The sequence below is a fragment of the Lysinibacillus sp. RS10 genome (assembly GCF_041956855.1).
GTDB lineage: Bacteria > Bacillota > Bacilli > Bacillales_A > Planococcaceae > Lysinibacillus > Lysinibacillus xylanilyticus_A.
In genome coordinates this window covers 4,377,968-4,435,638 of the sequence record NZ_CP167122.1, presented here as the reverse complement: position 1 = coordinate 4,435,638, position 57,671 = coordinate 4,377,968, and the positions used below count along the sequence as shown (strand labels likewise).

Annotated in this window: 56 protein-coding genes, 1 pseudogene, 1 riboswitch and 1 other annotated feature (2 of these 59 running past the window's edge); of the genes and pseudogenes, 33 read left to right on the top strand and 24 right to left on the bottom strand. The window is 38.7% G+C overall.

Annotated elements, in window-relative coordinates; genetic code table 11:
• The 4 genes from ACB089_RS22280 to ACB089_RS22265 all read left to right on the top strand — a co-directional run.
• Nucleotides 1-1,241 carry the 3' portion of a methyl-accepting chemotaxis protein gene (locus ACB089_RS22280; RefSeq protein WP_374963971.1) on the top strand. It extends 430 nt beyond the left edge of the window, so the window shows 1,241 of its 1,671 coding nt (coding positions 431-1,671); its start codon lies beyond the left edge, outside the window; it ends in the stop codon at nucleotides 1,239-1,241.
• Between the two features lie 388 nt (nucleotides 1,242-1,629).
• Nucleotides 1,630-2,583, top strand: a complete 954-nt coding sequence (locus ACB089_RS22275) for an L-threonine 3-dehydrogenase (RefSeq protein ID WP_374963970.1) — start codon at nucleotides 1,630-1,632, stop codon at nucleotides 2,581-2,583.
• Nucleotides 2,584-2,856: 273 nt separating this feature from the next.
• Nucleotides 2,857-3,012 carry a hypothetical protein gene (locus ACB089_RS22270; RefSeq protein WP_374963969.1) on the top strand — a complete coding sequence of 52 codons (156 nt, stop codon included), beginning with the start codon at nucleotides 2,857-2,859 and terminating at the stop codon, nucleotides 3,010-3,012.
• A gap of 173 nt (nucleotides 3,013-3,185) precedes the next feature.
• Complete coding sequence (locus ACB089_RS22265) at nucleotides 3,186-4,811, top strand: long-chain fatty acid--CoA ligase (RefSeq protein WP_374963968.1); 1,626 nt, start codon at nucleotides 3,186-3,188, stop codon at nucleotides 4,809-4,811.
• A gap of 255 nt (nucleotides 4,812-5,066) precedes the next feature.
• On the opposite strand, the gene trpB is transcribed toward ACB089_RS22265, so the two are convergent.
• The 3 genes from trpB to ACB089_RS22250 all read right to left on the bottom strand — a co-directional run bounded on the left by trpB (nucleotide 5,067) and on the right by ACB089_RS22250 (nucleotide 8,459).
• The gene (gene trpB, locus ACB089_RS22260) at nucleotides 5,067-6,230 is read right to left on the bottom strand and encodes a tryptophan synthase subunit beta (protein WP_374963967.1); all 1,164 of its coding nucleotides are present in this window, start codon (nucleotides 6,228-6,230) and stop codon (nucleotides 5,067-5,069) included.
• A gap of 60 nt (nucleotides 6,231-6,290) precedes the next feature.
• Nucleotides 6,291-6,491: a binding site (T-box leader), on the bottom strand.
• A gap of 76 nt (nucleotides 6,492-6,567) precedes the next feature.
• Nucleotides 6,568-7,050, bottom strand: a complete 483-nt coding sequence (locus tag ACB089_RS22255; RefSeq protein ID WP_374963966.1) for a QueT transporter family protein — start codon at nucleotides 7,048-7,050, stop codon at nucleotides 6,568-6,570.
• 8 nt (nucleotides 7,051-7,058) lie between these two features.
• Nucleotides 7,059-7,103: riboswitch (PreQ1 riboswitch) on the bottom strand.
• 237 nt (nucleotides 7,104-7,340) lie between these two features.
• Entirely contained in the window at nucleotides 7,341-8,459 is a 1,119-nt protein-coding gene (locus tag ACB089_RS22250; RefSeq protein WP_374963965.1) for a hypothetical protein, read from the bottom strand.
• A gap of 434 nt (nucleotides 8,460-8,893) precedes the next feature.
• Between ACB089_RS22250 and ACB089_RS22245 the strand changes: the two genes are divergently transcribed.
• The 4 genes from ACB089_RS22245 (at nucleotide 8,894) to ACB089_RS22230 (ending at nucleotide 13,034) form a co-directional block, all read left to right on the top strand.
• Entirely contained in the window at nucleotides 8,894-9,916 is a 1,023-nt protein-coding gene (locus ACB089_RS22245; protein ID WP_374963964.1) for an ABC transporter substrate-binding protein, read from the top strand.
• A gap of 255 nt (nucleotides 9,917-10,171) precedes the next feature.
• Nucleotides 10,172-11,200, top strand: coding sequence for an ABC transporter permease (locus ACB089_RS22240; RefSeq protein ID WP_368636100.1), 1,029 nt, complete (start codon nucleotides 10,172-10,174; stop codon nucleotides 11,198-11,200).
• Nucleotides 11,193-11,990 (top strand): ABC transporter ATP-binding protein, encoded by a 798-nt coding sequence (locus tag ACB089_RS22235; RefSeq protein ID WP_374963963.1) that lies wholly within the window; start codon nucleotides 11,193-11,195, stop codon nucleotides 11,988-11,990. Before ACB089_RS22240 ends, ACB089_RS22235 begins: the two co-directional genes overlap by 8 nt.
• Nucleotides 11,991-12,089: 99 nt before the next feature.
• The gene (locus ACB089_RS22230; protein WP_374963962.1) at nucleotides 12,090-13,034 is read left to right on the top strand and encodes a nuclease-related domain-containing protein; all 945 of its coding nucleotides are present in this window, start codon (nucleotides 12,090-12,092) and stop codon (nucleotides 13,032-13,034) included.
• A 191-nt stretch (nucleotides 13,035-13,225) separates the two neighbouring features.
• Here ACB089_RS22230 and ilvA read toward each other — a convergent pair whose 3' ends face one another.
• The gene (gene ilvA, locus ACB089_RS22225; RefSeq protein ID WP_374963961.1) at nucleotides 13,226-14,488 is read right to left on the bottom strand and encodes a threonine ammonia-lyase IlvA; all 1,263 of its coding nucleotides are present in this window, start codon (nucleotides 14,486-14,488) and stop codon (nucleotides 13,226-13,228) included.
• 232 nt (nucleotides 14,489-14,720) lie between these two features.
• Here ilvA and ACB089_RS22220 point away from each other — a divergent pair, with 232 nt between their 5' ends.
• Nucleotides 14,721-15,464, top strand: a complete 744-nt coding sequence (locus ACB089_RS22220; protein ID WP_374963960.1) for a hypothetical protein — start codon at nucleotides 14,721-14,723, stop codon at nucleotides 15,462-15,464.
• A 202-nt stretch (nucleotides 15,465-15,666) separates the two neighbouring features.
• Here the strand turns inward: ACB089_RS22220 and bshB2 are convergent, their stop codons facing one another.
• Nucleotides 15,667-16,356, bottom strand: coding sequence for a bacillithiol biosynthesis deacetylase BshB2 (gene bshB2 / locus ACB089_RS22215; protein WP_374963959.1), 690 nt, complete (start codon nucleotides 16,354-16,356; stop codon nucleotides 15,667-15,669).
• Between the two features lie 13 nt (nucleotides 16,357-16,369).
• On the bottom strand, nucleotides 16,370-16,720 hold the full coding sequence (locus tag ACB089_RS22210; protein WP_374963958.1) for a YojF family protein: 351 nt from the start codon (nucleotides 16,718-16,720) through the stop codon (nucleotides 16,370-16,372).
• Nucleotides 16,721-17,002: 282 nt separating this feature from the next.
• Here ACB089_RS22210 and ACB089_RS22205 point away from each other — a divergent pair, with 282 nt between their 5' ends.
• Both ACB089_RS22205 and ACB089_RS22200 read left to right on the top strand, forming a co-directional pair.
• Nucleotides 17,003-18,523, top strand: coding sequence for an aldehyde dehydrogenase family protein (locus tag ACB089_RS22205; RefSeq protein WP_374963957.1), 1,521 nt, complete (start codon nucleotides 17,003-17,005; stop codon nucleotides 18,521-18,523).
• 21 nt (nucleotides 18,524-18,544) lie between these two features.
• Nucleotides 18,545-18,907 carry a DUF779 domain-containing protein gene (locus tag ACB089_RS22200; protein ID WP_328007775.1) on the top strand — a complete coding sequence of 121 codons (363 nt, stop codon included), beginning with the start codon at nucleotides 18,545-18,547 and terminating at the stop codon, nucleotides 18,905-18,907.
• A gap of 360 nt (nucleotides 18,908-19,267) precedes the next feature.
• Here ACB089_RS22200 and ACB089_RS22195 read toward each other — a convergent pair whose 3' ends face one another.
• The gene (locus ACB089_RS22195; protein WP_374963956.1) at nucleotides 19,268-19,549 is read right to left on the bottom strand and encodes a hypothetical protein; all 282 of its coding nucleotides are present in this window, start codon (nucleotides 19,547-19,549) and stop codon (nucleotides 19,268-19,270) included.
• A 188-nt stretch (nucleotides 19,550-19,737) separates the two neighbouring features.
• Here ACB089_RS22195 and ACB089_RS22190 point away from each other — a divergent pair, with 188 nt between their 5' ends.
• Nucleotides 19,738-20,289, top strand: coding sequence for an acyl-CoA thioesterase (locus ACB089_RS22190; RefSeq protein WP_374963955.1), 552 nt, complete (start codon nucleotides 19,738-19,740; stop codon nucleotides 20,287-20,289).
• A gap of 48 nt (nucleotides 20,290-20,337) precedes the next feature.
• Here the strand turns inward: ACB089_RS22190 and thiD are convergent, their stop codons facing one another.
• Nucleotides 20,338-21,168, bottom strand: coding sequence for a bifunctional hydroxymethylpyrimidine kinase/phosphomethylpyrimidine kinase (gene thiD / locus ACB089_RS22185; protein ID WP_368636111.1), 831 nt, complete (start codon nucleotides 21,166-21,168; stop codon nucleotides 20,338-20,340).
• Nucleotides 21,169-21,450: 282 nt separating this feature from the next.
• On the opposite strand from thiD, the gene ACB089_RS22180 reads away from it, so the two are divergent.
• From ACB089_RS22180 to ACB089_RS22155, 6 genes are all read left to right on the top strand, one after another.
• Nucleotides 21,451-22,128 carry a uracil-DNA glycosylase gene (locus ACB089_RS22180; protein WP_374963954.1) on the top strand — a complete coding sequence of 226 codons (678 nt, stop codon included), beginning with the start codon at nucleotides 21,451-21,453 and terminating at the stop codon, nucleotides 22,126-22,128.
• Nucleotides 22,129-22,204: 76 nt separating this feature from the next.
• A complete protein-coding gene (locus ACB089_RS22175; protein WP_374963953.1) occupies nucleotides 22,205-22,384 on the top strand; it encodes a uracil-DNA glycosylase in 180 nt (59 codons plus the stop codon).
• Entirely contained in the window at nucleotides 22,381-22,647 is a 267-nt protein-coding gene (locus tag ACB089_RS22170; RefSeq protein WP_374963952.1) for a YwdI family protein, read from the top strand. Before ACB089_RS22175 ends, ACB089_RS22170 begins: the two co-directional genes overlap by 4 nt.
• Before the next feature lie 353 nt (nucleotides 22,648-23,000).
• Nucleotides 23,001-23,381, top strand: coding sequence for a DUF423 domain-containing protein (locus tag ACB089_RS22165; protein WP_374963951.1), 381 nt, complete (start codon nucleotides 23,001-23,003; stop codon nucleotides 23,379-23,381).
• Nucleotides 23,382-23,975: 594 nt separating this feature from the next.
• Nucleotides 23,976-25,238, top strand: a complete 1,263-nt coding sequence (gene ltrA, locus ACB089_RS22160) for a group II intron reverse transcriptase/maturase (RefSeq protein WP_374963429.1) — start codon at nucleotides 23,976-23,978, stop codon at nucleotides 25,236-25,238.
• A 263-nt stretch (nucleotides 25,239-25,501) separates the two neighbouring features.
• Entirely contained in the window at nucleotides 25,502-26,680 is a 1,179-nt protein-coding gene (locus ACB089_RS22155; protein WP_374963950.1) for a M20 family metallopeptidase, read from the top strand.
• 113 nt (nucleotides 26,681-26,793) lie between these two features.
• Here ACB089_RS22155 and gerQ read toward each other — a convergent pair whose 3' ends face one another.
• Nucleotides 26,794-27,132: a spore coat protein GerQ gene (gerQ, locus tag ACB089_RS22150; protein WP_368636116.1), complete on the bottom strand. Its 339-nt coding sequence runs from the start codon at nucleotides 27,130-27,132 to the stop codon at nucleotides 26,794-26,796.
• 21 nt (nucleotides 27,133-27,153) lie between these two features.
• Nucleotides 27,154-27,471: pseudogene (locus ACB089_RS22145) on the bottom strand (cell wall hydrolase).
• 697 nt (nucleotides 27,472-28,168) lie between these two features.
• Between ACB089_RS22145 and ACB089_RS22140 the strand changes: the two are divergent.
• On the top strand, nucleotides 28,169-28,351 hold the full coding sequence (locus tag ACB089_RS22140; protein WP_068985238.1) for a hypothetical protein: 183 nt from the start codon (nucleotides 28,169-28,171) through the stop codon (nucleotides 28,349-28,351).
• 56 nt (nucleotides 28,352-28,407) lie between these two features.
• Here the strand turns inward: ACB089_RS22140 and hemQ are convergent, their stop codons facing one another.
• Nucleotides 28,408-29,157: a hydrogen peroxide-dependent heme synthase gene (gene hemQ, locus ACB089_RS22135; protein ID WP_068985239.1), complete on the bottom strand. Its 750-nt coding sequence runs from the start codon at nucleotides 29,155-29,157 to the stop codon at nucleotides 28,408-28,410.
• Between the two features lie 157 nt (nucleotides 29,158-29,314).
• Between hemQ and ACB089_RS22130 the strand changes: the two genes are divergently transcribed.
• Nucleotides 29,315-30,148, top strand: a complete 834-nt coding sequence (locus tag ACB089_RS22130) for a biotin/lipoate A/B protein ligase family protein (RefSeq protein WP_374963949.1) — start codon at nucleotides 29,315-29,317, stop codon at nucleotides 30,146-30,148.
• 33 nt (nucleotides 30,149-30,181) lie between these two features.
• On the opposite strand, the gene ACB089_RS22125 is transcribed toward ACB089_RS22130, so the two are convergent.
• Nucleotides 30,182-30,832 carry an RsfA family transcriptional regulator gene (locus tag ACB089_RS22125; protein WP_374963948.1) on the bottom strand — a complete coding sequence of 217 codons (651 nt, stop codon included), beginning with the start codon at nucleotides 30,830-30,832 and terminating at the stop codon, nucleotides 30,182-30,184.
• Between the two features lie 237 nt (nucleotides 30,833-31,069).
• On the opposite strand from ACB089_RS22125, the gene ACB089_RS22120 reads away from it, so the two are divergent.
• A complete protein-coding gene (locus ACB089_RS22120; protein ID WP_049667962.1) occupies nucleotides 31,070-31,294 on the top strand; it encodes a DUF1450 domain-containing protein in 225 nt (74 codons plus the stop codon).
• 162 nt (nucleotides 31,295-31,456) lie between these two features.
• On the opposite strand, the gene ACB089_RS22115 is transcribed toward ACB089_RS22120, so the two are convergent.
• Nucleotides 31,457-31,588 carry a hypothetical protein gene (locus ACB089_RS22115; RefSeq protein WP_374963947.1) on the bottom strand — a complete coding sequence of 44 codons (132 nt, stop codon included), beginning with the start codon at nucleotides 31,586-31,588 and terminating at the stop codon, nucleotides 31,457-31,459.
• A gap of 84 nt (nucleotides 31,589-31,672) precedes the next feature.
• Between ACB089_RS22115 and ACB089_RS22110 the strand changes: the two genes are divergently transcribed.
• Nucleotides 31,673-33,046, top strand: coding sequence for an HD domain-containing protein (locus tag ACB089_RS22110; protein WP_374963946.1), 1,374 nt, complete (start codon nucleotides 31,673-31,675; stop codon nucleotides 33,044-33,046).
• Between the two features lie 504 nt (nucleotides 33,047-33,550).
• Nucleotides 33,551-38,833, top strand: a complete 5,283-nt coding sequence (locus tag ACB089_RS22105) for a collagen binding domain-containing protein (protein WP_374963945.1) — start codon at nucleotides 33,551-33,553, stop codon at nucleotides 38,831-38,833.
• Between the two features lie 51 nt (nucleotides 38,834-38,884).
• Here ACB089_RS22105 and ACB089_RS22100 read toward each other — a convergent pair whose 3' ends face one another.
• The 3 genes from ACB089_RS22100 to ACB089_RS22090 all read right to left on the bottom strand — a co-directional run bounded on the left by ACB089_RS22100 (nucleotide 38,885) and on the right by ACB089_RS22090 (nucleotide 40,150).
• A complete protein-coding gene (locus tag ACB089_RS22100) occupies nucleotides 38,885-39,553 on the bottom strand; it encodes a class A sortase (protein ID WP_374963944.1) in 669 nt (222 codons plus the stop codon).
• Nucleotides 39,554-39,561: 8 nt separating this feature from the next.
• A complete protein-coding gene (locus ACB089_RS22095; RefSeq protein WP_374963943.1) occupies nucleotides 39,562-39,792 on the bottom strand; it encodes a hypothetical protein in 231 nt (76 codons plus the stop codon).
• Nucleotides 39,793-39,964: 172 nt separating this feature from the next.
• Nucleotides 39,965-40,150: a 2-hydroxymuconate tautomerase gene (locus ACB089_RS22090; protein ID WP_068985249.1), complete on the bottom strand. Its 186-nt coding sequence runs from the start codon at nucleotides 40,148-40,150 to the stop codon at nucleotides 39,965-39,967.
• Nucleotides 40,151-40,317: 167 nt separating this feature from the next.
• Between ACB089_RS22090 and ACB089_RS22085 the strand changes: the two genes are divergently transcribed.
• Entirely contained in the window at nucleotides 40,318-40,836 is a 519-nt protein-coding gene (locus tag ACB089_RS22085; protein ID WP_374963942.1) for a YwhD family protein, read from the top strand.
• 353 nt (nucleotides 40,837-41,189) lie between these two features.
• Here ACB089_RS22085 and ACB089_RS22080 read toward each other — a convergent pair whose 3' ends face one another.
• Nucleotides 41,190-43,244, bottom strand: a complete 2,055-nt coding sequence (locus ACB089_RS22080; RefSeq protein WP_374963941.1) for a transglycosylase domain-containing protein — start codon at nucleotides 43,242-43,244, stop codon at nucleotides 41,190-41,192.
• Nucleotides 43,245-43,544: 300 nt separating this feature from the next.
• Here ACB089_RS22080 and speB point away from each other — a divergent pair, with 300 nt between their 5' ends.
• Nucleotides 43,545-44,417, top strand: coding sequence for an agmatinase (gene speB, locus ACB089_RS22075; RefSeq protein WP_068985252.1), 873 nt, complete (start codon nucleotides 43,545-43,547; stop codon nucleotides 44,415-44,417).
• 322 nt (nucleotides 44,418-44,739) lie between these two features.
• On the opposite strand, the gene ACB089_RS22070 is transcribed toward speB, so the two are convergent.
• Nucleotides 44,740-45,456, bottom strand: a complete 717-nt coding sequence (locus ACB089_RS22070; RefSeq protein ID WP_374963940.1) for a 3-ketoacyl-ACP reductase — start codon at nucleotides 45,454-45,456, stop codon at nucleotides 44,740-44,742.
• 165 nt (nucleotides 45,457-45,621) lie between these two features.
• Between ACB089_RS22070 and ACB089_RS22065 the strand changes: the two genes are divergently transcribed.
• Nucleotides 45,622-46,041, top strand: a complete 420-nt coding sequence (locus ACB089_RS22065; protein WP_374963939.1) for a winged helix-turn-helix transcriptional regulator — start codon at nucleotides 45,622-45,624, stop codon at nucleotides 46,039-46,041.
• A 347-nt stretch (nucleotides 46,042-46,388) separates the two neighbouring features.
• On the opposite strand, the gene ACB089_RS22060 is transcribed toward ACB089_RS22065, so the two are convergent.
• The gene (locus tag ACB089_RS22060; RefSeq protein ID WP_374963938.1) at nucleotides 46,389-48,035 is read right to left on the bottom strand and encodes a methyl-accepting chemotaxis protein; all 1,647 of its coding nucleotides are present in this window, start codon (nucleotides 48,033-48,035) and stop codon (nucleotides 46,389-46,391) included.
• A 392-nt stretch (nucleotides 48,036-48,427) separates the two neighbouring features.
• Between ACB089_RS22060 and ACB089_RS22055 the strand changes: the two genes are divergently transcribed.
• Both ACB089_RS22055 and ACB089_RS22050 read left to right on the top strand, forming a co-directional pair.
• A complete protein-coding gene (locus ACB089_RS22055) occupies nucleotides 48,428-48,997 on the top strand; it encodes a TetR/AcrR family transcriptional regulator (RefSeq protein WP_374963937.1) in 570 nt (189 codons plus the stop codon).
• On the top strand, nucleotides 48,994-49,752 hold the full coding sequence (locus ACB089_RS22050; protein ID WP_374963936.1) for a lysostaphin resistance A-like protein: 759 nt from the start codon (nucleotides 48,994-48,996) through the stop codon (nucleotides 49,750-49,752). Before ACB089_RS22055 ends, ACB089_RS22050 begins: the two co-directional genes overlap by 4 nt.
• Before the next feature lie 55 nt (nucleotides 49,753-49,807).
• Here the strand turns inward: ACB089_RS22050 and ACB089_RS22045 are convergent, their stop codons facing one another.
• A complete protein-coding gene (locus ACB089_RS22045; protein WP_374963935.1) occupies nucleotides 49,808-50,746 on the bottom strand; it encodes a threonine/serine dehydratase in 939 nt (312 codons plus the stop codon).
• A gap of 205 nt (nucleotides 50,747-50,951) precedes the next feature.
• Between ACB089_RS22045 and ACB089_RS22040 the strand changes: the two genes are divergently transcribed.
• Both ACB089_RS22040 and argS read left to right on the top strand, forming a co-directional pair.
• Nucleotides 50,952-51,383 (top strand): DUF1934 domain-containing protein, encoded by a 432-nt coding sequence (locus tag ACB089_RS22040; protein WP_374963934.1) that lies wholly within the window; start codon nucleotides 50,952-50,954, stop codon nucleotides 51,381-51,383.
• Complete coding sequence (gene argS, locus ACB089_RS22035; RefSeq protein ID WP_374967614.1) at nucleotides 51,383-53,050, top strand: arginine--tRNA ligase; 1,668 nt, start codon at nucleotides 51,383-51,385, stop codon at nucleotides 53,048-53,050. Before ACB089_RS22040 ends, argS begins: the two co-directional genes overlap by 1 nt.
• Here the strand turns inward: argS and ACB089_RS22030 are convergent.
• From ACB089_RS22030 to ACB089_RS22015, 4 genes are read right to left on the bottom strand one after another with little or no spacing between them, the layout of a single operon-like run.
• Nucleotides 53,018-53,461: a hypothetical protein gene (locus ACB089_RS22030; protein ID WP_374963933.1), complete on the bottom strand. Its 444-nt coding sequence runs from the start codon at nucleotides 53,459-53,461 to the stop codon at nucleotides 53,018-53,020. The genes argS and ACB089_RS22030 overlap by 33 nt on opposite strands.
• A 38-nt stretch (nucleotides 53,462-53,499) precedes the next feature.
• Nucleotides 53,500-53,709 (bottom strand): hypothetical protein, encoded by a 210-nt coding sequence (locus tag ACB089_RS22025; RefSeq protein WP_374963932.1) that lies wholly within the window; start codon nucleotides 53,707-53,709, stop codon nucleotides 53,500-53,502.
• Nucleotides 53,706-53,915, bottom strand: coding sequence for a hypothetical protein (locus tag ACB089_RS22020; RefSeq protein WP_374963931.1), 210 nt, complete (start codon nucleotides 53,913-53,915; stop codon nucleotides 53,706-53,708). The genes ACB089_RS22025 and ACB089_RS22020 overlap by 4 nt, the downstream gene beginning before the upstream one ends.
• A complete protein-coding gene (locus ACB089_RS22015) occupies nucleotides 53,912-54,142 on the bottom strand; it encodes a hypothetical protein (protein ID WP_374963930.1) in 231 nt (76 codons plus the stop codon). Before ACB089_RS22015 ends, ACB089_RS22020 begins: the two co-directional genes overlap by 4 nt.
• Nucleotides 54,143-54,278: 136 nt before the next feature.
• Here ACB089_RS22015 and ACB089_RS22010 point away from each other — a divergent pair, with 136 nt between their 5' ends.
• The 3 genes in view from ACB089_RS22010 to ACB089_RS22000 are tightly spaced (at most 1 nt apart) and all read left to right on the top strand, a layout consistent with a single transcriptional unit that may run on beyond the window.
• Entirely contained in the window at nucleotides 54,279-54,668 is a 390-nt protein-coding gene (locus ACB089_RS22010) for a MerR family transcriptional regulator (RefSeq protein ID WP_374963929.1), read from the top strand.
• A complete protein-coding gene (locus tag ACB089_RS22005) occupies nucleotides 54,661-56,163 on the top strand; it encodes a class I adenylate-forming enzyme family protein (RefSeq protein WP_374963928.1) in 1,503 nt (500 codons plus the stop codon). The genes ACB089_RS22010 and ACB089_RS22005 overlap by 8 nt, the downstream gene beginning before the upstream one ends.
• Nucleotide 56,164: 1 nt before the next feature.
• Nucleotides 56,165-57,671: the 5' portion of an acyl-CoA dehydrogenase family protein gene (locus ACB089_RS22000; protein ID WP_368636139.1), read on the top strand. Its footprint extends 161 nt past the window's final position; only the first 1,507 of its 1,668 coding nucleotides appear in the window; the start codon lies at nucleotides 56,165-56,167; its stop codon lies off the right edge, out of view.

The following is a 57,671-nucleotide window of genomic DNA, read 5'->3' as shown; positions in this document are numbered from 1 at the left end:
AGCAAAGTCATACATTATTAGAAGAAACTCAAAGCTATTTGATCCAAAGGTCTAAGGAACAGCAACAGGCATATCAGGACGATGTGCAATTCGGTTATTGGCTATTGGGTGGAGTGTGTTTATTTGTTGTTCTGTTAGTGATTTTTATAGGGTTAATAGCAACGAAAGCTGTAAATATACCAACACGTCAATTGAAGTCACTATTAAAGCGTGCAGAGCAGGGGGATTTCACAGCGAATGCCAGCTATGTGGCACAGGATGAGCTCGGCGAGGTAATATTGTCATACAATCAAATGGCAACAGAGGTGAAAAGACTACTTCATACAGTATCAAACAGTGCATATGAGGTAGAAGAAATGTCTGGGAAGCTGCAGGAATCCTCAGAGCAGTCGTCTAATACAACAGTCAAAATTGCAAAGGATGTGCAGTCCATTTCAGATTCAACAGCTGCTTCTACAACAAAATTAGCTTCCAATACAGCTTCTCTAGAGGAGGTGCTGAATGGTGTCCAAGTAATTTTAGAAAAAGTACAGGTTGTTGAAAATTTTGCTCATAAAACTGCACGTGATGCAGAAAGTGGTACGGAAATTGTACAAGCAAATTTAACACAAATACAGGCGATTAAGCGTGCAGTTGAAAAATCGAATACAGCCATTTTTAATCTTGTAGAAAGGGCCTCTACGATCGATCAAATGGTCGAGGTAATTGAAAAAATTACTGCACAAACAAACCTCCTAGCCTTAAATGCATCCATTGAGGCTGCTAGAGCAGGGGAGCATGGTAAGGGATTTGCGGTTGTGGCCGATGAAGTACGTAAGCTTGCGGAGCAGACAGTTCAGTCAACACAAACGATTACGTCCATAGTACAAAACATTCATTTAGATTCAAACTATGCTGTGCAAATGATGGAGGGTGTGTTAGCCGCAACTGAAAAGGGTGTACATGTAACCGGGGATACGGCAACAAGCTTTGATCAAATTTTAGAAAAAGTACATACAATTAAGCCGTATATAATGGAAGTATCTGCAACCGTGCAAGAGATTGCCAAACATACGAAAAAGGTTAATGAGGATGCGGTCATGTTAACGTCATTTTCAGATACAAATGCATCATCAACTAAACATGTAGCTACTTTAACAGCTGCTCAATTAACCGCACAACAGCAATTCCATGATTATATTCAAGAGTTACGTAAGGTATCAAAAGTTTTACAAATAGCGGTAAAGCGTTTCTCAATTTAATAAGAATAATTGGACCTTTCTTTGTAAATGTATACAAAAAAGGTTCTTTTTTTGGCTCCTCATCATAACGTATGGTTGATTTCCGCATATGTTTTAACATATGTCATCCACAAATTAATATTGTCGCTATGCGAAAAAACGGACATTTGTGCATTCTAGATGTACAAATGTATTTTGTTTGTTTTGTCAGCACAATATTATATAGGGCTCATATACTGATAGTAAGGGATTTTGCGTTCGAATTGTCGAAATGAAAAAGATAATGGTTGTATTTTTAATGTGAACAATTTATAATAAAAATCATCAAAAGTGTTATTAAATCAATGTTTGTTTATATATTAATGTACTTTCCAGAAGTACAACTGTTCACAGGTGGAGGTTTGGAGAAATGAAAAAGATAATGGTTACAGGAGCACTTGGTCAAATAGGTTCTGAGCTTGTAGAAAAGCTTCGGGGTATTTATGGAGAGGACAATGTGTTAGCGACAGATGTTCGAAAGCTTGAAAATATTAAGGGTCCATTTGAAGTATTGGACGTGACGGATGGACAAAGAATGCATGAGTTAGCGAAGGATTTTGGTGCTGATACAATGATGCATTTAGCGGCGTTACTATCAGCAACCGCAGAAAGAAATCCATTGCTAGCATGGAATTTAAATATGGGCGGTTTAATGAATGCGCTAGAGGTTTCGCGTGAGTTAAACTTGCAATTTTTTACACCGAGCTCAATAGGCGCGTTCGGTCCTTCGACACCGAAGGATAATACGCCTCAGGATACATTACAACGCCCAACAACAATGTATGGGGTAAATAAAGTAGCTGGTGAGCTATTATGTGATTATTATTTCAATCGTTTTGGTGTAGATACTCGTGGTGTACGTTTCCCAGGGTTAATATCATATGTAACGCCTCCTGGAGGTGGTACGACAGACTATGCAGTTGAGATTTTCTATGAGGCGATTGAGCAAGGTAAGTATACATCTTATATTCAAGAAGGCACATACATGGACATGATGTACATGCCAGATGCATTGCAGGCTATTGTAGATTTAATGGAAGCGGATAGTAGCAAACTAATACATCGCAATGCCTTTAATATAACTGCAATGAGCTTTGAGCCATCTGAAATTGCGGCGGAGATTAAAAAGCATTTACCACATTTCCGTATGGATTATAATGTAGATCCAGTACGTCAGGCGATAGCAGATAGTTGGCCAAATTCTATAAATATAGAAGCGGCACAGAAAGAATGGGGCTTTAAAGCTCAGTATGATTTAGCAAAAATGACAGTTGATATGCTAGAAAAATTAAAAATCAAACTACACAAAAAGGCCATTTCATAAATAGTCCTGATAAAAAAGACGAAGAAAACAATTCAGTTTTCTTCGTTTTTTTATTTTTACGGGCAATCACTAAAAATTGGGATGACATTTTTAAATGTATACCGTGTATATAAATTGATTGGAGTGGAGGCTGGGCGACTCCTTGGGGATTAGCGATAGAGGAACGAAGGCTAAAAGCATCACGTCCTGTGATAACGCCTTCGTGACCAACATCCTTTTGGCCCGAGACCCTGCAGCGAAGCGAAGCGGCTCATCGGACGCCCCCAGGAAGCTTTGCTCTGTGCGAAAGTGCAACGACAGCAACAACAAATGTTTTATCTGCGCGAAAGCGAAGCGTCAGCGGCAAATGTTTTATCTGTAGCGAAAGCAAAGCGACAGCTACAAAGCGCCCAGTCGGAACGGAAATCAATCACACGCTATGCTAATTAGTTATTTTTAGAAAAAGTTAACAATAAAAAGAAAATTATTGGAATATATAGCGTAATTTATAATTTTCAAATATAATCAATTCAGAATATTAATAGTATTCAATTATATTTTTATTAGTATTTCACAAAGGTAATAGAGAGGCAGTTCACAAGACGAAGGGATGGATGGTTTTTATGATGCAGACGCCGTTAGTATTAACAAGCTTTTTTAACCGAGCAGAAAGTTATTTTGCTAGAAAGACTATTGTTTCACGAACGAGCCCACAGAAGATTCACCGTTTAACATATGGAGAGTGGGCGAAAAGGACACGTCGTTTAGCAGATGCGCTAACAAAGCTGGGGATGAAAAGGGGAACAAAGATTGGCTCCTTTGCCTGGAATCAGCATCGCCACTTAGAGGCCTATTTTGCGGTACCGTGTTCTGGTGCTATTTTGCATATGGTGAATATTCGTTTATCAGAAGAGCATTTAACTTATATTATTAATCATGCAGAAGATGAGATTTTAATAATTGATGTTGATTTGTTACCAATCATAGAAAACATTGCGCCTGAGCTTAAGACAGTGAAACATTTTATTATTATGACGGATGAGGATACTGTACCAGAAACGACATTACCGAATGCGTTATCATATGAGGATTTATTGGCAGCAGCAGATGAAAACTATCAATTCCCAGAGGATTTAGAGGAAGAGGAGCCCGCTGGAATGTGCTATACAAGTGCTACAACAGGAAATCCAAAGGGTGTTGTTTATTCACATCGAGGCTTAGTGTTACACAGTATGATGCTGAGTATGTCTGATTCAATGGGCATTTCCGAGCGTGATGTTGTGATGCCAATTGTACCGATGTTTCATGCAAATGCATGGGGTCTACCGTTTGCAAGTGTCAATGTAGGTGCGACACAGGTGCTTCCGGGTCCACAATTTACATCGGCAATAATTTTGGATTTAGTGGAGCAGGAGAAGATTACATTAACAGCTGGAGTGCCGACAATTTGGATTGGGGCGTTGCAGGAACAAGAGAAGCGTGAACGAGATATAAGTTCGCTACGTGCCATTTGTTGTGGTGGCTCTGCTTCACCAACCCGTCTTATTCGTACATTTGAAGAGCAATATGGCATTCCGTATATTGTCGTATATGGCATGACTGAAACAACACCGATTGTAGCGTTGTCGAATTATATGTCTTGGATGGAAGACTGGCCAATTGAAAAGAAAATTGAATCGCGAGCTATGCAAGGAATGACGATGGCCGGTATTGAATCGAGTATTATTAATGACAATGGAGAAGTACCGTGGGATGGAGAGACAATGGGTGAATTACGTTTACGAGGTCCATGGATTTCACACGAGTACTATCGTGATGAACGAACGGCTGATGCCTATCGAGATGGCTGGTTATATACAGGGGACATTGCGGTACGATCAGAGGATGGCTTTATTAAAATATCAGATCGTACAAAGGATTTAATTAAATCAGGAGGGGAGTGGATATCCTCAGTTGATTTAGAAAATGCGTTAATGACCCATGATGCTGTTTTGGAAGCAGCGGTTATTGCAATTCCGCATGTTAAATGGCAAGAACGTCCGCTAGCTTGCGTTGTATTGAAGGAAGGAAAGTCAGCAACCGACGAGGAGCTTCTTGCATTTTTAGAAAGTCAATTTGCAAAATGGTGGGTGCCGGATGATGTTGTATTTTTAGAGGAAATTCCAAAAACATCGGTTGGAAAATTCCTAAAAGCTAAGCTTCGAGATAATGTGGCAGAAATTTATCCGAAATTAAGTTCATTGGTATAGTCAAAAGAGCGATTTCCACAAAGGGAAGTCGCTCTTTCGTTATATTATTTATCAGGCGTATTGATTAGGAAAAAATAGGTTTATTATTGAGTGATATAAGGATTTTTTTGTTGCTATTTTGCTAATATATTCCCACTTTAACTGATTGTAGCGTAGGGCCACTCGACGCCCGCGGGAAAGCGAGTAGCCCGTAGCGGAAATCAGAGCCTTCAAATTAATTAGGTGGATAAAAATGTTTAATCAATACATCTGATATTATTTATTTAACATTTGGAATACTTGTTCCACGTCTTTGTCTCCGCGGCCAGAGATATTGATAATAATACTCTCATCAGGAGATAATGTTGGAGCAAGCTTTAGTGCATGTGCAACTGCGTGAGAGCTTTCAAGTGCAGGGATAATTCCCTCGACTTTTGACAGCACTTGGAATGCTTCAAGCACTTCTTCATTTGTCACCGTTACATATTCTCCACGACCAATTGTTTTTAAATAGCTATGTTCCGGACCAGCTCCTGGATAATCTAGTCCAGCGGCAATCGAATAAGTTGGTAGGGGATTGCCTTCAGCATCTTGCAGTACTAAACATTTGAAACCATGTAATTCACCTGGTGTTCCTTCATTTAATGTTGCAGCCTTATCTGGTTCAATACCGATGAGGCGAACGTTTTCATCTGCAATATATTCTGCAAACGCACCGATCGCATTACTACCGCCACCGACACAAGCAAGTACTGCTGTGGGTAGCTTTCCTTCTTTTTCTAAAATTTGTTCGCGACTTTCACGGCTAATGACTGATTGGAAATGTTTCACCATTGAAGGGAATGGGTGAGGTCCAACAGCAGAACCTAGTAAATAGAAAGTCGTTTTATAGTTTTCTACTAAATCAGCAAATGCTGCATCTACAGCATCCTTTAGTCGCCCTTGCCCTTTATCAACAGCTACTACCTTTGCGCCAAGAAGCTCCATACGGAACACATTCAATGCTTGACGCTTTGTATCTTCTAAGCCCATATAAATTGTGCAATCCATCCCGAACATTGCACAAGCAGTTGCAGTTGCTACACCATGCTGACCTGCACCTGTTTCGGCAATAACACGATTAGCACCCATGCGCTTTGCCAATAAAATCTGTCCAAGGACGTTATTAATTTTATGTGAACCTGTGTGGTTGAGATCTTCACGCTTTAAATAAATTTTCGCGCCACCTAATTGTTTTGTTAAATTTTCAGCAAAATAAAGTGGGGATTTTCGCCCAACATATTCATGGAAATAATAATCTAGCTCTTTATTAAAATCTTCTTCATCTTTGAATTTTTGGAAGTGCTCATCTAGAATATTTAAAACATTTTGAAGCTCCTCGGGAACAAAGCTACCGCCAAATTCACCGAAATATCCTTTTTTCTCTACTACTGTACTCATCTGCTCTCGACTCCTCTAATCTGATTTTTTTCATAAAAAAAGTCACTCCAATCCTTCTATAAAAAGGACGAGTAACCGTGGTGCCACCTTAATTCGCAAAAATTGCGCGCTTTCGTACTCCGGTAACGGGGAGTAAATTCGTCCTCACATTTGATGAGGCTGCTCCAAAGTCCATTCACAAGTATGTACTACTGATTTACACCAACCATCAGCTCTCTACAAGTACTATTACTTGCTACTATTCTTTTTCATCGCATGTTTTATTGAAAAGAATTGTAAAATATTTTCAGAATATTGTCAAGAAATCAAAAAAGACGAATCTAAAAAGATCCGTCTTTTAAATCAAATTTTTGAAGTTTAAGCGTTTATTCAATAGATACATAATAGGTGCACCGACCGCTAAGACCACAAATTCACCTGCAGCAACAGTTAACCATGTCCAGAAGAATGGTATTTCTAATACTATGTTCAATTCTAAAGCAATGATGAACATTGTGCATGTAAATAGCAATGTATTGATAACTAAACGTGCCCAAATATTTTTGACAAATTTACAAATAAAAATGAACAATCCAAGTGTAATCATCGAATGCCCAACACCGAAAAATAAATCGAGAATGCCGTTTGGTGAAAATATATTAGAGATAAATACACCAATAATAATCCCGACGGCAAAACGTGGATTAAAGGCAACTAGATGATTAAACATTTCCGATATACGGAACTGAACCTCTGAAAAGCCAAATGAGCCGACTAGCAAAGTAACAGCAATGTAGAGCGCTGCAATAATGCCACTCGTTGCTAAAAATTTTATTTTCATATATTAATTTCTCCTTAGTTTTTTTGCGTGGGATGGTTACGAACCACGTGAAGCAAATGCAATCATATCAATGTTAATGCTAGTTTGTAAAGAGTCATGTGTAAAACAAAAATTCTTATTGTTGTTCTAACATCTGCATAACCGAGACTTCTAAAATATATTATATTGAAATACTTAAGTCTGTAGCAGTTGTGTTAATAAAAAATCTAAGGATCCGCGTAGTAAAAGAAAGGGGCTAATCCCATATATCATTTTTCAATGACGTTTAGGATTAGCCCGAAAACCTTTACTTATTTATGCTGTGTAAGGTAAACTTTGCCGTTTATTGTTACTTTAGAAGCTGAGATTAAAATTTCTTTATTTGCTTCATAATATGGATTTAAAATGTTGTCGATAGCAACCCATTTTTCATTAGATTTTTCATAGTCACCTTTTTGATCAAGAGCTGTTGCTTCTTCATAAAGCTTTTTTAATTGCGCTTTATCTTTTGCTTTGATTTCAAAATCAAAGTTAGACATGTAATCTTCAAAGCTAAGTGGCTTCATGTAAGGATTAATCATTTCATTGAATTCATTCCATAGCTTTTCAGATAATTGATCATTTTTATCTTGATCTGCTTTTTGAGCATCTTTGTATAAAGTTTTTAGTTTTGGTAAAGCTTCAGCTGGAATATCTACATCTATATCTGAAATGTAATCTTCAAATGGTACTGGTGGATATAGCGCATCTAAGTAAGGTTGAAGAACCTTCTGGAATTCATCAAATTTTGTTTGTGCTGCTTCTTCTTTACCAGATTTCTCTAGTTTAATCCACTGTTGATAAATATCTTTCAGCTGCTTTTTATCTTTTTCTTTAATAACTATATTTTTTTCACCAAATCCATACTCTTCCATGAACTCTTCGAAGGATACAGGTACCCAGCTAGCTAAAATATACGGCTTTGTGATTTGATCCATTTCAAGATTAATTTTATCTACTTCTTCATATTTCTCTTCTTTTTCTAACTTCTTCATTTGATTAAACAATTTTTCTAATTTAGCCAGATCTTCTTTTGTTATTTCTTTAGGTAAGTCTTTTTTATAGACGTTAAACGTGTAGAAATCTGAATAATCTTGTACTAAATTACCTTCTACAGAGATTTCTTGACCTTCAACTAACTTCATTTTTGCTATTTGCTCATCTGAGAACTTTTGGATTCCAATATAGTAGTTTTTACCGTCTTTCGCTTTGATTGTGATGCTATCTCCGTAAATGCTTTTAATCGTTCCTTTAATTTGTTGCTCAGCTTGAACTGTTATTTCGTTTGTTGGTTTTGCTGTTGTTGCCTCAGCTTGATGTGGCGTGAAGACAGCCATTCCTATTGTTAGTGCTGATACAATCATCCAAGATTTTTTTATTGTTTTTTTCATAATTATTTCTCCTTTAATGTAAATGATTTAATTTTCTAATGATTAGACGACTTTCGAATTATAAAAAGTTAGCTAAAATTAGAAAAAATTTTTAACTTCTTTCAGCAAGTTTTTTTGTACCGAAAGCGTAGGGGTAGAAATAGAAGTTTCTCGCCTCTAGGAGTATTTTCACCTTCACTCCTTAATACTTCGCAAAATTGTAAAAAAAATTTTTGTTATGTTAGAAAAAGCAATCAAATTTTATAAACAGCGTAGTTTAGCGGTTTAAAGCGGCGAATTGAGTGAAAAACTAAAATATTATGTCAATTTTAAAAGTCAGAACATTCATAATGTTGTTGACGAACCTCGATAATAACGATAATATAGCGATACGTTCACACTTTGTTTGGATGAAGTGTGATAAATATCAGAGATAATAATCGGGGGGATTATTTGTGAAATGCAATTTAAAAAAGCTTTCGTTCCTGTTATTTGGGTTAGTCTTAATGCTTGCTGCTTGTGGTAGTGGTGGCTCTAGTTCATCTGATTCAAAAGGAAAAGAAACGAATAATGCAAGTGAGAGCGGCAATGCAGATGACAAAACATATAAAATCGGGATTACTCAAATTGTTGAGCACCCATCTTTAAATGCTGCCACTGAAGGCTTCAAAAAAGCAATTGAAGAATCAGGCTTAAAAGTTGAGTACGAGGCACAAATAGCTCAAGGGGATAACAGTCTTAACACAACGATTGCAAACAATCTAGTAAGTGCAAACGTAGATTTAATATTTGCTAACTCTACACCGTCTGCACAAGCGGCAGCGACAGCAACTAGCGATATTCCAATTATCTTTACTTCTGTAACAGATGCTGTTGGTGCACAACTCATTGAATCTATGGAGAAGCCAGGAAAAAATGTAACAGGTACGATCGATTTACATCCTGATACTATTTCAAAAACAGTGGCTTTCTTAAAGGAACTTGGTGCCAAAAACGTTGGTATGGTCTACAACGCTGGTGAACAAAACTCAGTAGCACAAGTAAAAGAAGTGAAAAAAGTTATGGGCGAGCAAGGCCTAACAATTGCTGAGGCATCTGCGGCAACTTCTGCGGAAGTAAAACAGGCTACTGAATCATTAATCGGTAAAGTAGATGCATTCTATATTATTACTGATAATACAGTAGTTTCTGCTTTAGAATCTGTTATTGATGTAGCGAATGCTAATAAATTACCACTTATTGTAGGGGAGCTTGACTCTGTTGAACGTGGTGGCTTAGCTGCATATGGTTTTGAATATTTCGACATCGGTTATGAGGCAGGGCAAATGGCTGTGAAGATTCTAAAAGGAGAAGCAACACCTGCTGATATGCCAGCACAATACCCACAAAACTTAAAACTAGTAATCAATAAAAAAGTAGCGGATGATTTAGGAATCGAAATGAAAGATTCTTGGGGTGCAGAGCTTTTAGAAAAGTAATGGACTGACATTGTTCATCTTATGAAGCAAAGCAAAGCAAAGCGGGGGAGAACTAAACTGCCCCCGCTTTATCTTCTTTTTAGAATAAAAGTTGCTTCACTTTTAGATGTATAAGGAGGAATCACTGCTCTGTTTGCCAAATCGAAATTGTGTATTGAAATCTGTCCAAGCGCTCAGTCAGGACTGAGATCAACCTTACGTTATGGTGATAAGCCGAAATTATATATTAAGAAATGATTAGGAGATGATTCAACTATGTTTTTAGCAATGTTTGGCGCAGTGGAGCAAGGAATCATCTATGCAATTATGGCACTTGGTGTGTATTTAACATTCCGCGTGTTAGATTTTCCGGATTTAACGGTTGATGGAAGCTTTGTAACAGGGGCGGCTACAGCGGCGACGATGGTTCTGCTTGGCTACCACCCGATGTTAGCGACTTTAGTGGCAATTGTTGCTGGATTTATTGCTGGATGTATGACAGGGATTCTTCACACAAAAGGGAAAATTAACCCACTATTATCGGGGATTTTAATGATGATTGCTTTGTATTCTATTAACCTACGAATCATGGGGTTAACTGCAGAAAATACGATAGGTCGTCCGAATATTCCACTATTGAACTCAGAGACTATATTTTCAAAGTTTCAAGCATTTTGGAGTAATTTAGGTATCGATGCTGCGATCAATAACCTATTAACAAGCATCGGCATTCAGCAAGTACCGTCTACATGGAGTACGTTGATTGTAGTATTAATCATCACGATTTTAATTAAGGTAATAGCAGACTGGTTCTTAAAAACTGAGGTCGGACTGGCTATTCGAGCAACTGGTGATAATAAGCGTATGATTCGTAGCTTTTCAGCAAATACAGATACACTTATTATTCTAGGGCTAGGACTTTCTAACGCACTTGTCGCATTTTCTGGAGCTTTAATCGCACAGTATTCGAAGTTCTCAGATGTAAGTATGGGGATCGGGATGATTGTAATCGGTCTTGCTTCTGTTATTATCGGTGAAGCAATCTTTGGTACAAAAACGATTATGCGCACAACTTTTGCTGTCATTGCGGGGGCTATTATTTACCGTATCATTTTAGCATTAGCATTACGTGTTGAATTCCTTGATTCGGGAGATATGAAATTAATAACAGCTATCATTGTTATTTTAGCGTTGGTTTTACCTCAATTTGTTAGTAAAAGTAAGGAACGAAAACGAAAGGTGAAGCGTGCAGCAGAGCGTGCACAAGTAAATGCAGTAGAGCAAGGAGGGAATGGCCTTGCTTAAATTACACGGTATTAATAAAGTTTTTAATGAAGGTACGCCTGACGAAAAAGTCGCACTTGCTGAAATTAATTTGCATTTAAAGTCAGGTGATTTTGTGACAATCATTGGTAGTAATGGTGCCGGTAAGTCGACCATGATGAATATGATTTCAGGTGCCTTAACGCCAGATTTCGGCTCGGTTTTAATTGATGGGAACGAGGTTACGGCTTTACCAGAATACAAGCGTTCCCACTATATCGGTCGTGTGTTTCAGGACCCAATGGCTGGTACAGCGCCAACAATGACGATTGAGGAAAACTTAGCGTTAGCTTACTCACGTAATAAGAGTAGAGGATTGCGTATTGGTGTTGATAAAAAGCGTCGAGAATTTTTCAAGGAATCGTTGGAGATGTTGGGTTTAAATCTAGAAAATCGCCTATCTGCAAAGGTCGGCTTACTTTCTGGTGGGGAACGTCAAGCGCTGTCTTTATTAATGGCAACGTTCACGAAGCCATCGATTTTATTACTAGATGAGCATACGGCGGCACTTGACCCATCTCGTGCAGAGTTAATCACACGCATTACGAAATATTTAGTTGAGAAAGATAGCTTAACAACATTAATGGTCACGCACAATATGCAACAGGCATTAGATTTAGGTAACCGACTGATTATGATGGATAAAGGTCAAATCATTTTAGAAGTTGGCGAGGATCGCAAGCATGAATTGACTATTCCGGATTTAATGGCAGAGTTCGAACGTATCCGCGGTGAGAAAATGAACTCAGACCGTGCGTTATTAGGATCATGATGACGAAACGCTCATACATAGGTATGGGCGTTTTTTCTGCTGAAAGTTGGGTGGTAAATCGATAAAGTGCATTATAGTCTAGCTAAAGGAGGTGAAAGTATGCTACTGAAAAAGCGGGAAGTCTCATCGAAGCAACGGGTGTTAGAAATGGTTGAGAGGCGGTTACCGAGATCTCACGCTAAGTATGATTATTTTCAAGAAATGCTAAGGAGGACAAGGGCAGGGTACGCTGGTGAGCAAAGAGTAGATAAAGAATGGCAAGAGATCTATTTGCAGCATGCGCATTATTTATTGCATGATGTTCAGCTTAAAGTTGAAGGTGGATCAATACATCAAATGGATACATTATTCATGTCGCAAAATTTTACTTTAATAGTAGAAATCAAAAATATCGCTGGGCGTGTTGATTATATGGAAGATAACCATCAATTTATTAGAGTTACCTCTGATGGAAGAGTAGATGGTTTTCGTAATCCATTCGATCAGGTGAAGCGACATGCCAGGTTTTTGCATCGATTATTTCAAATGAGTGGGCATCATCTACCTATTGAAACTATAGTCGTTTCTGCAAATCCAAGTATGATTATGTCACCCACTTTCTTGTCACAGCCAATTATTCATGTAAGTGGCTTGGCTGAAAGGGTAGAGCAACTATTCCAGCAACATCAACAAGTCTATCTAAGTGAAAATGATTTGAGAGAACTATCAACGCATATTCTAAAGATGCACACACCAACTCAATGGACCCTAGATATTAAAGTGGATGAATTGAAGAAGGGTGCACTATGCTCTAAGTGCGAATATCAATTTGTTATGCATTATCGTCAAGGGAAGTGGTGTTGTGAGAATTGTGGTGAGGTCGATAATCTAGCTTTCAACAACGCACTGAAAGATTACCGTTATATGTATGGGGGATTTATATCCAACAGTTCATTTCAAGATTTCTTCGGTATCTCTTGCACTAAAACAGTATATAAAATATTGAAGTCATTACAGCTTCAAGAAATTGGCGCCAATAAGAATCGACAGTATATTTTAAAATAGTACAGTCTATCATTGCGGTCAGATAGACTGTATTTTTCTAAATTGTTCCGATAAATATAACAAACATTCCGATAAAATCTGAAATTGTTCCGATAAATCTCAAAATAGTTCCGATAAAACATAATTTTATTCCGATAAACCTCTCATCCCCGCAAAAAAGCCACACTCACATAGAAGTGTGACTCTTTATTTTAGACTAGTAAGCCGAATAGTTGAATGTCGTTGTTTACTTCTTTGTATTTGAAGCCAAATTCATTCATGCGTGTTAGTAAACCTTCGTAGTCGTCACGATTACCAAGTTCAATGCCGACTAAGGCAGGACCACTTTCTTTATTGTTTTTCTTTGTATATTCGAAAGTTGTAATGTCATCATTTGGTCCGACAACACTTGTTAGGAATTGGCGAAGTGCGCCTGCACGCTGTGGGAAGTTTACGATGAAGTAATAGAGTAAACCTTCATGAATTAAAGATTTTTCTTTAATCTCCTGCATACGCCCGATGTCATTATTACCACCGCTAATGATGATAACGACTGATTTGCCTTTAATTTCTTCCTTATAATAGTCGAGTGCTGCAACTGATAATGCCCCGGCAGGCTCTGCGATAATGGCATGTTTATTATAAAGATCTAAAATCGTTGTACATACTTTTCCTTCTGGTACTAGTACGATGTCGTCTAAATAGCGACGACAAACATCATATGTGTGATGACCGACGCATTTTACCGCGGCGCCATCTACGAACTTGTCAATCCAATTAAGTGCCACTGCACCACCTTCTGAAAATGCCGCCTTCATACTACCCGCCCCAGCAGGCTCTACACCGATAATTTTGCTAGTAGGGGAAAGGTTTTTCACGTAGGCAGAAACACCTGACATTAAGCCGCCGCCACCGATACTACCAAATAGGTAGTCGATTGGTTCCTCCATGTCATTCATAATTTCAACGGCGACCGTTCCTTGGCCAGCGATGACATCAAAATCGTCAAATGGATGGATAAAGATTTTATTGTGTTCTTCGCAGTAAGCGAATGCACTTTCTGCAGAATCATCAAACGTATCGCCCGCTAAAATAATTTCCACATAATCGCGACCAAACATACGCACTTGATCGATTTTTTGCTTAGGTGTTGTTTGGGGCATAAAAATAGTTGCTTGAATTTTCAGTTGAGCACAGGCGTAAGCAACACCTTGAGCATGGTTGCCTGCACTTGCACAAACAACACCGGCGTGGCGAGCCTCTTCTTCAATTTTTTTAATCTTATAATAGGCACCACGAAGTTTAAATGAGCGTACATGCTGTAAATCTTCGCGTTTAAAATAAATGCTAGCTCCGTATTTCTCAGATAAATAATCATTTTTTTGTAGCGGCGTGTGCACCACTACGTCTTTTAAAAAATGATGTGCAATTAAGATATTTTCTACTTGCACAGTTCTAGTGTCAGCAGCTTCCATAGTATACATCCTCCGTTATACGTTAAAACATTTATCTATGATAGCACATTTTATAAGTTTTTTGTCATTAATTTTTAGTAAATTCTAAATTTTCGGTGTCTATTTTAACTTCTTTCAGTGGGTGTCCAAACATTCAAGGAGTTTTGTAGAAATAAAGGAACGCCCATTTCTTCATAACGAAAATGGCCAAGCATATACTAGAGTACTTTAGGACAAGTAGGAGGGTATGTAATTGGAAATCATTCAAGGAATTCTATCTACATACATTCAATTTTTCGATTGGGAAATGTGGAAAGAAGTTTTAACAGACCCCGTATCTTGGGGGTTAATATCAACACTCATCATTATTGAAGGTTTACTGTCAGCAGATAATGCACTCGTCTTGGCAGTACTGGTTAAACATTTACCAGACAAGCAACGTAAACGCGCGTTAATGTATGGTATGTTGGGTGCTTACTTTTTCCGATTTTTGTTTATCGGAATAGGCGTTTATTTAGTAGATTTTTGGTTTATTAAATTATTAGGAGCTTTGTATTTAGGTTGGCTTTGTATCGCTCATTTCTTGCGAATTGGGGCAGAGGATAGTGTTAAGGAAGTTAAAAAATCAGGGTTAATGGTTCGTATTTTTGGGACATTTTGGGCGACTGTCATTTCAGTAGAGCTAATGGATATTGCCTTTTCAATTGACGCGATTTTTGCCGCATTTGCAATTTCTAATCAAATTTGGATCTTACTAATAGGGGGGATGCTAGGGATTTTAATGATGAGAACCATTGCAGGCTTATTTTTAATCATGATTGAAAAAATACCAGAACTAGAGGCGGCGGCATTTATTATTATCGGCATTATTGCGCTGAAAATGCTAGTTAGTATCATTGGTGTTCACGTTCCACACTATATGTTCTTTGTCGTGCTAATTATTGTATTTTCTATAACTTTCTTTGTTCATATTTTAAAGAAATTAAAAGTCGCTTAATATAAAAACAGTTCTGTTCTCGTTAAAAAAGAGGACAGAACTGTTTTGTTTTTATTAAGGAAACTATAAATTTTTTTGCCATTGGATAACCTAGAGCATAGTCGTCTAGGCTAAAGCGCTACATCTTCGAGTTCGCTTCGATCTCTCGGGCAAAAGTGGTGGAGCGTTTACTTTTGCTTCGGGCTCTTCAGCGCATTTGTTGTTATTTTACATATTGGTCAGGGTTGACGATGTAGTACTTTTCAACATTTAACCAGCTTTCGCTCATTGGTTCACCGTTATCGATGCGTTTTTCTGTTTCTTGCATCATCCAAGCTGTTTGGGATGCATGTGCTTGTAATGCTTTAATTTTATCCGTCTTCATTTCACGAATATCGACGACAATATGGGGCTCTCCATTTTTTTCGATGGTATCATTGGCGAAGGCACATCCATATACTTGAGGACGTGCAGCTTTTGGCATACGGCGGACAGCCTCAACTACGGCACGTGCTGTTGCTTCATGGTCTGGATGGACTGCAAAGCCAGGTAAGAATGTAATGATAAGAGAAGGTGATAACTCTTCTATTAAACCTTCAACAAGCTTTACCATTTTTTCATCGTCTTCAAATTCAATCGTTTTATCACGGAAACCAAGCATACGTAAATCTTGTATTCCCATAGCCTCTGCAGCTGCAATAAGCTCCTTACGTCGAATTTCTGGTAAGGATTCACGCGTAGCAAAAGGCGGATTTCCTAAATTACGGCCCATTTCCCCTAAAGTTAAACAGGCATATGTAACAGGAGTATTCATTTTCTTTGTATAGTAGGCAATCGTTCCAGCAACTGAAAAAGCCTCATCATCTGGGTGAGGGTAAACAATCAAAATGTGACGTTGTGGCTCTAAATTCAAATAGTCGTCCTCCTTAATACGTAAATGGCGTTTCACTAATTTCTAGTGCTATCGCCAATTTACCAGAGTAGTCTAGTCCAGCCATTAATAAACGGCCTAAATCATCTAATTCGAAATGTGTGATGCCTTGAGCATAAACCCAACCATGCGTCATTTTTAATCCGACACGATGGGGTGAATCATCTACCACTTTAGCAAGCTCATAGTTGATTTTGGCATTGCGAATAAAAGCACCTGCATTAAAAAATTTCTCATCAAAATGTGCTGCATAAGAACCGTTCGTCGTCTCAAGATGAATATAAACGTCTTTGTTGGCGAAAGAATTTAATAATTCCTGCAACGTTTTTACTTGTACTTCTTGCACCTTAACACTCCTCTCGATTATTTCTCCTTTAAGTATAGTTAAAAAAGATGACAAAGGGAAATCGAAAGGCTTTGGTGCCGACCCAATCATAAATGTTATTAACAGAATACGGAAATTTCTTTATTTTAAAAAAACTATTTTCTACTATTATTAGGGTTAATTACTTGAAAAAACTATTTTGATGTATCAATATAGGACACATGAAACAGATTAATATAAATTGAATTGTGTCGTTATAATTTGTATGCGGTTTCATAAATAAAATATGGGGAGATTGATACTATGATTTATGCAAATCCTAATACTCCGGGTGCAGTAGTAAATTTCAAAGAAAAATATGATAACTTTATCGGTGGCGAATGGGTTTCTCCAGTAAAAGGTCAATACTTTGAAAATAAAACACCAGTAACAGGTCAAGTTTTCACAAAAGTAGCTCGTTCAACAGTTGAAGATATTGAGCTTGCTCTTGATGCAGCACACGCAGCAAAAGATGCATGGGGTAAAACAAGCGCAACTGAGCGTGCATCTATTTTAAATAAAATCGCAGATCGTATTGAAGAAAACTTAGAAATGATTGCTGTTGCAGAAACATGGGATAATGGTAAAGCAGTTCGCGAAACTTTAAACGCAGATATTCCTTTAGCGATTGATCACTTCCGTTATTTTGCAGGTGTTATCCGTGCACAAGAAGGACGTACAACACAATTAGATAACGACACTGTTGCATACCACTTCCAAGAGCCACTAGGTGTAGTTGGCCAAATCATTCCTTGGAACTTCCCAATCTTAATGGCTGCTTGGAAAATTGCTCCTGCACTTGCAGCAGGTAACTGTATCGTGATGAAACCAGCTGAGCAAACGCCAGTTTCATTATTAGTGTTAATTGAAACAATTCAAGACATCCTACCAAAAGGCGTACTTAACATTGTAAACGGCTTTGGTGTTGAAGTTGGTAAACCACTTGCAACGAACAAAAGAATTGCAAAAGTTGCTTTTACTGGTTCAACAGCTGTTGGTCGCCAAATTATGCAATATGCAACTGAAAATATTATTCCTGTAACGTTAGAGCTAGGTGGTAAATCACCAAACGTATTCTTTGAGGACGTAATGGCTTCAGATGATGAATATTTAAATAAAGCAATTGAGGGCTTTGTGATGTTCGCATTAAACTCAGGTGAAATTTGTACTTGTCCTTCACGTGCACTTGTTCAAGAATCCATTTACGATAAATTCATTGAACTTGCATTAGAACGCGTAAAAGCTATTAAAATTGGTAATCCATTAGATACAGAAGTCATGATGGGGGCTCAAGCTTCTAACGAACAAAAACAAAAAATCCTTTCTTACCTAAAACTTGGTAAAGAAGAAGGTGCTGAGTGCTTAATAGGCGGAGAAGAAAATATTCTTGAAGGCGACCTTGCAGGAGGTAACTACATTAAACCAACAGTTTTCAAAGGTCACAATAAAATGCGTATCTTCCAAGAAGAGATCTTTGGTCCAGTGCTTGGCGTGACTACATTCAAAGATTTCGATGAAGCAATGGAAATTGCAAATGATACAGAATATGGTTTAGGTGCTGGTGTTTGGTCACGTTCTGGTGACATTGCTTACCGTGCAGGTCGAGCTATTCAAGCTGGTCGTGTTTGGACAAACACTTATCATCAATATCCAGCGGGTGCTGCATTTGGTGGGTTCAAACTTTCTGGTATCGGTCGTGAAAACCACGCAATGATGTTAGATCACTACCAACAAACTAAATGTCTTTTAGTAAGCTACAAAAAAGAAGCACAAGGATTTTTCTAATACCAAGGGATGAATAACAACATGGCAGAACGAGTTATTGCAACAAAAGAGGGTTTAAATTTGATAGAGCTAATTAAGAGTAGGCATGGCGCTATCATGTTTTATCAATCTGGAGGTTGCTGTGATGGCTCTGCACCGATGTGTTATGTAGAAGGAGATTTTAAAATTGGTGAAAACGATATCTATCTTGGTACAATAGGTGACGTTCCTTTTTACATTCATAGAGCGCAATATGAATATTTTAAGCATACGCAATTGATTATTCATGCGATTGAGGGCAGAGGTGCAAGTTTTTCTTTAGATAGTGTTGAAAATATGCATTTCATTACAAACTCTAGAGTATTCACAACAGAAGAGTATGAAGAAGTAATAAAGCTCTTTTAATTGATTGCATTTATTAATCTATGAAGATTTTTAAGCAATATTCTTGAAAAAATTATCGTAATGTATCAATATAATGAGTGTGAAAACAAACTTGTACAAAATGTGTTATTTTGTATTGTATACGGTTTCACAAATGAAAAGATACTGCGACCATGATTTCTTCCTAAACTGACAGTTAGGCAGCGTGTAATGTTAAAGGGAATTTTAAACTACGTAATAACGAATTCTATCTTGGTACAATAGATGACGTCCCTTTGACATTGAGATGTGTAGCTGTGACAAGGGAAGAAGACGGAAAGATCATTATCATAGTATAGTAAAAAAGCCGCGATTCTCTTTTATGACGGAGAATCGCGGCTTTTAATATCGGTTGAGCTTTCGTTCTATGGATTCTAAGCGATTGTTGACATTCTGTAGTTGTTTATACATTTGTTTAAATTGTAGATTTTGATCCTGTGCTTGTGAAGATTTTTCTTGAGCCAATTCCTCTTCCTCCTGGAATGCTAATATCGTGGCGAGGGTTGATAATGAATAACCGAGTGTTAAAACAATTGATGAAATTACTTCTACTTTTGAAGCGGTTAGTTCTCCAGAGAGTAATCCTCGTTCTTCTTTTAATTCTTCAGGTTTTTGCTTTTTCATTTTGCTCCCTCCCATATAAATCTAATATATGGTTTATGGAGTAGTAGCGAATCTTGTCCAATACTTTTTGCAATGGGAGAAAAATTATGTTAATTATTTGTAATTTTCTAATAATTAAATTGATTTTCGTGGGGAAATGGAGCATCATAGTAGAAATAAAACAGTTGTTTTTACGAGGGGGAATTGATGTGAAAAAGGACTTTAAATACTGTAAAGAATCGAGGGTTATGCGGACAAGTCGGGTGTTTCCGAATGATGTTAATAACCATAATACACTATTTGGTGGTCGCTTAATGAGTGATATCGATCAGGTAGCCTCAATCTCAGCTGCTAAGCATAGTCGTAGAGATTGTGTGACAGCTTCAACGGATTCGATCGACTTCCTGCATCCAATTCGCCCGACTGATTCTGTATACTTCGAATCTTATGTAACATGGACAGGGACGTCTTCAATGGAGGTTTTCGTAAAGGTCATTGCTGAAAATTTGAAAACGGGGGAACGCAAGGTAGCAGCGACAGCATTAATAACCTTTGTCGCATTAGATGAAAATAATAAACCAGCCCCAGTTCCACGCGTCATTCCTGAAACAGTAGAGGAGGCAAAGCTACATGAAACTGCATCTGAACGAGCGAAGGTCCGTGCAGAGCGTAAAAAGGAAAGTAAGGCATTGGCTCAATTCATTTCGATGAATGATCCATGGGATTATCGGCTCAAAATGATGGAGAACGCTTATATATAAGAGAGGCATCTGATTAGTATCGTTTTACTAATCAGATGCCTTTTATGTTTAGATTTCTGTCACTGTTACTTGTGGTGCGCCAAATCGAGATTTGGCACCGTGCATAACTGGTCCTACATAGTCATTTAATGCCCAACCGTGAGCGATTGCAGCGGAAACGAATTCTTTCGCTTCGATAACAGCTTCTTTCACTGAAAGCCCGTTAGCAAGGTTTGCTGTCACTGAAGCAGCAAATGTACAGCCAGCCCCATGGTTATAAGTAGAAGCGACTTTTTCAGACTCTAATAAATAGAATTTTTCACCGTCGAAGAATAAGTCGGTTGCTTTTTCAGTAGCTAACGCTTTTCCGCCTTTAATCACAATAGCTTTAGCACCTAGTTCATGAATTTTACGAGCTGCCGTTTTCATCTCTTCAATTGTGTTTGGAGTTCCAGTTCCAGCTAATTGCCCGGCCTCAAACAGGTTTGGTGTTGTCACTGCAGCCAATGGTAAAAGATGTTGAATCATCGCATCTGTGTTACCAGGATTCAATACTTCATCTTCTCCTTTACATACCATTACAGGGTCAATGACAACATTTGGCGTACCGGATTTTGAGATGGCATCACCAGCAATACGAATGATTTCTTCCGTTGACAGCATACCAGTTTTTATTGCGTCAATGCCTGTTGAAAGAGCAGTATCGATTTGCTTTTGTAAAAGCTCTGTTGGCAATGGTGTTACATTATGTGCCCAACCGTTTGGCTCCATTGTTACAACAACCGTTAATGCCACCATGCCATAAGTGCCGTGTTCTTGGAATGTTTTAAGATCAGCTTGCATACCTGCGCCGCCTGATGTATCGGAACCAGCAATTGTTAAAGTTTTTTTAAGAGCCATGATGATAGATCTCCTTTATAGATAAAAGTTTTAAAATTACCATCTAGTATAGACTTATTCTGATTCTGTAAAAATAGTCAGAATAAGATATTTTTACAAGGTCAGTTTTAACTTCTTTCAGAAGGTGTCCAACCATCCGCTGTCGCTTCGCTTTCGCGCAAAAAACAACGTGTTGGCCTAAAGCCTCAGAACGCAATTATGCTGAGGCGTAATTAATCTGATGCTTGAATTCGACATTATTTTTTTGTACCGTTGTAAGAAGAGAAAGGGGTTAATATTACGATGAAACAAGTATTCTCGAATGATTGGCAAGCAATACTTGCAGATGAATTAGACAAAACTTACTATAAAGAGCTGCGTCAATTTGTAGCACATGAATATTCAACACAAACTATTTATCCACCAATGAATGACATCATGAATGCATTTAATACAACAGCTTATCATGATGTAAAGGTCGTAATTTTAGGCCAAGACCCATATCATGGACCCAATCAAGCACACGGATTAAGTTTTTCGGTCATGCCAGGAATCAAACATCCACCAAGCTTGCGAAATATGCTGCAAGAGTTACAGGAGGATCTTGGTTGTTCAATCCCTCAAAACGGTACATTAACAAAATGGTCACAGCAAGGTGTAATGTTATTGAATACAGTATTAACAGTTCGGGCAGGTCAGGCCCATTCTCATAAAGAGCAAGGGTGGGAGCAATTTACGGATGCTGTTATTGATAAATTAGCCTCAAGAGAAAAACCGATTATTTTTGTACTTTGGGGCAAACCAGCACAGCGGAAAAAATCAATCATCCGTAATTATTCAACACCTCATGTCATTTTAGAAGCACCTCACCCAAGTCCTCTTAGTGCCTATCGAGGTTTTTTTGGCAGTAAACCGTATTCGAAAATAAATGCACAGCTAGTACAATGGGGAGAGCAGCCAATTGATTGGTCTCTAGCGTAGATTGGCACAAATCGTTTACTTTATACACTTATAGATTCATGTTACAGTTAATAATAGAAGAAAGTGAGGGGCAACGATGAAGGTAAATTGTTTCAAATGTCAATATTTTAAAGTAACATGGGACCCACAAACGCCACGGGCCTGTGTAGCATATGGCTTTAAAACAAAGCAAATACCATCCGTTGTGGTTAAACAATCCTCGAGCACGGACTGTCTAAAATTTGTGCCAAAAGCAGAAAGTGGGAGAATGCAATGATTCCTTATCAAGCCGTTATTCAACAACTTGAAAAACAATTATCGGGTGTAAAAAATACGGGGAACGAACAGCAAATTCGCGAAGCTTTAACAGCAATCCGAGCATTATGTGATGTGGTATTAGACTCACCTGATGGCATTTCGAAAGCGCAGTCAAAACATTTGCCACAAATGCTAGTATCAGAGCCGAAGCAATCAAGTTTATACACAGCAAAAATTGAAGAAGTAGACGGGGCAAATGGCGATTCAATTTTTGACTTTTAATTATCTTCATTCAGCGAAGACTCCCACCTCTGAAGGTGGCTAGATGAATGCGGATATGGTTCCTTTTCAGTTGGTGTCCCAACGCCTACTGAAATAGGGGAACTCAGTCTAAGAACGCCACGTCCTGTGGCAATTTATCTGTGCGAAAGCGAAGCGACAGCAACAAGGTTTTATCTGTGCGAAAGCGAAGCGACAGCAACAACAACAACACACGACTAAGGGAACGACATCACGTTGGCCCAAAGCCTCCGGCGGAAGTCACGGATTTTGAAAGGAATGAATTGTGCAGGCGCAATTCAAAATCCGGACGCAATTACGCCAAGGCGAAATTGATTAAAGATAGGAGAAATGACATGAAAAAATTTATTGTGACAGGTGCACTCCACGGCTTTTTGGCAGTGGCATTAGGTGCATTCGGTGCACATGCTTTAGAAGGAGTTCTAGACGATTATGGGCGTGGGGTTTGGGAAACAGCTGTTCAGTACCAAATGTTTCATGCCACGGCTTTACTAGTCGTTGGCTTATTGATGAGCTCCAAACTACTAGGAGAGGTAAAGCAGTTAAATTTAGCTGGAATCTTTTTCAACCTCGGTATTGTCTTCTTTTCAGGAAGCTTATATGTACTGGCAATCAGTGGCATTAAAATTCTAGGTGCAGTCACACCAATTGGTGGAGTACTATTTTTAGCTGGATGGGTTTTAATCATAGTGTCTGCCATTAAACATGCTCGTTAGATGAACGTACTCCTTCACCGTTATATGTGAGGGAGTTTTTTGTGTGCGCCCGGCATGCGTATGAACTATAGGGTGCAAGTCCCGAACCTCGAAGACAGAAGTAGAGGTTAGCCAAGAGCAAGGGTGTCCGTGGCGACGCGGAATCTGAAGGAAGCTGGAGGCAAAACACCGGTCCGAGGAACACAAATCTCATATAAGGCTAGGTATGATTGGATGAGTGTGCACAACAACACAAAGTCCTTTCTGTCGAAGGTCATATCGAGTAAATGAGGCGGATAGATGGTGTGAAAGTGCATACGCTTACCCGGGGAGGTCTGATGGAAACGCAAAGTACACTTTGTAACCTACTTAGCGATAGGTAGCTGAACCATCAGAAGTCAGCAGAGGTCATAGTACCATTCACTTCTAGAATGAATGGAAAGGACCGAACAATTCGGAGAGAATAGCCCTTGGCATGCAGTTTTCTATGATAAACACAGAAAATCCAGAAGGACCGACTTAATGGAGGTAATGGTGAATCCCATGAGGGACATTGAGCGGGTGCAGTAGAAACTGTTATAAGAAGACAAGCTATTCACGGAGGAGTCGAACGAGATGTTAATGAATCAAATTTTATCACGAGAGAATCTGCTTCTCGCACTCAAACGGGTGGAACGAAACAAAGGGAGTCATGGAGTAGACAAAATGCCCGTAAAATTCCTACGACAGCATGTAGTCGAAAACTGGCTAACGATTAAGAAGCAAATTCTTGAGGGAACCTACCAACCACAACCAGTTCGCAGAATCGAAATCCCGAAACCTGACGGCGGTGTGCGACTATTAGGAATCCCAACCGTGACAGACCGACTCATTCAACAGGCAATTGCCCAAGTGCTATCCAACCTATACGACCCGAACTTCTCGAATCATAGTTACGGATTTCGACCAAAACGAAGTGCTCACGATGCAATCCGAGAAGCCAAAGGCTATATAAAAGAAGGATATCGCTGGGTAGTAGATATGGACTTAGAGAAATTCTTCGACAAAGTAAACCATGACCGTCTAATGAGTACATTAGCGAAGAAAATTTCTGATAAACCTCTACTCAAGCTGATTCGTAGATACTTGCAATCGGGTGTCATGATAAATGGTGTCGTTTATGATACAGATGAAGGAACACCCCAAGGGGGTCCACTGAGTCCACTTCTCTCAAACATTGTGCTGGATGAATTAGACAAAGAATTAGAGAAACGTGGTCATAAATTTGTCCGTTACGCCGATGACTGCAATATTTATGTGAAAACAAAACGAGCAGGAGAACGAGTGATGGCAAGTATCAAAACCTTTATTGAGAAGACGCTGCGATTGAAAATAAATGAGAAGAAATCCGCAGTGGCTCGTCCTTGGCAACGTAAATTCCTAGGATTTAGCTTTACCTCCCGCAAAGAACCACAAGTTCGAATTGCGAAAGAGAGCATAAAGCGAATGAAGAACAAAATTCGGGAATTAACAGCTAGAAAGAAGCCATTTCCAATGGAGTACCGAATTCAACAATTGAATCAATACTTAATTGGGTGGTGTGGCTACTTTTCATTAGCGGATACGAAATCAATATTTGAATCACTGGATGGATGGATTAGAAGAAGACTTCGCATGTGTTTATGGAAGAATTGGAAGAAGCCTCGTACGAAAGTGCGCAACCTTATTCGCTTAGGAGTTCCAGACTGGAAGGCTTACGAATGGGGCAATACTCGCAAGAGTTACTGGCGTATTTCGAAAAGTCCAATATTACACAGAACCCTTGGTAACTCTTATTGGAGTAACCAAGGGCTCAAAAGTCTGCAAGCTCGTTATGAAATCTTGCGTTATTCATCTTAATTGAACCGCCGTATACGGATCCGTACGTACGGTGGTTGGAGAGGTCGGGAGTTAGTCACTCCCTCCTACTCGATTGGTAGTTGCAACAGCTAGTGACAATGCTCCAATATGAAAAAAGCTCGGACATAAAAAGAATTTATACGGTTTCTCCACAATATAATTTCTAGAGAATAATAGTTTTAATTCCTATTTTTATTGTAAGAATTTATAGTACACTATTATTACCAGAAGAGTTCGACAAATAGAAAGAGAGGTTTAGTGATATGGAGAAGCTATATACATTACTAGATAATAACTATGATGAAATGATTGCGATTCGCCGTCATCTACATGAATATCCGGAGTTATCCTTTGAGGAAGTAGAAACACCAGCTTATGTAGCTGCTTTTCATCGTGCTTTAGGACATGAAGTTCGTGAGCATGTAGGAAAGCGTGGGGTAGTTGCAACATTACATGGTGGGAAACCAGGAAAAACAGTAGCATTGCGAGCTGATTTTGATGCGTTAGCGATACAGGAAGAAAATGATGTTCCTTATAAGTCAAAAATTGATGGTAAAATGCATGCATGTGGACACGATGGTCATACCGCGACTTTACTTGGGCTGGCTAAGGCACTCAATGCAATGAAGGATGATCTTGCAGGTAATGTAGTATTTATCCATCAGCATGCGGAAGAAATTGCACCAGGTGGAGCAAAGCCGATGATTGAAGATGGCTGTCTAGACGGGGTAGACGTTATTTTCGGTACACATTTATGGGCACCAACACCATTGGGAGATATTTTGGTTAGAGATGGAGCAATTATGGCTGCTGCGGATAAAGTGGAAATCATGATTCAAGGTAAAGGTGGTCATGGTGCGGAGCCGCATCATTCTATTGATGCTGTTGCTCTTGCTTCACAGTTTGTTGTCAATGCTCAGCAGCTTATATCTAGACGCATTGATCCATTAAAATCAGCGGTTTTAACAATTGGCCATTTTGAGGCGATTAACCCTTTCAATGTTATTGCTGAACGAGTTGTGCTAGCGGGAACGGTGCGTACTTTTGAGGAGCAAGTACGTAGACAGATGGAGAAAGAGATTGAAGCTGTACTAAATGCCACTTGTCTAGCTTTTGGTGCAAGCTATGAATATCGTTATACAAGAGGCTATCCCCCTGTTTACAATCATATGAAAGAAACAGAATTTATTGCTCGGCTTGCAGCAGATGTACCAGGAGTGGAAAATATAATAACGTGTCCACCGTTTATGATAGGTGAGGACTTTGCGTATTATTTAGAGAATATACCTGGTACATTTTTCTTCACAGGTGCCAAAAAGCCTGAGTGGGAAGTGGCATATCCTCATCATCATGCACGCTTTGACTTTGATGAACGTGCAATGTTGATTGCTGCCAAAACATTAGGAAAAGCAACATTGCAGTATTTACAAGAAAATCAATAGTAAGCTCCCATGAACGTTCTATATGGCTTGAACTTACAATAAAAATTGGCATGCTAGGACGTATCCTAACATGCCAATTTTTCCCTTGCCCGTGGGAAGCGGTGTGAAATATATTACGGATTTTGATTAAAATAAACCATTTCCTCATCATATTCAGCAAAATCAAAGTAAATCATCGGGAATAGGAAACGGTGATTTGATTTGAGCTCACGAAGAATAACATGATCTCGACCAGCAGCCTCTACAACACCTCGCACAACTTTTGTGTTTTTCCCTTGTTCAATGGCATGCTCGAAAGAAAAATGGAAGGTACCAGGTTTTCCGCGATTCAAACGCAAAATATTTTCAATATAGGATTCCTCACGTCCAGGTGGTCGTCCGTTTTGAAGTGTTGCTGGAGGAGGAGGAGTCATTGGTTGTTGCGTTGTCGGTGTCCAATAATAAGGCATCATAAGTTATCAACCTTCTTTCTTTTAGATTTGAGGACAATCCTCTTCGGTAGGCGAGAAAAAGCAATCCACTTTGTATCTTCCCGTGTTCCACTGACCATACCATTATGCAGGACAATCTTCTTCAGGTCTGAAAAACCATAGCGAACGAGTTGTTGGATGGAACTCTTATCCTTTGATAACTCTATTTGCCAATCTAATGACTTAATCACGTGCTCGCTGATCCATAGCCTTTTGTTGTCTCTTCACAGCCCCCTTTGATGCCGAAACCGTCCGAATATCACCAAAATCTAAACAATCTGCTCGTACACGATTGACGCTAACAGTGCTGACCATCAGCATACCTAATTCTCCGTCGCCTTCTGCCTCAGCGCGTATAAGCCTCACGAGCAGGGCTGTTTGTGTATCCTTCTCTTTATAACGGCGATTTTTATTCCTCCTCGCAGACAGTATATGCACGATGGTATTGTAGACATGTTCAATTTTTATGAAAGAAATTCACATCTTAAAATTGCTAAGCATATATTAGCCATAACGAGTAGTCTGTAAAGAGGGCCAGATTTTACATGTGAGGTGAAAAGGTATGGAGATTGGTGTGTGGGTAGGTATTTTATTGAGCGCTGTGTTGGCATTTTTGGTAGGGGATTTTTACGGACAGCCACTCCATTGGTATCTCTTTATATTAATAATCGTAGTTGGTTTTTTCATCCATACCGTTATATTAATTTTGAAAGTTAAGGATGAAAAGTCTTAAAGTACAAGACAATCATATGAAAATAAGAAAGTGTCATCGTAATGGGTGACGCTTTTTTATTGTTAAGGAAACTATGGGTTTTTTTGCCGGTGGATCACCTAGCGCATAATCGTCGTCTAGACGAAAGCGTTAGACCTCGGGCGAAAGAGGTGGCCTTCCAACGTTCTTTTTGTTAAATTTTTATGATTATATAGCTGAAGTATTTTGTTTTGCAAGTATATTGAAAATAAATTGTGACATACTAAAGTAGAAAATTACTTTTTGCTTTTAAAAAGGAGTGTTACAATGCGTATTTTTGGTATGTTTGTAGCAATTATCATAAGTGCATTTATGGCCGTTGGTATAGCAGAATACTATCATCAACCATATAATTGGTATTTGGTTTTCCTTATGATTCTAACTGGTTTTTTTATTCATACAATTATTTTAATATTGGAATCAGAGAACAGCGAAGAAAACGAATTGTAAAAAATGCGAGCCCGTTAGTCAGGACTCGCATTTTTTATATTTAAAACCGTTTTCGATTAAACAGTTAAGAATTTCGCTAGTTTTTCGTTATCAAGAAGGTTACCAACGAAGAATGCACCAAACTCACCGTAGCGAGCTGAAACTTCATCGAAACGCATTTCATATACTAATTTTTTGAATTGTAATACGTCATCGGCAAATAATGTTACGCCCCATTCGTGATCGTCAAAGCCAACAGAACCAGTAATAATTTGTTTAACTTTACCAGCATAGCCACGACCAATCATACCGTGAGAACGCATTAGAGATTTGCGGTCGTCCATTGAAAGCATATACCAGTTATCATTGCCTTGACGACGCTTATCCATTGGATAGAAGCATACATGCTTAGCACGTGGAAGTTCAGGATATAGTCGAGCACGCACATGTGGATTTTGGTATGGGTCTTCGTCTGAATCGCCAGCTAAATAGTTAGAAAGCTCTACAACAGATACATAAGAATATGTAGGGATTGTAAAATCAGCAATCGCTAATTTATTAAATTCAGCTTCAAGCTCTTGTAGCTCATCCATTGTTTCACGTAATGTCATAATCATAAAGTCAGCTTTTTGACCAACGATTGCGTAAAAAGCATGAGCACCAGTTTTAGCGATATCAGCCTCGTTTAATTTTTCTAAATAAGCAATGAATTCTTCTACTGCTGCTTGACGTTCTTCAGCAGAAACTAGTTTCCATGAAGCCCAGTCGATTGAGCGGAAATCATGCAAAGCGTACCAACCATCTAAAGTAATTGCTGCTTCATTCATTATTTAAAACACTCCTTTATAAGTGAATACCATTTGAATTTTAGTTTATCATAGTTTGTACAAAATCCCTATGTTCATGATTGCATTTCACGAATTTGACACCTTCCATAGATAATGTATGCTAAAGAGAAGAGATGTAAATAGAGGAGCACCAATCATGAAAAGTATATTACAACAGCCAATTTGGCGTTTTTACGATCAATCCATTAGTGCAAAGCAAAGATCGCCACTTGAATCCTTTGCAACAGATGATACATTATGTCAGCTAGTTGGACAATTAGCCTCTCCGCCAACTATTCGTACTTGGGTGCATGATGCCTCTGTTGTGCTTGGTATTCAGGATCACCGTTTACCATATGTGCAGCAGGGGATGGACTTGCTTAAAACACGTGGTTATCATCCTATAGTACGCAATTCAGGCGGATTAGCAGTTGTCCTTGATGAAGGTGTACTGAATATTTCTGTTGTTTTATCTGAACAAACGGAAACGCTAAGCATTGATGATGGCTATGATGTAATGGTGGATTTAGTAAAGGGATTATTCCCTGAAGTAGCGGATCAAATTGAAGCCTATGAGATTGTAGGTTCCTATTGCCCAGGCTCCTATGATTTAAGTATTGAAGGAAAGAAATTTGCTGGTATTTCTCAGAGACGTTTACGCCAAGGAGTAGCCGTGCAAATTTATTTATGTATTGAAGGTAGCGGTTCAGATCGAGCTGCACTCATTCGTGACTTTTATGAGGAAAGTCTAAAGGGAGAAGAAACCAAATTTACGTACCCTAACATTGTCCCTGATGTGATGGCGTCACTATCCGAACTTATGGATGCATCATTAACAGTGGAAGATGTTGTTATTCGTTTACAGCAGCTTCTTTACAATATGGCTGAAGAAATTCGTTTTGAGTCTTTTAGTGATGAAGAACTGACGTCATATGCATTCTATTTACAACGTGTTTTAGAACGCAATACGAGAATGCTCGAACCGAAATAATAGATTACAACGACCAAAGGAAAAGCGATGCTGCTAACTAAGCGCATCGCCATTTTCTTGTTGATAAGCAGAGCTACTCACAACGAGATTTCCGTTTTTCTCCATTTTGAAGACAGGTGCAATTCGTTCTTCCTCTTCATCTAGTGTTACTAGTCGTCTAGCGCGGTTCATAATTTGTACAAATTGCTCGTAATCTTTGCGAATAGATCTATTTTCCTCTTCCAGCTGTGTAATGGTCTTCTCTAGTTTTTTATTTTTCTCAGAGGTTACGTGTACAAGCTGTCTCCATTTTGTAGACTCATTACCTATTTCACCAGAGTGTTGCAAACGTAGTAAATAGGCTATGACAATATCAAGAGATAATGCAGAAAGAGGAATTGATTTACCCTCTGCGGCACTATTATTTACTGTAAACATACTAGTAGTACGTCGTCTTGCTGGAGCACCCAACACTCGCATTCTCTCTTTTCTTTCTTTTTTCGCATCTGCTAATTGCTCCTCGAACTCTTTACGAACAACAGCATTCCAGCGAAAACCACAGGCTGCGGCAGTACGGTTCAAAGCATCGCCAGCTTCTTCGAAGGCGTTTAACTGCGTACTCCCTTCCGTTACATGGCGAATAACCGCCTCTGCCAATAATTCATCATTTTCTTCTAACCAAGCATCTTGTCTTACTTTACTCATAGTAAAATCCTCCCACCTTTATTTGGAACTTATTTATTTATGACTAGCATGACCAATCTTTTAACCTTTTATTCATCTATGTGGAAGGAATTATGCTTGAATACAAGGTGAAAAGTGCGATACAATACCCGATGTAGGTTTGTGCGTATGCTGCATACTTAAATATGTGAAGGTCATACGTTCAATAGAGCGGTTTTTTGATTGAAAAAATACTATATAGAAAGGGTTGTTGACAAAATGGCAAACGAATTTAAAGTTTGCGATGAATGTCAGGCCGTTAACTTAAAAACGTTAATTCCAAAATTAAAGGAAATCGATCCTGATGCAACCATCGAAATTGGCTGTCATTCTTATTGTGGTCCAGGACGTAAAAAAACATTTACCTTCGTAAATAGTCGCCCTGTTGCTGCATTAACGGAAGAAGAACTAATGGAAAAGGTTTTAGCAAAGTTAAAGAAATAAGTAAAACAAGGCGCTATCTTCACTAGTTGAAGATAGTTTTTGTTTTCTTGTGCGTATTTAATATTGAAGATAGAAGAGGTAAAGAGATGGATAGAACCGGCGGAGTGACGGAAAGAAGAGTCAGAGCGACGGATAGAACCATCGAAGTGACGGAAAGAAGAGTCAAAGCGACGGAAAGCCATCGAGGTGACGGAAAGACGAGTCAAAGCGACGGATAGAATCGGCGGAGTGACGGAAAGAAGAGTCGAAGCGACGGATAGAATCATCGGAGTGACGGAAAGCTATCCGTCGCAAGGGAATTAGGTCAATAGAATCCTAAATTAAGACGAGAATACAGTGAGTTAGGTTGATAGTCTCTATAATTAAAGGGAAATATGTATGCTAGTCCTACATTTATCGCATATAATAGAACAAATAGGAAACGGGGGTGCTGTACAATTGACACATTATGCAAAAGCTAAATTGCAAGAGGAAAAAGTATTCAAGGACCCGGTGCATCGCTATGTGCATGTACGGGATCAAGTGATTTGGGATTTAGTTGGGACGAAAGAATTTCAGCGATTACGTCGAATTCGCCAGCTAGGTACAACGTTTTTAGTATTCCATGGAGCAGAGCATAGCCGCTTTAGTCACTCACTTGGTGTTTACGAAATTGTACGTCGCATAGTAGATGATATTTTTGCAGGTCGTCCTGAATGGGATGAAGATGAGCGACTACTTGTGCTTTGTGCAGCCCTACTACACGATTTAGGGCACGGGCCATTTTCGCATGCTTTTGAAAATGTCTTTGAACTTGATCATGAATTTTATACAAGACAAATTTTGCTCGGCGATACAGAAGTGAATGCAGTATTAAAAAAAGTATCGACTGATTTCCCTGAGAAAGTATCACAGGTAATAGAGAAAACATATCCGAATAAGCAAGTCGTCAGTTTAATATCGAGCCAGATCGATGCTGATCGTATGGATTACCTACAGCGTGATGCGTATTTCACTGGCGTAAGCTATGGTCATTTTGATATGGAACGGATCTTAAGAGTAATGCGTCCGCGAAAAAATCAGGTTGTTATTAAGGCGACAGGCATGCACGCGGTAGAGGATTACATTATGAGCCGCTATCAAATGTACTTACAAATTTATTTCCATCCAGTGTCTCGCAGTGCAGAGGTTGTTTTAAATAATATTTTAAAACGCGCTAAGCAGTTAAGCTTGGCGGGCTACAAATTTAAGCACGAGCCTACACACTTTTTAGCATTTTTCCGCAACTCCATTCAGCTGGAAGATTATCTTGCATTAGATGAGAGTATTCTTTTTACATATTTTCAACTTTGGATGCAAGAGGAAGATGCTATATTAAGTGACTTGAGTCGCCGCTTTGTCAATCGAAAGCTATTTCAGTACATCGATTTAGATCCAGGTGTCGAGCTAGACAAATATCAAAAACTACAAGAGCTCTTTAAGCAAGCCGATTTAAATCCAGAATACTATCTTGTCCATGATACGACGGCAGATTTACCTTATGATTTTTATCGACCAGGAGAGGAAGAAGTACGCGTTCCTATTTTCTTAGAAATGAAAAATGGAGAGCTACGAGAACTTTCTCGTGAATCGATTATTGTTGATTCTATTTCTGGGCGCATGAAGCGGGATCATAAAGTATATTTCCCACTTGATTTCTTAGAGGACAACAGTACCCATTCCGTTGTGAAGGAACAAATATTAACTTTACTGCGAAAACAGGAAAAAAAATAAAAAAAATTTAATGTATAAATCATGTATGTCAAATGAGAGCAGTTTAATAGGATACCAACATATTGATAATGAATAAACAGTAAAAGTACTCAATGAGAGTAATCTTTTACTGTTTTTTTTTGCTGTATAAAGATAAATAAAATGGAAAATATATAGAAATTTTTTGAATTATATAAATAAAAAGTCTGGAATTGTTTAGAATTTGTTTAGTAGTCTTCCTTATAATGAGTCTAAAACCCTAAAGGGGGTGAGGCCTATTTTTATAGGCGTCACAAAAGTAGCATGGATACATATAAATTTGTGCATCACTCATTCATAAGTCATCATGATTGCCTACGCCGTGAGGTACTTATAAGAATGTATTCATTTATGGGCGACAAGTGAATTGAAGGAAAGAGGGACCAACCTATTGTTTGTGACATACCATTCCAACATGACGAAAGGATGCAACGTCGTCAACAAACACCAACAGGTATCTCTCTGAACTAAGAAAAGGAGAGAAACATGAAGAAACTTAAACAATTAAACATAGCAATTATCTTATTGCTGCTCGTATTCCAAACCGTACTATCACCGATTTCAGTGTTTGCAGCAGAGGGCGAACTACCTGCAGTTGAAACTGGAACAGATACTGGGACTAGTACGAGTTCTACGGGAGAGGTCGTACCACCTGTAACACCACCAGTTGAAACTGGAGGAGATGCTGGTACCGGTTCTACGGGAGAGGTCATACCACCTGTAACACCACCAGCTGAAACTGAAGAAGATGCTGGTACTGATTCTACGGGAGAGGCCGTACCACCTGTAACGCCACCAGCTGAAACTGGAGGAGATACTGGTACTGGTTCCACGGACGAGGTCGCACCACCAGCTGAAGCAGGAAAAGAGGATGGTACTGATCCTGGTTCTAGCGCTGAAGAAGAAGATCCAAGTGGAGATATTAAGGACGTAACTACACCACCAAAGTATGAATCAACTATGCCTGTTGAAGTCATTAAAAATGTTGAGTTTACTGTGGATGAAAAAAAGGTTAATCCAAGTGACAGTATTAAAGTTACTAATGGACAATCTGCAGAGTTTAAATTTCATTTAGAACTAGCAGCGGGACATAATTATGGTCCGGGTACAACATTAACGTACACTTTACCAGCTATTTTTGAAGGTATCTCATTCCCAAATGGAACAAATTATGGTGAGGTAGGTACAATTTCGAAAAATGGAAATGACATCGTAATTACATTCAACGATGAGTTACGAGATGATTTAGGAACGGGTGTAGCCCTTGAGCCAGATGCATATTTTATGGTAGAGGCAAATTTTTTAAATGGTAATATGAATTGGGAAGAAACAATTAGTTTACCAGGCACTGAAAATATCAAGCTGAACTTCCAACCTTCGAATAGCGGTACACCTGTTACCAAATCAGGTGAAGCAGATAGTCGTGCGCTAAACAGCAAGTATATTAACTGGACAGTAGATGTTAATACAAATCTAGGCGTTAATGAAGCGTCAGGTACTACAGATTTTGTTGATACACTAATAGAAGGTGCACATACATTTAAGCAAGATTCTATAAAAATCACAAAGTTTAATGTATTTCCTAATGGCGACATAAAAGTCTCTACTGATCCTGTAACTGCGACTCCAATCTTTGATAAAGATTCTGATAAAGACAGAATGACAATTAAATTACCAAATGAAAAGTATACAGCTTACCATATTGAGTACCAAACAGAAGTTGGAGACCCAGGTAACGTTAAAAGTGATACCTTTAAAAATAAGGCAACTTATAATGGGGAATCCGCTACTATACCAGTAACAGTGGAATTTGGAGCCCCATTAGCAAAAACACATGAAGGTCCTACTTATAATGATTTAACAACAACTTGGACGATTAAATACAACTTTAATAAACGTAACATTTCATCGAAAAATGCAGTACTGACTGATGTGTGGTCAGACACTCAAGAATTAGATGGAGATGTACAGGTGTTCATGGAAGATGGTACTACTCCTGCTGATATTACTGCTGATGTAGATACTACAGTTAGTAACGGTTTTAAATTATCATTTGGTGCTGATGTAACAAAACCATATGTAATCAAATACAAAACAAAGCCAAAAGCAGGTGTTTTTCCTACGGAAGATTATACTGTAACAAATACAGTAACGCGTAGCGATATGACAACGTCAGTTCAAGACAGTACAACTTATAGTAAAACAGGATTATTACTGCACAAATCCAAAGATGGTATTGATTATCATAATAAAACGATGTCATGGAAAATTGTGGCGAACCAAGCAGGCTATAACTTAGATGCTGGTACTGTGTTTACTGATACTTTTACAGATAAAAATCTAACTTTAAAAGAAGATACTTTAGAGGTAAAAGTAGGTAATACCACATTAGTTAAAGGTACAGATTACACGTTAACTAATAGAAACGATAAAACTGGTTTTGAAATCACTTTAAAGAATGCAACAAATAAACTTATCGAAATTACGTACGATACAGATTACGATATTCGACATGTTGGAGAAAATACAATTCAATATCGAAATGAAGTACAAATGGAAAATAGTGCTTTATCAAAAGTTTCATCTGATTGGGATGAACAAAATATCCACTCTGAACAAAAAGCAAACGGTAAAAAAGAGGGTTATTATAATTACGCAACAAAAACCTTCCACTGGGATGTTGAGTTAAACTTTAACTACAATGATTTAAAAAATGCGGTATTCGAAGATAAATTACCAGATACACAAACAGTTCAAAATATTGTAGTGCAAAAAGGTAAACTAAATGCAAGCGGTGATTTCGAAAAGGTAGGAGATCCATTAACAATTGAAAACACCTCAGGTAAACAGAATGAAATTAAGCTTGAATTAGGGGATATTGATAGCCCTTATAAAGTGACGTATGAATCAGTAGACTCAGATGGCATTTTCCCACATGGTAACCCAGTAAGTATTACAAACACAGCTACATTGACAAGTGAAGCGGGTAAAAATGCATCATGGACAGAAACGGTTGATGTAAGTCATACCGATAAAATTTTAAACAAAATGGGTAATCAGGCAGAAAAGGGTTCGGCAGTAGCTAAGTGGAATTTTGAATTTAACTACGCACAATCTAAATTAGACAATGTAGTCATTACTGACACAGTTGGTAAAGATGCTGAGGGTAACCCAGAACAAATGATTCTAGAAGATACATTTAAAGTATATAAAGTTGCATTGTCTGGAAAAACTCCAAGTAATCCAGCTGGAGATAAGAAACTTTTAGCTCCAAGTGAGTATACATTAAATGTAGATATGAAAAATGGTACGTTCACTCTTGATTTAGGTAATGTAACTGGAGCTTACTACGTAGAATACGAAACAGTATTTACAGGTCCTTCAGGCTCTGATGCTAAAAATGAAGTAGAAGTAAGCTATCAAGGTAGCAGTCAAACAAGTGGGAAAGATAGCTGGTCAATTGTTGATTTTAAATATGGTAACCAAGCATCAACAGTTAAAGTACCATTCGTTATTGTAAAAACGAATGCTGCAACAGGCGAAGTAATGAAAGATGTTGAGTTTACTTTATACAGCGAATATACAGGTGATAAACCATTAATTAGTGCTAAAACAGGTAAAGACGGTGTATTAGATTTCGGATTAAAATTAGCTGAAGGTAAATATACAGTAAAAGAAACAAAAGTTCCTGGTTTTGAAAATCCAGATGTAAGCTTTCCATTAGATCGCAATAAAAAAGCAACATCAGGTACATTTGCAGGTAAACAAATTGTTGAAATCGCTAATAAACCAGAAAGCTCCTTGAAATGTGATCGATTCGAATTAACAGTATATGATATTGACGGTAAATTAGTTAATAACGGAACAGTAACATTAGTAAGTAAAGCAACAGGATTATCCGAAGATCATAAAATTGAAAATGGTAAAGTTACTTTTACACCAGACCAAGTTAAAGCAGGTCAGTACGACGTTGTTTATGATGGTGTGACGTTAAAGACGATTACAGTTGAGTATAGTGACAAATGTAATGAGAATATTCAACCAACACCTAAGTGCGAAAACTTCACAATCGTGGTTGAAGATTCAGAAGGAAATATCCGTACAAATATTAAAGAGTTAACGTTGAAATCAGGTACTACAGAAGTGAAGTTATCACCTAATGCGGCAGGCAAGTTTATTTTTGAATCTAACAAAAATAATGCTATAAATGGCGTAAAACCAGGTGAGTATGCAGTGTACGAAGGTAACCAGTTCTTAGGGACAGTAACTTTAACATACACAGAAGACTGTGGGCATGAATTTATCGTTAAAGAAGTACCAAAATGTGAGAAGTTCGAATTAACTGTGAAAGATGTTGATGGTAATAATATTACTGATGGTACGACGAAAATAGTTGTTAAAGATGCTAACGGTAAAGAAATAATTAACACAACAACTACGACAGGTGTTATTGAATTAACTGATTTAGAATCAGGTATTTACACAGTTGTAGTAGATGGTAAAGAAATTGGTAACTTCCAAAACAATATCGAATGTAAAAAAACAGTTCAACCAGCACCTTCATGTCCACAATTTACACTAACGGTAAAAGATGAAAATGGCAAAGTACGCCCTAATGTTGACAACATCACGATCAAAGATACAAGAGGAGCAATTATTGCTACAAATAAGACGACAAATGAATTAGGTCAAATTACTATTCCATCTGAAAACATTCCTTCAGGTGTGTACAATGTATATCAAGGTGATCTATTCATTGGTCAAATAACAGTTAAATATTCAGTTAATTGTGAAGCAGAAATATCAGCAGCGCCTGCATGTCCTGCGTTTACATTAACTGTACAAACAGAGTTTGGAACGCCTAATGCGAATGCAAAGATAACAGTAAAAGATGCTAATGGTAATATCGTTAAAGGTGTAGACAATAGTGAAGTTCTAACAACTAGTGTTGCGGGAACGGTTGTATTGCCAAACGAAGCTATTAAGCAAGGTACGTACTATGTATATGAAGGAAGTCGCTTAATTGGCTCATTCACAGTAAAAGATACATGTTCTGCTATAGTAAAACCTTCATCAACAGGCGGAGGTGGCGGTGGCTGGACTCCAGGTCCAAATCCAGATCCGGAAAAACCAGTTGATCCAAACAAACCAAATCCAGATCCAGAAAAACCAGTTAATCCAAACAAGCCAAATCCAGATCCAGAGAAGCCAGTTGATCCAAACAAACCAAATCCAGATCCGGAGAAGCCAGTTGATCCAAACAAACCAAATCCTGATCCGGAGAAGCCAGTTGATCCAAACAAGCCAAATCCAGATCCAGAGAAGCCGGTTGATCCAGAGAAACCAACACCAGATCCAGAGAAACCGGTTGATCCCAAAAATCCAGGTAACCCAACAACAGATACAAAAAATCCAACAAATCCTGGAAAACCTGAAACTTCTAAACCATCTGTAACTGATGTCATTGATCAAGGTGAAAAATTACCACCATACAATCCTTCTACAGCGAATAAAGACACACTAGATTCGTATAAGGATTTCCTCGATAATTACAACAATTTATCTAAAGAGGAACAGGAAGAAGTAGCAAAATCTCTTGATATTGACAAAATCAAAGCAGATGCTGAACAAATGGAAGCTCAATTAAAAGCGACAGGCAAACTGCCGCAAACAGATGGAGCAAACCAAACAGCTCTTACACTAGTTGGTGTAGCTCTTGTTCTAGGTGCATTGTTCTTATTGCGTCGTCGCAATACGGAAGTGAAATAATATTCAATAAGAAAACCCCAAGATCGTAAAAATCTTGGGGTTTTTCGTATACTAAAAAGTTTCTGATAGCTTTGCAGGTGCTTTGTCAAACGGATATTGCTCAACCAAATCTGCTTGAATGGCAAGTCTTTTCGTACCATTATCAGCGCATGTAACGAGGGTCAAGACGGTTTTATTAGGGATATCATCAATAACATAAACATCCGTAGCGGCGATGATTTCCTTAGTCGTTAGTTTGTACTCATAAATATTCGTTAAATCCGTTACATAAATCGTATCTCCTATACTCGCTTTGTATAAGGGGCTAAATAAAATATCTGTTTCCTCAAAGTAATGACCCGCTAATGCGTAGTTTCCTTGTCCAAGTTTTTGATTAGGCTTCATGGTGCCTGCTCCAACGGCAAGAGAGGCATTGCCAACGCCTTTGACGATAGGAAGCTGCATATCAACACTAGGGACAGCGATACTACCAATGACAGGCATTTTATTAGCTGTTGTTTGAGCTTTTAAAACTTCTGCAATAGATAGTGATTGTACTGCTTCAAATTCAAAGTCGGCATCCACATTATTGTTCTTTTCAATATCCTCTGCACTGTAATCGGTTGTATTTAATTGTTTACTTAAATGAGCGATAATGGCATTTTGAATTGGATTAATAAAGATAAGTAAGAGGCCAATGATGAGCATACAAATGAGTAGTGTTAGTTTAAGTTTATTCATTTCATAGATCACATCCTAGTATTGAAATTACGAATCGCCGGAAGTAGGTCGATTTCCGCCGCTAAAACCGAGAGAATCGCCGGTAAAGGATCAAGTTGCGCCGCTAAAAGTGAAAGAATCGCCGGTAAAGGATCGAGTTGCGCCGCTAAAAGTGAAAGAATCGCCGGTAAAGAATCGAGTTGCGCCGCTAAAAGCGAGAACATCGCCGGTAAAGGATCGATTTCCGCCGCTAAAACCAAGAACATCGCCGGTAAAGGATCAAATTCCGCCGCTAAAATCGAGAGAATCGCCGCTAACAGGTCATACTCCGCCGCTAGTACTATAACTGGCCTGGTAAAACGTTATGTATTGTCAGTAAGGACATCAGACGAAAAAGAGTAGAGCATTATGTTGCTCTACCCGTTATACTCTTTATTTATCACTGTGGAGCACGCCTGCAACACCGTAATGGTTTTTAGGCATTTCTTCGATAAAGACTGTTACGTTTTCTGCTGGCGCGTTAACTGTACGAGAAACGGCTTCTGTTACTTCTTTTACTAGAGCGCGTTTTTGTTCGTCTGTACGACCTTCGAGCATTTTTACTGTTACGTATGGCATAATATTGCCTCCTTTATTGAATAATGTTGTATAGTTAGTTTATAAGAAAGTATATAAACTTCTTACTTGTATTCAGGCATTTGCGCAAGGCAAGAGTCGTTGTCATGACGACACCGATGCGCTAACGATGCTTTACTTTATAATAGCAGAATGGAGGTAATTAAAGTATGGCAAATGAAGAAAAACCAAAACAAAAAATGGGCTTTACGATTGTTAAAAATGACCCAACAGCTGGACATAAGGGATTTGGGATTGGTTCGCTTTCGCTTGAAAACGTATCGCCAGTCATGATCGATATAGAAGAGGGGACAGCATCAGTTGAAGTCGGTGCAATGCATGCTCGTAGTGATGTAGAACGTGGTATTAAATTTACGACAGATCGTGCAGATTCAGAGGGTGGAAAACCGTATTGGCTCGTATGGGTGACGATTGACCATAAAGCGGATGGACCTTATTATGCAGGTGTTACTGCGTGTGAAATGGTAGTCAATCGAGAAAAACGTCGTGGCTATAAAATTTTAGCTGATCATGTTAATAAAATGGATAAATCTATGAAGCGTCATATTATTGTAGAGCATATGGATGCACCATCTAAAAAAGTGTTAGCTTCTTTCTTAGCGGAGCTCAATCCAGACCTGTGGGCACGTAGTGAGGACCAATTGCGTCAAGACTTATTTGCAGAATAGACTTACAATGATTGAACAATCTGTGACATTTTGCAATCGTTTTCGATATAAGGTTGAAAGTGGGTTTGAAACAAAGTAAACTTGATGCAGACTTACATTTTAGTAAGCTAGGACACTTGGTTCTGCGAATGTGATGAGCGCTATGCGGCATTTGAACAACCCAAACCCAAGCCAAATGCCTCATGATGCTCATCTACTTCGCGAGCCATAAATAAGAAAAGCTTTCTGTTCCCACGGACACGGCTCCGGGGAAGAGAAAGCTTTTCTTTTCTTTTTTGTATATGTCTATTACTTTGTCGAGAGCCTTCGTTATTTAGAACGTGATTGACTCATAAAGGTTTCCACATTGTCTATTAGTTTTTAAAAATGTCGAATGGGAGCATATTCCAAATTTCTCCCCATGTATCTCTATCGAGAATATCAAAGTTTGAACATTTTTCAGTCGGTACATCCTTTTCATCTACATAGACCAGACGTTGTTTAGGGCAGGCATCTGTTGCAAGCTTACCTGTTTCAACATCGATGACCACACCTTTCACATCTTTAGGCTTTGTGAAATCCTCGTTCTTTGTTCCTTTATTGACAGCCTCCATAAAGTCAATCCATATTTTCTTTGTAGCTGCAGTATCTTCTTTTGTTTCTATATTTTTTCCTTGGTCATAGCCGTTCCACACACCGGCAGTTAAACTAGGTGTAAATCCGATTAACCACTGATCACTATTTGTAGAACCAGATTTTGCTGCATACGTATGCGTCATACGAGAGCGAATACCAATTCCTGTAGCTGGAGAATAATCGTTAAATACAGGATCGAAAATACCTGTCATCATTTCTGTTAAGATAAACGTATCTTCTTTTGAGAGAACTGTCTCAGCTTCTTTATTATCTTCTTTATTTTCGTAGATGATATCACCATTAGCATCTTTAATAGAAATAATAGTAGTAGGAGCGGTTTTTTGTCCCTGTGATGCTAAAATATTATAAGCATTCGTCATTTCGTATAAAGTAGTTTCAGCCGTTCCTAGCGCAATAGATAAATTGTCTTTATCACCGATATTCACGTTGAATCGATTAGCCATCTCGTGAAATGTTTTAAATCCAATTTCCTCTAATGTTTTAACTGCGTAAATATTATCTGAAATAGCGATCGCTTGTGCCATTGACATATCATGCGTTGCAAATTGACCGTTAACATTTTTAGGAGAATATGTTGAACGTCCTTTATCATAAGTGAAAGTTGTCTCACCTACATCTAAAAACGTTAATGGCGTATACCCATTCTCTAAAGCTGCGGCATATAAAATAGGTTTAATGGTTGAGCCTGGCTGACGTTTTGCCTGTGTCACCCTGTTAAATGAACTTGTAGCATAGTCACGGCCTCCGACTAGTGCTGTAACAGCACCTGAATTGGACTCCATACTAACGAACGCGGCTTGGAGCTCATTAGCAGGCATATTTTTGGCTACAGCTTCTTCTGCTGCTTTTTGGTGTTCTTGATTAAGGGTTGTTTGAATAGTCCAGCCACCTTCACTAATGTCGAGACTTTTTGCTTTCAAAATTTCACTAGCCTCTTGCCATGCTACATCAAGGAAGAATGGTGCCACAGATTTTGTTGCTACCCAGCTATCATTCTTTAAGACAAGCTTTTCATTTTCTGCACGTGTTTTTTCATCTTGCGTAATGGCACCTTGATCAGCCATCAATTTTAAAATAACGTGCTGGCGATTAGTTGCCTTATCTAGATTGACAATAGGAGAGTAAATACTTGGCCCTTTTGGAATTCCAGTTAACATTGCTGCTTCCGCTAGTGTTAAATCACTGGCAGATTTTCCGAAATAAAATCGACTAGCTGCTTCTACACCGTACATACCATGTCCGTAGTATACAGTGTTTAAATAGCCCTCCAGTATTTCATCCTTATCATAAAAAACTTCTAATCTATAAGCATACAGTGCTTCATTTAATTTTCGTGTCCAAGACTTTTCATGTGAAAGATATAGATTTCGAGCATATTGTTGTGTAATAGTACTTGCTCCTTGAACCTTACTTCCAGCCTTAATATCAACTAATAATGCACCTGCGATACGTGAAAAATCCAATCCCCTATGCTCATAAAAATCTTTATCCTCAACAGCGACCACTGCTTTCTTTAGATAGGGGGACATCTCATCAAGATCAACCCAATAACGTCGTTCGTTCGTAAAGTGATCCCCAATCTGGTTCTCATTTTCATCTAAGAAAATAGAGGCTTTAGGTACGGTTAAAGGCGGGGCACCAGCCACTTGAACATAGACGCGTAAAGCTACAAATGCTACTACAATTGCAGATAGAAAGGCGACGAAAAGGGTAAGGGCTTTGCGTGTACGCTTCGTACGTTTTTGCTTACGTTGATAGCTTTTTCTCTTCATCCGACTTCACCTCGTTTTCTCACACTTGCGTATAGTATGTGTCTGAACATTCATCTTTAATCGAAATTCTAGGTAAAAACTATTGCACTTTATTCAAAAACATCTATACTTTTTTTGTACTGTTTGAAATGCTAGCATTCGACAAAAGAAAGACACTTTGTAAATTTTAATCGAATTTTGCTAGATGTTCCAATAATGTATACGAGGATGCAAGGATAGAGGTTTCATTACAATCCTGTAAGTCCTTAATAGAGTAATGGTGAAATAGGATTAATTCCTAATAAAAGTGGAGGTCGAGCAATGAGATTTGATGAAGCTTATTCAGGAAATGTTTTTATAAAAAGTCATCCCACATATGAGGATGCTCAGGCAGTTATTTACGGTATGCCAATGGACTGGACAGTTAGTTATCGTCCGGGCTCACGTTTTGGCCCGCAGCGTATTCGTGAAGTATCAATTGGTCTAGAAGAATATAGCCCATATTTAGACCGCGAGTTAGAAGAAGTGAAATATTTTGATGCAGGAGATATACCGTTACCATTCGGGAATGCACAGCGTTCTTTAGATGAAATTGAAAAGTATATCGAGACGCTTTTAGCGGATGGCAAGATTCCAGTTGGCATGGGTGGCGAACATTTAGTATCGTGGCCTGTAATGAAAGCTGTATCTGCGAAATATGATGATCTAGCAATTATCCACTTCGATGCACATACAGACTTACGTGTTGAATATGAAGGGGAGCCACTTTCTCACTCAACGCCTATCCGCAAAATTGCTGAACATATCGGACCAAAAAATGTCTATTCATTTGGTATTCGTTCTGGTATGAAGGAAGAATTCGAATGGGCAAAGGAAAATGGCATGCACATCTCAAAATTTGAAGTGCTAGAGCCATTAAAAGAGGTATTACCGACTTTAGCAGGACGTAATGTTTACGTGACGATTGATATTGATGTACTTGATCCTGCACATGCACCAGGTACAGGAACAGTTGATTGCGGAGGCATTACATCGAAAGAATTACTAGCTTCAATCCATGCGATTGCAGCAAGTAATGTCAATGTAGTTGGCTTTGACCTAGTTGAAGTTGCGCCAATTTACGACACATCAGAAATGACAGCAAACACAGCGAGTAAATTGTTAAGAGAAATGATTTTGGGCTGGGTAAAATAAAGAGGGCTTTATAAGTGTTTATATGAAGCGGTTAGAGTGGGGGTTAGCTATGAGCTAGCCCCACTTTTTCGCTTTTTTCTTAGAGAAGGTAGCGCAGTCCCGTGTAATTTATTGTGTAATAGGATTCGAATCGTAGAGGATTTTAATTTGTTCTCAAAGGCATGATAAACATCTTTTGATAAAGGTCTTATCTAGCTTTTACGAGTGATACCGTTCATGTGATAGATGGGGTGGTAGTATCCCTGTTAAAGTTTATTAATCTAAAAAAGAAGACGCCATCCAAAATACATCGGATAGCGCCTTGATATTTCGAATAGTTCTATTAAGGGTTCGTCGACCAAAGTCCAGCATGTTTTAATACAACACGTGGATGAAGTTTTAGCTGTGCAACCATTAAATCTGCTAAATCTTCTGCTTGCATCACTTTTTCAGGATTGCCGTCTGTTAAGTTTAGCTCAACCGCCATATCTGTAGCAACTGTACTTGGCGTTAATGTTGTAACGCGAATATTTTTCTTACGCACTTCAAGCATTAATGACTCACTTAGTCCGATAACTGCAGCTTTTGAAGCCGAGTAGGCACTTGTAATCGGTGCACCTTTTTGACCAGCTGTTGATGAGATATTAATGATGTCTCCTGTGTTGCGCTCTAACATTTCCGGTAATACAGCGCGTGTTGTGTAGTATACGCCTTTTACGTTAACGTCGATAATATTTGTCCATTCCTCAGGCGTTAAGTCCATGAAGCTACCGAATTTTGAAATGCCGGCATTGTTTACTAAAATATCGATTGCCCCAAGCTCACTGCGAATTGATTCAACAGCTGTAGTAATAGAGTCTAAATCTGCTACATTTGCCACAGCGATTGCTACCTTCACATCATACTGTTTAAGTTCCTCTGCTACTTGTTGTAAATTCTCAAGAGTGCGCCCAATAAGACCTACATGAATACCTTCTTGCGCAAAAGCTACTGCTGTTGCGCGTCCTATTCCACGACCTGCTCCTGTAATTAACGCCACTTTTCCTGCGATTGTTTGCATGTTTTTAGCTCCTTTAGTTGAGATCATTTTATTTAGACGAAAAAATAGATTAAGATTTGTCTTTAAGACTATCCTCATTTTACTATGGTTTTCTACATTGTGAAGAGTGCACTTTTTGGTGCGGAGGTTACTAAAAGTTACTTATATGAAAAGGGAGTTAGTTCTATGTCGGTTAAATTAAGAGACGAGATAAAAGAGAGAATATTAAATAATGATTATCATTGTGAAAAAGAACTTACCTTATCGATTATTAGTGGGAAATGGAAGGTTGTTATTTTGTGGCATTTAGGTGTAGAAGGACCACATCGCTTCAGTGAACTTCAAAGACTTTTTCCGAAAATATCTCATAAGATATTAACAAATCAATTACGTGAACTGATGGATGATGGGATAGTTCATAGAGAAGTGTTTCCAGAAGTTCCTCCGAAAGTCGAATATTCAATGACTGAACTAGGGATGACATTATTACCAATCGTTGAGATGATGTATGAGTGGGGGAAAAATAGAATCGATCAAATTAAACAAGAAAGCAATAAGAAAAATAACGAGGCCATTTCCGATGATTTAAATTGTCGTTGCTGTTAGCAAAAATATTGAATATAAAAGAAAGAGAAATAAGTATTAAAAAGGCCAGAAACAATCTCTGTGTCAAAAGTGAAATGCCAGTCGCAAACACAGCAAGTAAATTGCTAAGAGAAATAATTTTGGGCTGGGTAAAATAAGAGAAGTAGTTTAAGTGGGGAGTTATGAGCTAGTCCCACTTCTTTAAGTCATTATAAATAAAAGTACCCTGTAAGAGAAACTTTTTTAAGTGTCTATCTTACAGGGTACATTTTAGTTTTAGCCGCATCTATGACCTATGTTGTTATTTCTCAGAAAATGTACAAAGTCATAATTAAATGTGAAAAGTGGTGCTGACCGCAATCATCCTATTAAACTCTGAATTGAGCTGCTAAGTCTCTTAACTCATCTGCCAAGTTTGCGAGCGCATAAGCAGATGATGAAATTTCCTCCATTGATGCTGTTTGTTCTTCAGTTGTAGCAGAAATACTCTCTGTACCGGCTGTAGTAGATTTAGTTATGGAGTGGATTGTATTTATACTACCAACAATTTCTTCAGTTCCTGCCGCCATTTGCTCAACTGCTGCAGATACTTCTTCTACCTGCATGGTAACATCTTGAATGGCCCCTTGAATGGCAGCGAAAGTTGTACGTGTATTTTCAGTTGTTTTAATCCCTTCATTAACTCCCACTGTAACTAACTTCATTGATTCAACAGCTTTTTGAGTATCCTTCTGTGTCTCTGAAATCAACACTTCAATTTTGTTTGAAGAAGCAGCAGACTGTTCTGCTAATTTTCTAACCTCATCTGCAACGACGGCAAAGCCTTTCCCATGCTCGCCAGCACGTGCGGCTTCAATTGCGGCGTTCAGGGCAAGGAGATTTGTTTGTTCAGCAATGGCTGTAATCGAATCAATAATTTGACCAATGTCATTAGAACGTTTTCCTAACAAGTTGACAACTTCGGATAAGTCATTTACTCGTTCAGTGATGTCCATCATTTGTTGATTCATTTGATCCGCCGCATTCATTCCATTTATCACCAGGGATAAAGAATCACCTGAAAGTTCGGTTACAGCTTGAGCATTCCCAGCTACTTGTTGAACACCAGTTGAAAGCTCATTGACGGTATTGACGGTGCTAGAAACATTATTTAATTGCTCTACTGATCCATGAGCAATCGTTTCCATCGTAATGGCAACCATCTCTGTTGCTTTCGTAGTTTCTTCTGCATTAGCATTTAACTCTTCAGATGCCGAGGCTACATGATTAGCAGTTTCATTGACTTTTGTTACGGTAGTACGAATATTATTAATCATCGAATTAAATGATTGAGTTAATTGACCAATTTCATCTTTGGATGAATAGGTACCTTGCACAGTCAAATCACCATCGCCTGCTTTTAACATAGTAGCCTGCAACTCTTTCAACGGATTTACAATTAAACGTGCAATCCATGTTGCTAATGTAATAAAGAAAATAATAGCTAAAACAGAAAGAATGGCAGAAATAAGCATAGTAGTAGATTGATTTTGTTCGTTTATTTTATTCAGCTGGTCGGCATCATCAACACATAGAGCTATAAGTTTGTCTGTATCAGTTTCCACCTTCTTGATAAGATCGTCTGAAGCTTTAGTGTATGCAGAATAGGCTTCCTCGTTTTGGTTCTTGTTAGCCAAATTAATGATATTTGTCATGGTACTAAAATAACCATCGAGATTGGAATTAAGAGATTCTAATAGTTCTTTTTCATCTTCTTTTCCAGTGTAAGAGTCTTCGAATTTTATGAGTAAGTCTCTAATACTTTCACCACTTTTTGAGATGTTTGCCAGTAGTTCGGTATTACGATTAGCATCCTTAGTAATCATGAGCTCTAAAATGTAAGAATCTACATCACTAAAGTTAGATCTAAGTTGACTGATATATTCAATTGGCAAAAGTGACTCGTCATACATTTCACTAGATTTTTTTGCCATATCATTAATGTAATAAAAACCATTAAATGAAATAATTAGCAAAAAAAACAACAGCGGACGTAATAAGTGTTAGAATTTTCTTTCTGATTGATAAGTTTTTCAAAAATATTTCCTCCATTGGCTCAATTATCTTCTAAAAAGTGGTTTATACTGATGACTTTGGATATATTGAGTAATTTTGATATTGTGATAATATACCATATCCATGTCTTTAATAAGAGAAGAGAGAATTATAAAATTTTTATGAAAAATAAAGGGGGGAAGCTTGTTACAATGGAGTTTCTGACGAACGTTATAACTTATACCGAAAACACAAAAAGCATCCGCTCAAATGAAAGAGAGTGATGTTTTTTTGATGATCTTATTGACGTGAATAGGAAAATATTGTTACATTATAGGTAACGGATGTTACCTATTGGATGGAGGGAAATTTTTTGGCACCGAAAGAGCAGTTTACAGAGGGAATATTATTGGATTGTGCTTTTGAAATGGCTAGAAAGAGTGGGATTGATAGTGTCAATGCACGAGATTTAGCAAAAGAATTAGGTTGTTCGACAAAACCTATATTTCGATTATTCGCGAGTATGGACGATTTAAAGTACGCGATATTTGAAAGGGCTAGCAATCTTTATAATGAAAGGATGTTTCAGGGGTTACAACAAAGCTCTTTACTAGGGATGGGGTTAGCGTATATTAACTTTGCTCGAGAAGAAAAAAAGTTCTTTGAGCTATTATTTCTATCCAATAAATATAAGATTTCGAGTTTTTCAGAATTACTAAATGACGTTGAGAATCAAGGCATTATAGCACTAATTTCAAAAAACACAGGATTAACTCAAACCTCAGCAAAATCGCTATTTATAGATATATGGTTAACTACGCACGGTATTGCAACAATGTGTGCGACGAATACTTGTGATTTAGATAGCTCGGAAATTGAGGGCATTTTAAAAGATGTTTTTGAAGGCGTTAAACAAAAATTACAGAATGGAGAAAATAAATGACCATAAAAAATTCACCTATTCTGTTATCGATTCTATTCACCTTACTTGCACTTGTTTTTCCTTCCATATCAGGTGCAATTATAACTGTTAAAAATATAAGCAGCTTAAGCACAATTTATTTGATTCATTTTGCAGCCTTTACATGTGGTATTCTAGTTACTCTATGGATCATGAAAAAAAGCAAATTCTCTTTACAGGATTTCGGATTTAGAAGATTTAAAGCCGAGGCGTGGATGGTTGTGATCGTTATTTCTGAGCTGATTGCTTTCTTTAATGGTTTTACACATAAGGATAGTTTTTCAGTGCAGTATGTATTTACTTTGCTTCTATTTGTTATTGCCGTTGGTATTTGTGAAGAGCTTATTTTCCGAGGTTTAATTTTTAAATATTTATCAGCTAAAGGTCTTAAAATAGCTATTCTAGGTTCCTCTATTTTGTTTGGTATTGGGCATCTTGCAAATTTAGCTTCTGGTGCTGATTTAGTAATGACATTACTACAAATAACTTATGCATTCCTCTTTGGACTAGTTTGTGCAGAAATTGTTGCGAAGACAAAAAGTATTATTTTCCCGATTATCTGGCACGCTACGCACGATTTTATAGCTTTCATGACGGATGGTGAGCCAACTGTTCTTGCTGTTTCTATTTATATCATTCATTGCATGGTGTTAATTGGTCTCTCAATTTATTTCTGGCGCGCTTTATTTACTAAGAAGGACGCAATGAAATTAAAAAACACGGAGAGTTATGTTTAACAAAAAAGAGGGCAAAAAAGCATCTACTCATTAATTCGAGCGGATGCTTTTTTGTCTAGTGCTCTTCAGGTGTTAATTCAACATTACCTCCTGAAATAAGAAAACATACTTTTTCATGTTTATGAATAGGTAAAGCTCCTTGAAGGGCAGCCCCAATACCGATTGAAGAGGATGGTTCTGCGATGATTTTACCTTCGGAAAGTAAGGTCTTCATCCCACGATGGATCCATTCTTCTTCTACACTTACAACCTCATCGACAAGCTGTTGAACAATTGGAAAGTTTCGTTCTCCGGGCTGTAAAGTTAATAGGGCATCTGCCAAAGATTTTTGTTCCTCTAAAAGCAATCTTTCGCCAGCTTCTAAGCTTTTGGCATAACGCGAAACAACGGCAGGCTCCACGCCAATTAGTTTGATATGAGGGGCCATAGATTTTATAGCAGTTGCAATGCCACTCATTAATCCACCGCCACCAATAGGGACAACAATAGTATTGACATCAGGAAGCTGTGCAAATATTTCTAAACCTGCTGTTCCTTGTCCTGCCATGATATCGTAATCATCATAAGGATGTATAATGCAATAACCGTGATTACGACTGAGCTTTTCTGTTATTACATGTCTTTCTGCCAGCTTACATTGTACAACCTCCGCACCTAAAGCACGTATTCCTTCTACCTTAACTGTAGGAGCTGAATCCGGTAGGACAATTGTTGCCTTAATATTTAATAGCTTAGCAGCGTAGGCAACGCCTTTGCCATGATTACCCGAGGAAGCAGCAACTACGCCTTGTTGCAATTGTTCTAACGGCATGGATAGCATTTTATTAAGAGCTCCACGCAGTTTGAAAGAGTTAGTCTTTTGCATATTCTCGGCTTTTATGTAGACCTGACATCCTAAAAGTTCATCGAGCCCGTTTAATCGAATAATAGGTGTTTCATATACATAGGATGAAATTCTTCGTTTAGCAGTATGGATTTGTTCAAGTGTTAACATACAGCAACCCTCACTTTAATGAAATAATTGAAAATTCTGGCGTTATATTATAACTGTAGATTTACAGGCAATTTGTGTCAATAAATAAAATGACTGTGATTATTGCCGCGACACCATAGAATACTTACTTCAACCTTGAAAAAATATGAGTATTCATCCTATAATAAAAAGGTTATAGTAAAAACAATAAAAGGGAGCGTCCATAATGGCCAACGAAGCAAGATCGCAGGTGAACATTAAGCTCATTTCTACGATTCGTCCGATTGATGGAGAGTCCGAAAGTTATGAAATGTGGCTGACAGGGCAGCTACTTGAAAAAGCAGGAAGCATGTATTTGAAATATGAAGAGGTGCAGGAGGATAAAACCATCCGCACAACTATGAAGCTAGGCAATGAACAGGCACTAATTATGCGTGCTGGAGCAGTAAAAATGCGACTACCACTTAACATAATTGAACAACAAACGGGTCATTATGAAAGTGAGTTTGGTTCAATGCCACTCGTCGTAGAGACGAAAAAAATGACGTTTACAAAACAAGCAATAAACGGAGATTTCCATGTACAGTATGATTTACTAATGGGTGGGCAATCCGTTGGCAACTATACATTAGACATTACATTTACGGAGGTACAATGATGAACGCAGTAGAACAAGTACAACAAGCCATTAAAGCGGCAATTGCGCAGGCTGTTGAAAAAGCTGGCTTAGTAGAGGCTGGCACAGAGTTAAATATTCACCTTGAAACACCAAAGGATAAGGCAAATGGAGACTATGCGACAAATATCGCTATGCAATTAACGAAATTAGCTAAAAAACCACCTCGTGCCATTGCTGAAGCTATTTTAGAAAATCTTGACACAGCAGGTACAGTTATTGAGAAAATCGATATTGCTGGTCCTGGCTTTATGAATATTACTGTACGTAAAGATTTCCTAACAGATGTAGTAAAAGCAGTGCTTGAGCAAGGCGCTGACTATGGTCGTTCTAATGCTGGTGCTGGAGAAAAAGTTCAAGTTGAATTCGTATCTGCAAATCCAACTGGTGATCTACATTTAGGTCATGCGCGTGGAGCTTCAGTAGGGGATTCATTATGTAATGTGTTAGATATGGCAGGCTACAAAGTATCTCGTGAGTACTATATAAACGATGCGGGTAACCAAATTAATAACTTAGCTTACTCACTAGAAGCGCGCTATAAGCAAGCTTTAGGATTAGACGCTGAGATGCCAGAGGATGGCTATCATGGTCCAGATATTATTGAAATTGCTGGTAAACTAGCTAGTGAGCATGGTGATACAATTTTATCTAAATCTGATGATGAACGTTTTGCATTTTTCCGTCAGCATGGTTTAGCGTTAGAATTAGACAAGTTAAAAACAGACCTTGCAAACTTCCGCGTAAACTTTGATGTGTGGTATTCTGAAACTTCACTATATGAAAACGGCAAAATTGAAGTGGCATTGGATAAATTAAAAGCAAATGGTCATGTATTTGAAGAAGGCGGTGCTACTTGGTTCCGTTCAACAACATTTGGTGACGATAAAGACCGCGTGTTAATTAAAAATGATGGGTCTTTCACATATTTGACTCCGGATATCGCATACCATGAGGATAAAATTGTACGTGGCTTCGATAAATTAATTAATATTTGGGGAGCTGACCACCACGGCTATATTCCACGTATGAAAGCTGCTATTCAGGCGCTTGGCTATGATCGTGAGACGCTTGAAGTAGAGATTATCCAAATGGTTCAGCTTTATAAAAACGGTGAGAAATTCAAGATGTCTAAACGTACAGGGAACGCTGTTACAATGCGTGAGCTTGTAGAAGAGGTAGGCCTAGACGCAGTACGTTATTTCTTCGTGAAAACTGCAGGCGATTCTCATATGGACTTTGACTTAGACCTTGCAGTATCTCAATCAAATGAAAACCCAGTGTATTATGCACAATATGCACATGCACGTATTTCATCTATTTTACGTTCAGCAAATGAGCAAGGCTTTGCTGCTTCAACTGACAATTTAAGCTTGTTAGTTGCTGAAAAAGAGATCGATTTACTGAAAAAAGTGGGCGACTTCCCGAAAATGGTAGCTGATGCTGCGAATCACCGTACACCGCACCGTATCGCCAACTATATTCAAGAAACGGCAGCTGCATTCCACAGCTTCTATAACGCTGAAAAAGTGTTAGATGCTTCAAATAAAGAGCTAACAGAGGCGCGTTTAGCCCTTATTACGGCTGTTCGTACAACAATTGCCAACGCACTACGTTTAATCGGCGTATCTGCACCAGAAAAAATGTAATAAAAGTCTTTCTAGCCCCCGGCACAACAATGTACCGGGGGTTTTTTGTATTGAAATGGATTTGATAGCTAGAGCTGCGGGGCGACGGAAAGAATCAGCAAAGCGACCGAACGCATCCGAAGTGACGGAAAGAATCGGCGAAGTGACCGAACGACCCGCCATAGCGACGGAACGAATCATTGAAGTGTGGATAGAACCGCCAAAGTCGTGGATAGAACCGCCAAAGTCGTGGATAGAACCGTCAAAGTCGTGGATAGAACAGCCAAAGTCGTGGATAGAGCAGCCAAAGTCGTGGATAGAGCAGCCAAAGTCATGGATAGAACGGCCAAAGTCAGGATGGCCCCGCCAAAGTGAGGATAGAGTAGCCAAAGTCGTGGATAGAACAGTCAAAATTATGGATAGAATCGCCAAAGTGAAGGAAAGAACCACCAGAGCGACGGAACAAATCATCAAAGCGACGGAACGAATCCGAAGCGAAAGATAGAACCGTCAAAGTGAAGGAAAGAATCACCAGAGCGACGGAATAAGCCGCCGAAGCGACGGAACGAATCATTGAAGCGACGGAACGAATCCAAAGCGACGGATAGAACCGTCAAAGTGAAGGAAAGAACCATCAGAGCGACGGAACAAGCCGCCGAAGCGACGGAACGAATCATCAAAGCGACGGAATGAATCCGAAACGACGGATAGAACCGTCAAAGTGAAGGAAAGAATCACCAGAGCGACGGAACAAGCCGCCGAAGCGACGAAACAAATCATCAAAGCGACGGAACGAATCCGAAGCGACGGATAGAATCGCCAAAGTGAAGGAAAGAATCACCAGAGCGACGGAACAAGCCGCCGAAGCGACGGAACAAATCATCAAGGCGACGGAACGAATCCAAAGCGATGGATAGAATCGCCAAAGTGAAGGAAAGAACCACCAGAGCGACGGAACAAGCCGCCGAAGCGACGGAACGAATCATCAAAGCGACGGAACAAATCCGAAGCGACGGAAAGAATCATCAAAGCGACGGAACGCCCCGCCAAAGCGACGGAACGAATCATCAAAGCGACGGAACGCCCCGCCAAAGCGATGGATAGAACCAGCAAACAGAAGAACAGCTCCATCGAAATGTCACAATTAATCTCCTTAAATCAATAATTTTCTTAAAGATTCAGAAATCTTGTTGAAGTTTACGTTAGCGTCAATGATATACTGATGGAAAATGTGAAGGGGGAGATGAAGTTGAAGACGATTCAAGAAGTGGCTAAGCAGTTTAATGTTTCAACACGGACAATTCGTTATTATGAGGAGCTTGGGCTGCTTAATCCCAATCGTTCATCTACTAATCAACGAACCTTTTCAAAAAAAGAATTGGCGAAGCTTAAGCTTATTTTTCGGGGAAAGCGTTACGGTTTTTCACTTGAGGAGATTAAGGAGATGGTATTGCTGTTTGATTTTGACCGCACTGGCATTCAGCAATTGGAGCGTACGGTCGAATATGGGGAACAAAAAGTTCAAGAAATAGATAGCAAAATAGCAGAGCTTGTACAAATGAAAAATGAGTTACAGCAATTGCAAGGCGTGTTTACTAAAAAATTAGCGACTTTAAAGGGAGAGATGTACGATGAATAGTTCGAATTTGTTAGCACGAAATGCGCGAAAGTATCCTTTGAGCGAAGCGGTTGTTTGTCAAGGTAGACGAGTGACCTATCGTGATTTGGATGAGCAAGTGACACGTTTTAGTCATGCTTTATTAGAGCAAGGTGTACGACAAGGCGATAAAGTCATCATTTTTATGCCAAATGTTGTAGAGTTTGTTGTTAGCTATTTTGCAATCCAGCGTATTGGAGCTATTGTCGTTCCAGTAAATGCGAAATTTACGCTGCAAGAGGTTGAATATGTAGCGCAGCATGCAGACGCTAAAGCTATTCTAGTTCATGAAGCAATTTTTGCGGCAGTTGAAAACATCACGGTCGTTCCTTTAAAAATCAAAACGGGGCAAGAGCATGCTGGTTGGTTAAACTATGAAACACTTATTCAACATGCAAGCATTCAAACAATTGATTGTCAGTTGAATGAAGATGATGTCTCGACGATTTTATATACATCGGGTACAACGGGAAAACCAAAGGGTGTGTTGTTTAGCTATCGTAATATTTTAACTGTAGCGCAAATGATTGCAGTAGAAATGGAAGTAAAGCCTGAAAGCCGAATCCTTCTCATGATGCCGTTGACACATTCAGCGCCATTACATTTATTTTTAATGGCAGGCGTACTTGTAGGCTCAACAAATGTGCTAACACCAACATTTACACCTGATTTGTGTATTGATTCAATCGAGCAGGAAAGGACAACGCATTTCTTTGGTGCACCTGTCGCCTATTTGCTAACTGCTCAAATGCCGAGATTGCAAACAGCAGATTTATCTTCGATGAAATGGTGGATTTATGGAGGTGCGCCGTTATCACAAAATGAAATTCGCTTGATAGAAAAGGCTTTCCGAACAGCTCATTTAACTTGTGTTTATGGTTTGACGGAGGCTGGTCCAAGCGGTTCGTTATTGTTTGGTAGGGAGCATGAAACGAAGGCGGGGAGTATTGGTCAGCGTGCACCACTTGGCACGGAGCTGCGTATTATCAACGACAATGGAGAAGGTGTCGGCGTTGGTGAAGTTGGAGAGATCGTGTTATTTGGTGAAGGCAATATGTTGGGCTATTACAAGGATGACATCGCAACAAAGGCTGCATTTATAGATGGCTGGCTTAAAACAGGAGATTTAGCGCGTATGGATGAGGGTGGATATATTTGGATTGTTGATCGTAAAAAGGATGTTATTATTTCAGGCGGTGTTAATATTTATCCGAAGGAAATAGAAGATAGTATGTTAAGCTATGACGGGATTATTGAGGTAGCTGTAATAGGTGTTCCGCATCCACAATGGGGAGAAACGGTGAAGGCCGTCTATGCTTCTAAAAAGGCAATTGCTGAAAATGATCTTATAAATTATTTAGAGGAGCGTCTTGCTAAATATAAAATACCACGCCTCTTTGAACAAATGGAAGCGCTACCACGAAATGCAGCAGGCAAAATATTAAAACAATCTTTGAAGGGACAAGAGGTGAGATAGCATGAAGGTTTTACAGCAGGCAGAAATGAAAACAACGAATTTTTTTAAAGATGACGATACACTTCATAAGATTTTAGAAATGATGCTAGATCAAGAGTTTGCAGAATATGCAACACGCGAGCTAACAGATTTCGGAGGGCTCTGTGCTGGAGATATTGATGTGAGAGCGAAACATACGGATAGAGAGGGTGAACCTCGCTTACAAAGGTATAACGCATATGGTGAAGAAGTGTCAGAGGTCTGGGTTAATGATGGCTATAAAAAAACGATTGAAGAGACATACAATACCGGTATTGTTGGCTATGTGCATAAGGATATTCCGCAATTAGGTAGAAAGGGCAACTATGTGTATAGCTTTGCTCAAGGCTATATACTGTCCCATACTGAGCCAGGCTTTTACTGTCCTGTTACTTTAACAATGGCAACGGCTTATTTACTCGATCATTATGCAAGTGATGAAGTGAAGGAGCGCTTTTTACCACATGTTTGTGCAACAGGAGATACTGAGTTATATGAGGGAGCTACATTTTTAACGGAGCGTCAAGGTGGTTCTGATGTTGGCGCGAATGTTGTAGAGGCGAGAAAAGACGGCAACCAGTATCGTTTATTTGGTGAGAAATATTTCGCATCTAACGCAGGAATGTGTGGAGTAGCGATGGTATTGGCCCGTATGGAGGGGGCACAGACAGGCTCAAAGGGCTTGACGTTATTTGCGGTTCCATGGCGGAATGAGGATGGCACTGTGAATAACCTCCGCATTCGACGTTTAAAGGATAAACTTGGCGTTCGCGCAGTGCCTTCTGGTGAGGTGGAATTTGATGGCGCACTAGCTTATGTTGTCGGTGAGCCGAATAAGGGGATTTATTATATGCTGGAGGCACTTAATTTATCAAGAATTTGCAATGCAGTTGCTTCTATCGGCATTATGCGTCGCGGTTATCTAGAGGCGAAGCATTATGTAACCAATCGTCATGCATTTGGTAAGCCTTTAACGCAATATCCTATGATTCAAGATACATTAGGGAAATTTGCTGCCAAGCTTCATGTAGAAGTTGCCACTGTTTTTGATGTTATTCAGCTGTACGATAAAGTAACAAGTGGACAGGGCAATGAACAGGACATCATTATGAATCGCTTGTATATTGCTATCATGAAAAAAGAAACGGCAGAGCAAGCGGTACATTATGCTAGTGAAGCAATTGAATTGCACGGAGGGAATGGCTATATAGAGGATTTTGTTACACCTCGCTTATTAAGAGATGCACAGGTGCTGACTGTATGGGAAGGGACTGCCAATATTTTAGCATTGGAGCTCATTCGTTTAGTAGATAAGTTTCATGCACATGAATTATTTGTTCGTATCATGGAGGAACGTCTAGAAAAACTAGCTGACAGTCCATTAGTAGAAATTGTAGCAGAGCGATTAGTAAAACTAGACTTGACTTTGCAAACATTTAGTCGTTTGGATGAAGCAACGAAAACATTTGAGGCTAAAAAGGTTGCAGAAA

What these genes read in the sequence shown, in the direction of transcription:
- ACB089_RS22085 (WP_374963942.1), top strand. Translation starts at nt 40,318, where the DNA reads ATGGCAAATGAAGAAAAACCAAAACAAAAAATGGGCTTTACGATTGTT.
- ACB089_RS22065 (WP_374963939.1), top strand. Translation starts at nt 45,622, where the DNA reads ATGTCGGTTAAATTAAGAGACGAGATAAAAGAGAGAATATTAAATAAT.
- ACB089_RS22130 (WP_374963949.1), top strand. Translation starts at nt 29,315, where the DNA reads ATGAAAAGTATATTACAACAGCCAATTTGGCGTTTTTACGATCAATCC.
- ACB089_RS22070 (WP_374963940.1), bottom strand. Translation starts at nt 45,456, where the DNA reads ATGCAAACAATCGCAGGAAAAGTGGCGTTAATTACAGGAGCAGGTCGT.
- ACB089_RS22230 (WP_374963962.1), top strand. Translation starts at nt 12,090, where the DNA reads ATGCTACTGAAAAAGCGGGAAGTCTCATCGAAGCAACGGGTGTTAGAA.
- ACB089_RS22165 (WP_374963951.1), top strand. Translation starts at nt 23,001, where the DNA reads ATGAAAAAATTTATTGTGACAGGTGCACTCCACGGCTTTTTGGCAGTG.
- thiD (WP_368636111.1), bottom strand. Translation starts at nt 21,168, where the DNA reads ATGGCTCTTAAAAAAACTTTAACAATTGCTGGTTCCGATACATCAGGC.
- ACB089_RS22090 (WP_068985249.1), bottom strand. Translation starts at nt 40,150, where the DNA reads ATGCCATACGTAACAGTAAAAATGCTCGAAGGTCGTACAGACGAACAA.
- ACB089_RS22125 (WP_374963948.1), bottom strand. Translation starts at nt 30,832, where the DNA reads ATGAGTAAAGTAAGACAAGATGCTTGGTTAGAAGAAAATGATGAATTA.
- gerQ (WP_368636116.1), bottom strand. Translation starts at nt 27,132, where the DNA reads ATGATGCCTTATTATTGGACACCGACAACGCAACAACCAATGACTCCT.
- ACB089_RS22140 (WP_068985238.1), top strand. Translation starts at nt 28,169, where the DNA reads ATGCGTATTTTTGGTATGTTTGTAGCAATTATCATAAGTGCATTTATG.
- ACB089_RS22180 (WP_374963954.1), top strand. Translation starts at nt 21,451, where the DNA reads ATGAAACAAGTATTCTCGAATGATTGGCAAGCAATACTTGCAGATGAA.
- ACB089_RS22105 (WP_374963945.1), top strand. Translation starts at nt 33,551, where the DNA reads ATGAAGAAACTTAAACAATTAAACATAGCAATTATCTTATTGCTGCTC.
- ACB089_RS22240 (WP_368636100.1), top strand. Translation starts at nt 10,172, where the DNA reads ATGTTTTTAGCAATGTTTGGCGCAGTGGAGCAAGGAATCATCTATGCA.
- ACB089_RS22005 (WP_374963928.1), top strand. Translation starts at nt 54,661, where the DNA reads ATGAATAGTTCGAATTTGTTAGCACGAAATGCGCGAAAGTATCCTTTG.
- ACB089_RS22080 (WP_374963941.1), bottom strand. Translation starts at nt 43,244, where the DNA reads ATGAAGAGAAAAAGCTATCAACGTAAGCAAAAACGTACGAAGCGTACA.
- ACB089_RS22250 (WP_374963965.1), bottom strand. Translation starts at nt 8,459, where the DNA reads ATGAAAAAAACAATAAAAAAATCTTGGATGATTGTATCAGCACTAACA.
- ACB089_RS22175 (WP_374963953.1), top strand. Translation starts at nt 22,205, where the DNA reads ATGAAGGTAAATTGTTTCAAATGTCAATATTTTAAAGTAACATGGGAC.
- ACB089_RS22265 (WP_374963968.1), top strand. Translation starts at nt 3,186, where the DNA reads ATGATGCAGACGCCGTTAGTATTAACAAGCTTTTTTAACCGAGCAGAA.
- ACB089_RS22050 (WP_374963936.1), top strand. Translation starts at nt 48,994, where the DNA reads ATGACCATAAAAAATTCACCTATTCTGTTATCGATTCTATTCACCTTA.
- hemQ (WP_068985239.1), bottom strand. Translation starts at nt 29,157, where the DNA reads ATGAATGAAGCAGCAATTACTTTAGATGGTTGGTACGCTTTGCATGAT.
- ACB089_RS22045 (WP_374963935.1), bottom strand. Translation starts at nt 50,746, where the DNA reads ATGTTAACACTTGAACAAATCCATACTGCTAAACGAAGAATTTCATCC.
- ACB089_RS22040 (WP_374963934.1), top strand. Translation starts at nt 50,952, where the DNA reads ATGGCCAACGAAGCAAGATCGCAGGTGAACATTAAGCTCATTTCTACG.
- ACB089_RS22195 (WP_374963956.1), bottom strand. Translation starts at nt 19,549, where the DNA reads ATGAAAAAGCAAAAACCTGAAGAATTAAAAGAAGAACGAGGATTACTC.
- ACB089_RS22200 (WP_328007775.1), top strand. Translation starts at nt 18,545, where the DNA reads ATGGCAGAACGAGTTATTGCAACAAAAGAGGGTTTAAATTTGATAGAG.
- ACB089_RS22155 (WP_374963950.1), top strand. Translation starts at nt 25,502, where the DNA reads ATGGAGAAGCTATATACATTACTAGATAATAACTATGATGAAATGATT.
- ACB089_RS22110 (WP_374963946.1), top strand. Translation starts at nt 31,673, where the DNA reads ATGCTAGTCCTACATTTATCGCATATAATAGAACAAATAGGAAACGGG.
- ACB089_RS22205 (WP_374963957.1), top strand. Translation starts at nt 17,003, where the DNA reads ATGATTTATGCAAATCCTAATACTCCGGGTGCAGTAGTAAATTTCAAA.
- ilvA (WP_374963961.1), bottom strand. Translation starts at nt 14,488, where the DNA reads ATGGAAGCTGCTGACACTAGAACTGTGCAAGTAGAAAATATCTTAATT.
- ACB089_RS22170 (WP_374963952.1), top strand. Translation starts at nt 22,381, where the DNA reads ATGATTCCTTATCAAGCCGTTATTCAACAACTTGAAAAACAATTATCG.
- argS (WP_374967614.1), top strand. Translation starts at nt 51,383, where the DNA reads ATGAACGCAGTAGAACAAGTACAACAAGCCATTAAAGCGGCAATTGCG.
- ACB089_RS22100 (WP_374963944.1), bottom strand. Translation starts at nt 39,553, where the DNA reads ATGAATAAACTTAAACTAACACTACTCATTTGTATGCTCATCATTGGC.
- trpB (WP_374963967.1), bottom strand. Translation starts at nt 6,230, where the DNA reads ATGAGTACAGTAGTAGAGAAAAAAGGATATTTCGGTGAATTTGGCGGT.
- ACB089_RS22275 (WP_374963970.1), top strand. Translation starts at nt 1,630, where the DNA reads ATGAAAAAGATAATGGTTACAGGAGCACTTGGTCAAATAGGTTCTGAG.
- speB (WP_068985252.1), top strand. Translation starts at nt 43,545, where the DNA reads ATGAGATTTGATGAAGCTTATTCAGGAAATGTTTTTATAAAAAGTCAT.
- ACB089_RS22120 (WP_049667962.1), top strand. Translation starts at nt 31,070, where the DNA reads ATGGCAAACGAATTTAAAGTTTGCGATGAATGTCAGGCCGTTAACTTA.
- ltrA (WP_374963429.1), top strand. Translation starts at nt 23,976, where the DNA reads ATGTTAATGAATCAAATTTTATCACGAGAGAATCTGCTTCTCGCACTC.
- ACB089_RS22255 (WP_374963966.1), bottom strand. Translation starts at nt 7,050, where the DNA reads ATGAAAATAAAATTTTTAGCAACGAGTGGCATTATTGCAGCGCTCTAC.